Here is a 42,584-nt window from a genome sequence, read left to right on the forward strand (position 1 = left end):
CGCCCCGCGAGCTTGGCATGAAGGGCGAGGACATGGCTGCGGCCTACCTGGAGCGCAACGACTGGTTCATCCTCGCCCGCAACTGGCGGTGCCGCTTCGGAGAGGTGGACATCGTTGCTCAGGAGGCCGACGACGATGACACCGTGGTGCTCGTCGAGGTGAAGACGCGCCTTGCCCTGGGGGAGCGTGCCGACGAGATGCCCGAGCTCTCGGTGGACGCCAAGAAGCGTCGCCGCTACCGCAACCTCGCCCACGCCTACATCGTCGACCACCCGGACGTCGATTCCATCCGCTTTGACGTGATCGCGCTCAACGTGGTGGGGGAGTCCCAGGCGCGGCTCCGCCATCTCCGCGGTGCCTTTGGGTGGGACGAGTGATGGGCGCGGGGTTCGGAGGCGTCCAGACCGCCAACCTCCGAGGCATCGATGCCGAGCCCGTGACCGTCGAGGTGAGCACCTCGGGCGGCATCCCGGGTCTGGACATCGTGGGGATGCCGGACTCCGCCGTCCTTGAGGCCCGCTCCAGGGTGCGCTGCGCCATCAAGTCGGCCGGCTTCGAGCTTCCCCGGCTCCATGTCACCGTGAACCTCGCACCCAGCGAGAAGAGAAAGTCCGGCACCGGGTTCGACCTGCCCATTGCGACGGCCATCCTTGTCGCGACGCACCAGCTTCCCCCACGCGTCGTCGACGGCTGCCTGCTCGTGGGCGAGCTCGCGCTCGACGGATCCGTGTGCCCCGTGCGGGGGGACATGGCCTACGCGGTGCTCGCGCGCAAGCTTGGGCTCTCCCTTGTCACCTCGGCGGAGAGCTCCCTCACCGGAGGGTGGGAGGGAGACGCGCGGGGGCTGTGGAGCCTGTCACAGCTGCGGGGCGGCGTCGAGGGGCTCAGCGCACTGGGGACGGTCGCCGGCGATCCGGTGCCCGTGGGACGCTCGGGGCTCGACTTCTCTGACGTCGTGGACCAGGAGCTCGCCAAGAGGGCGATGACGATAGCGGCCGCGGGACGTCACGGGATGCTCATGGTGGGCCCTCCCGGATCGGGGAAGACCATGCTCGCACGGCGCCTCCCGACCATCCTTCCCCCTCTCGAGCAGGAGGAGCGCGTGAAGGCCATGCTGCTGCACTCGGTCGCGGGGCTGCCGATAGACTCGCTCGCACGCGGCGAGCGACCCTTCCGGGCCCCGCACCACAGCATCTCGGTCGGGGGACTTGTGGGAGGGGGCAGGCCCGTCACGCCCGGGGAGATCTCCCTCGCGCACGAGGGGGTTCTCTTCCTCGACGAGCTCCCCGAGTTCTCCAGGACCGCGCTCCAGGCACTGAGGCAGCCCATGGAGGACGGGTCCGTTCGCATCGTCCGCGTGGACGGGGCCTACGTCTTCCCCTGCGACTTTCAGCTCGTGGCGGCTGCGAACCCCTGCCCCTGCGGCTACCTTGGCGACCCATCTCATGAGTGCTCGTGCCCTCCCGCCAAGATCGCTGCGTACCAGGCAAAGATGGGAGGCCCGCTCATGGACAGGATCGACGTTGTGGTGGACGTCTCGCGGCCGGCCTCGAGGAAGGTCATCCGCGGGAAGAGGGGGCTCGGCTCGGATGAGATGTCCCAGACGGTGCTCGCGGCGCGCGAGTTCAGGTCGTGGCGCGAGGCGAGGCTCGGGAGGGACGCGCGTGACCCGGTTGTCGCCGCGGACATGGAGGACGCCGCTCGCTCCGCTTTCGAGGAGCTCTCGGAGCGCCTGGCGCTCGGCGGCCGTGCCATCGCACGCGTGTCTCGCGTCGCCCGGACCATAGCGGACATGGGGGAGAGGGAGCGGGTGGGCGAAGGGGACATCATCGAGGCGCTGGGCTTTCGTTCGAGGACCTTGGGATAGGGGGAGCCATGACGGACGGCGGATGGGAGCTGGTACGAGGGGAGCGAGGCTGGCCTAAGACGCTCGAGGACCTGAGGGTCCCACCCGAGCGCCTGTATGGACTGGGGAGCGTCGAGGTGCTCTCGACGCCCTCTCTTGCCGTGGTCGGGGCGAGAAGAGCGACGCCCTACGGGCTTGCCATTGCCGAGATGGCGGCCCGCACGGCGGTGGGGTGCGGGGCGACGGTGGTCTCCGGGGGAGCCATGGGCTGCGACCACGCTGCAGGCGCCGCAGCTCTTCGCGCGGGTGGTCGCACGGTCGTCGTCTCAGGCTGCGGTGCGGACGTTGTGTACCCTGCCACCTCGGCGGATGTGTATCGGGGCGCCATGGAGCGCGGCGGCGCCATCGTCTCCGCGGAACGCTGGGGCGCGGGGCCCAGGCGCTGGGCCTTTCCCAAGAGAAACTCGCTCATCGCCGCGCTCTCGCAGGTGCTCGTTGTGACCGAGGCCGGCGTTCGCTCGGGAACCATGTCTACCGCAGAGGCTGCGGCTGAGCTCGGGCGCACCGTCTATGCCATCCCGGGGTCCATTTTCTCGCCAGAGTCCGCGGGAACCAACCGCCTCATCTCCGAGGGGGCCTCCGTCATAGCGGACGAGCAGGCGCTCAGCGTGGCGCTCTCCCTTGACTTCGGCCACCTCCCGCTGGCGCGCCAGGAGGGCGCGCGGGGGCACGGGCCCGTGGTCTCCGCACTTCTCGCCTCGCCCTCCCGCCCTGAGGAGCTTGCCGTCAGGCTGGGAGAAGACGTGCTGACGATTCTGCGCACACTCACGGACTACGAGGCAAGAGGAATCGTGGAGCGTCTGCCGGACGGCAGATACTCGCCCACGCGCACCCTCCTCTTGGAGCAGAATAGGGGGCCGAGAATCGCGTCGTCCGCCCTCGGGCGGCAGGAGGGGGAAGAGCATGGACCAGACCGTTAGCGTGGTGGGCGCCGGCCTCGCGGGCAGCGAGTGCGCGCTCCAGCTGGCGATGAGGGGCGTTCGCGTGCGCCTCTTCGAGCAGAGGCCCGCCCATCCCTCTCCAGCGCACCACACGGACCGGTTCGCCGAGCTCGTGTGCTCCAACTCGCTCAAGTCCACCAAGGAGGACAGCGCGGCCGGCCTGCTCAAGCACGAGCTCGACCGGATGGGATCGGCGCTTCTGCCCATTGCGCGCACGTGCTCCGTCCCTGCCGGCGGGGCGCTCGCGGTCGACCGCGACGCCTTCTCCACCGCGGTCACCGAGCGCGTCACGGCAGACCCGCTCATCGAGGTCGTCCGCGAGGAGGTCACGAGCGTGCCCGAGGGGCCCTGCGTCATAGCGGCGGGTCCGCTCTGCTCCGACGCCCTCTTTGAGGCGGTCTCCGCGGCGGTGGGGGGCGAGCGGATGAGCTTCTTCGACGCGGCCGCCCCCATCGTGGACGCCGAGAGCATCGACCGCGCCGTCGTCTTCGAGCAGTCCCGCTACGGCGAGTCTGGCACGGGCGACTACCTCAACTGCCCCATGACGCGCGAGGAGTACGAGGCCTTCATGGACGCCCTGCTCTCTGCGGAGCGCGTGATAGCCCGGGACTTCGAGCAGGCGGACCTCTTCTGCGCCTGTCAGCCCGTCGAGGAGGTCGCCCGGACGGGGCGCGACTCGCTGCGCTTTGGCGCGCTCAAGCCCGTGGGGCTCACGGACCCGCGCACCGGCAGGCGCCCCTGGGCGGCGGTGCAGCTCCGCGCCGAGACCTCGTCTCGCGCGGCATACAACATGGTTGGCTTCCAGACGAACCTCACCTGGCCCGAGCAGCGACGGGTCTTTCGCATGGTCCCCGGCCTGAAGGGGGCCGAGTTCCTCCGCTACGGCGTCATGCACAGGAACTCCTTCGTGGACGCCCCCCACGCGCTCGACCGCACCTTCGCCATACCCGGGACGCAGGTGAGGCTCGCAGGCCAGATCACGGGCACCGAGGGCTACGTCGAGGCCATCGCGTCCGGTCTTCTTGGCGCGCTCAACACGTACGCCGCGCTCACGGGTGCGCCGGCCGTGATCCTTCCCCTGACGGGGGCGCTCGGCTCCCTCGCTGCCTACGCCACCGACCCGGCGACCAGCAGTTACCAGCCCATGCACGTGAACTTCGGGCTCTTCCCGCCGCTCGAGGAGCACATCAGGAACAAGGCCGAGCGCAGGGCGGCGATGGTCACGCGCGCCCGCGCCGACCTCGACGCCTACCTGGCCGGCAGGCCCGACCTCGCCTGTGCGGGTAGGTCATGACAGTCTGTGTCTCCGCCGGGGACGGCGGGAGGCGTCCCTCCGAGCTCGCAGAGCGCTTCTGCGACCACCTCGCCCGCGTGAGGGGGCTCTCCGAGAACACCGTGCGCTCGTACCGCGCCGACCTCGCCGCCTTTTGCGCGTGGTGCGGGAGACGACACGTCGACTTCCTCTTCGTCACGCACCGAGAGCTCAGGGGGTACCTCGCAGAGCTCACTCGCGCCGGGTACTCGTCGCGCACCGTCAACCGGCATCTCTCCGCCCTGAGGGGGTTCTACCGCTGGCTCGAGCGCGAGGGGCTTTGCGGCTCCGAGGCAGCGGCCGCGCTCGCGAGCCCCAAGGTCGCCCGCTCGCTCCCCCGTACGATGTCCGACGCGGACGTCCGCGTCCTTCTCGCCACCTGCGACGACTCCGACCCCGCCGGGCTCAGGGACCGTGCGCTGCTCGAGCTGCTGTACGCTACGGGCGCCCGCATTTCGGAGGCGGCCGGGCTCAGCGTCTCAGACGTCGACCTCCGCGCGCGGCAGGTGCGGCTCTTTGGCAAGGGCTCCAAGGAGCGCGTCGTCCCCGTCTACGAGGCGGCGCTCGACTGGGTGGCGCGCTACCTGGGGGAGGGAAGGCCTAGGCTCGCCGCGAGGTCGAAGGCGCCCACCGAGGCGCTCTTCCTCTCCGTCCGCGGCAACCCCATGTCCGCCGACGCCCTGCGCACGCGCTTCGAGGCGCACGTGCGTCTCGCCGGCCTCGACCCGGAGCTCACGCCTCACGCGATGAGGCACACCTTTGCGACCGAGCTCCTCACGGGGGGCGCGGACCTCAGGAGCGTTCAGGAGCTGCTGGGACACGAGAGCCTCTCCACCACGCAGGTCTACACGCACCTCTCCGTGGAGCGCCTGCGCGAGGCCGCCGCGAGGTCCCATCCCCGCTCGTAGAGCGGGTATGGAGACGTTTTGGGCACTCGACAAGCGCGGGGCGGCCGTCTATAATTCCGCCTGTTGTGCACAAGCACGGCATGTCGCGCGCCAGCGCGGCACCATTACGCACGCGTGACGACCCGCCCGCCGTGGTGCCCGAGGCTCAAGCCAGGCCGAGGGTGGCGAAGCGGGGATGACCTCACGCGGAGGACCAACCACAGGAGGTTACCATGGCTAAGATCACTATCCAGACCCTTCTCGACGCCGGCTGCCACTACGGCCACCAGACCCGTCGCTGGAACCCCAAGATGAAGCCCTTCATCTTTGGCGAGCGCAACGGCATCTACATCCTCGACCTCAAGCAGACCATGCTCGGCGCGGACAAGGCCTACACCTTCCTCAAGGAGACCGCTGCCAAGGGCGGCACCGTCCTCTTCGTGGGTACCAAGAAGCAGGCCCAGGAGCCCATCGCTGCCCAGGCCGAGCGCTGCGGCATGCCCTACATCAACCAGCGCTGGCTCGGCGGCATGCTCACCAACTTCGTGACCATCCGCTCCCGCATCCAGCGCATGGAGGAGCTCGAGGCCATGGTGGAGGACGGCCGCATGGCCCTTCTCCCCAAGAAGGAGCAGGCCGTCCTGGGCAAGGAGCTCGCCAAGCTCCAGGCCAACCTCGGCGGCGCCCGCACCATGACCGCCCTGCCGCAGGCCATCTTCGTCGTTGACTCCAAGCGCGAGGAGATCGCCATCCGTGAGGCCAACCGTCTTCACATCCCGGTTGTCTCCCTGCTCGACACCAACTCCGACCCCGACGTCATCGACTACGGCGTGCCCGCCAACGACGACGCCATCCGCTCCGTCTCGCTCATGTGCGAGCTTGCCGCCGACGCCGTTCTGGCGGGCTCTGGCAAGGAGCAGATCACCGCTGCCGAGATGGAGGCCGGTACCACCGAGCCCGCCGTCGAGGCCCCCGTTGCCGAGTAGCCCTTCGCAAACAAAAGTCTTCTAGGACAGAGGAGAACAACATGGCTCAGGTTACCGCCGCTCTTGTCAAGCAGCTCCGCGAGATGACCGACTCCCCGATGATGGAGTGCAAGAAGGCCCTCGTCGAGGCCGACGGCGACATCGAGAAGGCCGTCGACATCCTGCGCACCATGGGCGTCGCCAAGGCCGTCAAGCGCGCCGGCCGCGACACCAACGAGGGCACCATCGCCACCTACGTCTCCGAGGACGCCAAGCTCGGCGCCATCCTCGAGCTCACCTGCGAGACCGACTTCGTGGGCACCAACCCCAAGTTCACCGGCTTCGCGCTCGAGCTTGCCAAGGTCGTCGCCGAGAACGACCCGGCCGACGTCGACGCCCTCAAGGCGTGCGCCATGGGCGAGTCCACCGTCGAGGCCGAGCTCACCGAGATGATCCACGTCATCGGCGAGAACATGAAGATCGCCCGCTTCCAGCGCGTCACCGCCGACGACGGCGCCCTCAGCTGCTACGTGCACCTGGGCGGCAAGCTCGCCGACATCGTGACCTTCAAGCTCGGCAAGGCCGAGACCGCCAACGCCGACGAGTTCAAGACCTTCGCTCACGACGTTGCCATGCAGGTCGCCGCTGCCGCTCCCGTTGCCGCCCGTCGCGACGACGTCCCGGCCGACGTGATCGAGCACGAGCTCGCCATCTACAAGGCCCAGGCCGCCGAGTCCGGCAAGCCCGAGGCCATCCAGGAGAAGATGGCCCAGGGCCGCCTGGAGAAGTACTTCAAGGAGTCCGTCCTCACCGAGCAGGAGTTCGTCAAGGACAGCTCCCTCACCATCGGCCAGCTCGCCAAGAACGTGGGCAAGTCCCTCGGCGACGACGTCGAGGTCATGAGCTTCATCCGCTACACCTTCGGCGAGTAGCGCCTGACGCATCAGCGCCTTTGGGGGCCGGCGAGCGATCGCCGGCCCCCTTTGCGTTACAGCTCCGCGACCTTCTCGCTCTCCGGCGCCTCTTGGGGAGTCCCCGCTCCGCTCGTGTGGGAAGGCTGAGCGCTCGGGCGAGCCGCGGGGCCGTCGGCGCTCGCTCTGCTAGAATCACGTGAGCACACATCGATGAGTGGAGGTTGGCTTGTCTGACACAGACTTGAAGTACAGGCGCGTTCTTCTCAAGCTCTCTGGCGAGGCCCTCATGGGGTCGCAGTCCTTTGGCATCGACGCCGCCGTGCCGCAGCGCCTTGCCGAGGAGATCAAGCCCGTCTGGGAGGCGGGCGTTCAGGTTGCCATCGTCGTGGGCGGCGGCAACATCTTCCGCGGCCTCACGGGTGCTGCCGCGGGCATGGACCGCGCGCAGGGCGACAACATGGGTATGCTCGCCACGGTCATCAACTCGCTGGCCCTCCAGGACTGCTTCGAGCGCAATGGGATGGACTGCCGCGTCATGAGCGCCATCGAGATGCGCCAGATCGCCGAGCCCTACATTCGCCGCCGCGCGATCCGTCACCTTGAGAAGGGGCGCATCACCATCTACGCCGCTGGCACCGGCAACCCGTACTTCACCACTGACACCGCCGCCGCGCTGCGCGCGTGCGAGGTGGGTGCCGAGGTCCTCATGAAGGCCACCAACGTGGACGGCATCTATGACGCCGACCCGCGCACCAACCCTGATGCCAGGCGCTATGACACCGTCTCCTACCGCGAGGTCCTCAACCGCGACCTCAAGGTCATGGACGCCACCGCGACCGCCCTCTGCCACGACAACAAGATGCCCATCATGGTCTTTGACATCAACCAGCCGGGCGTCTTCATGAAGGCAGTTACCGGAGAGAACGTTGGAACCACCGTAGTCGAGGAGGACTAGGAATGAGCGAGCACACCGACAAGGCCAAGACCTCAATGGAGAAGTGCATCGAGGCCCTCAAGGGCAACTTCGCCCGCGTGCGCACCGGGCGCGCCAACCCGCACATCCTCGACGCGATCAAGGTCGACTACTACGGCCAGCCCACCCCGGTGACGCAGCTCGCCGGCGTGAAGGTGCCCGAGGCCTCCATGCTCGTGGTCGAGCCGTGGGACAAGTCCGCCCTCCGCGCCATCGAGAAGGCCATCGAGAGCTCCGACCTCGGCATCACGCCCTCCAATGACGGCGTCTGCATCCGCCTGCCGTTCCCGCGCCCCACGGAGGAGCGCCGTCGCGAGCTCGCCAAGGAGTGCAACCAGCTCGCCGAAGAGGCGCGCGTCGCCATCCGCAACGTCCGCCGCGACCGCAACGGCAAGATCGAGCGCGACGAGGAGCTCTCCGAGGACGAGCAGACGCGCGAGAAGAAGGCCATCCAGAAGCTCACGGACACCTACGTCGCCAAGGTCGACGAGCTCCTCAAGACCAAGACCGCCGAGGTGATGGAGATCTAGTGCAGCTCGACACCCAAAAGCTGAGGGAGTACTACGCGAACCCTCCCGAGGACGTCAGTCTTGAGGACGTCGACCTCGGGAGGCTTCCTCGTCACGTTTCTATCATCATGGACGGAAACGGCCGCTGGGCGCAGGCCCGCGGCCTCGATCGCTCTAGGGGTCACGTTGCCGGCGTCGACGCGCTGCGCGAGGCCGTCACCACGAGCGTCCGACTTGGGCTCGACGCCCTCTCCGTCTACGCGTTCTCCACGGAGAACTGGCGGCGGCCGCGGCGCGAGGTAGACCTCCTCATGCACCTCTTTGCCACCACGCTCGTGAAGGAGCTCCCGCTCTTCCACCAGGAAAACGTGCGCCTGCGCTTCCTGGGGGACCTCATCGCCCTCCCGGAAGCCACCTATCGGGTCTTCAAGCAGGGCCTCGATGAGACGGCGGACCACACCGGCATGACGTTCGCGCTCGCCGTCAACTACGGCTCCCGCGCGGAGATCGCCCGGACCGCCCGCGAGATCGCGCTCGACGTGGCCTCGGGGGCCCTCTCCCCGGAGGACGTCGACGAGGACTCTGTCTCGAGCAGGCTCTACACCGCCGGGCTCCCTGACCCCGACCTTCTCATTCGCACCTCCGGCGAGATGAGGCTCTCCAACTACCTCCTGTGGCAGCTCGCCTACACCGAGTTCTACGTCACGGACACGTACTGGCCCGACTTCTCTCGCTGGGACTTCCTGCGCGCGGTGAGCGCCTATCAGGGCCGCTCGCGCCGCTTTGGCGGTGTTGCCGCGTCATGACCGACTCAAGCAGGAAGAGGACCGAGAAGAACGCCGGTCTCGACCGCCAGATAGCCAGGCTCGAGGGCGTCCGCGCCTCCAGGGAGGAGGCGCGCGCCTCCGGCAACCTCAAGGGCCAGCGCGTGAGGACCTCCGCCGAGAAGCTGCTCACGCGCACCACGTCCGGCGCCATCTACGCCATCGTCACCCTGGCCTGCCTCTTTGCCGGGCCCATCACCACCACCGTGCTGGTTGCCGCCGAGGCGTGGCTGTGCTGCTCCGAGTTCTTCCGCATCTGCAGGATGGGCGGGCGCATGCCCAACGAGATCGTCGGCCTCGCGGCCGCGCTGCTCTTCCCGCCCGTCGCCCTCTGGGGCGGGCTGCTGGCGCTCACGCTCGTCATCTTCGTCCTCCTTATGGCGTGTGCCTGCTGGTACGTCTTCGCGCCGCGCGCGAACGTCGCAGACGTGGCCGTGACCGCGTTCGGCCCCATCTACACCTCGCTTGCGTTTTCCGCGATCGTCCTTGTGCGCAAGTACGACCCGGGCGTGGATGGTGCGCTCGTGGCGCTCGCCGTGATGCTCTCCATCATGGCGAGCGACGCCTTCGCCTACTTCGTGGGCTCTGCCATCGGCGCCCACAAGCTCGCCCCGCGCATCTCGCCCAACAAGAGCGTCGAGGGCTTCCTCGGGGGCCTCGTGGGGTCCGTCCTGGTGTGGATCGTGATCGCCCTTCTCGTCGTGGGGGAGATGGGAATCCCCATGGCCGCGCTCTGCGGGCTCGTGGTGGGGGTGGCCGGCGTCATTGGCGACCTCTTCGAGTCTCGCCTCAAGCGCGGGGCGGGCGTCAAGGACTCCGGGAACATCCTGCCCGGCCACGGCGGCCTTCTGGACCGCTCCGACTCCATGCTCTTTGGCGGGGTCGCCGCGTACTTCCTACTCCTCTTTGGGGGAATCCTATGAGCATATTCGAGACGTTCTCCAGCCGCGTGCGTCGCAATGGCCCCGTGCGCGTTGCCATTCTCGGCTGCTCGGGCTCCATTGGCACGCAGACGCTCGACGTCTGTCGCCGCCACGCGGACCGCGTGCGCGTGGTCGCCCTCTCGGTGAACGCCTCGACTGAGTTCCTCGTCTCCGCGGCGCGCGAGTTCGGGTGCGCGCACGTTGCCGTCTCCGACGTGCGCCATGCCGCAGACCCCGTGCTGGTCGAGCTGCCTCACGGCTGCGCCTGCGGCGCAGGGCCCGACGCCGTGACCGAGCTCGCGTGCCTTCCCGAGGTCGACGTGGTGGTAAACGCCCTCGTGGGCTTTGCCGGCATGCACGCCGGGCACGCCGCCCTCAGGGCGGGCAAGTCGCTTGCCTACGCCAACAAGGAGTCCATCGTCTGCGGCGGAGACCTTCTCATGCCGCTGGCGAGACCGGGGATGCTCATCCCCGTGGACTCCGAGCACAGCGCCATCTACCAGTGTCTCGTGGGGGAGAGTCCCAAGAGCGTGCACCGCATCTGGCTCACGTGCTCGGGCGGCCCCTTCTACGGGCGCCCCCGCGAGGAGCTTGCGGGCGTGACCGCGGCAGACGCCCTCGCGCATCCCACCTGGACGATGGGGGAGAAGATCACCATCGACTCCGCCACGCTCATGAACAAGGGTCTCGAGGTCATCGAGGCGCACCACCTCTTTGACCAGCCCATCGATGCCATCCGCGTGCTCGTTCACCGCCAGAGCAAGATCCACTCCATGGTGGAGTTCGCCGACGGCGTCGTTAAGGCCCAGCTCGGCGGCTCGGACATGCGCGCTCCCATCCAGTACGCGCTGAGCTATCCCGAGCGCTGGGAGGCGTCGGTCGACCGCATCGACTGGTGCTCGGCGGACCCGCTCACCTTTGGGGAGGCCGACGAGTCCGCATTCGGCTGCCTCGCGCTCGCGCGCGAGGCGGGCCGCGTTGGAGGGACGCTCCCCTGCGCCATGAACGCCGCCAACGAGGTCGCAAACGCAAGCTTCCGTCAAGGGTTATGCGGCTTTCTCGACATCGAGCGCGTCGTTGCCTCCGTCATGGAGCGGACCGAGGTCGAGCGGGTAGAGTCCCTGGAGCAGCTCGACGAGGTGGACGCCCGCGCGCGGGCGCTCGCCCATGACGTTCTTTCGGAGGTTCGTTCTTGAGTTTCGTCCTGTCCTTTCTCTCCGCCGTCTTCTGGGGCGTGCTCGTTCTCTCCGTGCTCGTCTTCGTCCATGAGGGCGGCCACTACCTTGCCTCAAGGATCTGCCACGTCCGCGCGACCGAGTTCTTCCTCGGCCTCCCGTGCCGCATCAGGCTCTCGCGCAAGAGCGGGAAGGTGGGGACCGAGTTTGGCGTGACACCGCTCCTCCTGGGCGGCTACACGCGAATCTGTGGCATGGAGGGCTCCGCGGACGACCTTCTCGCCCCTGCGCTCGACATCGTCATGAGGGAGGGGAGGGTCACCGCCGCCGAGGTAGCTCGCAGGCTGGGCGTCGACGTCGATCGTGCCTATGACCTCCTTGGGACGCTCTGCGACTGGGCGGCCATCCAGCCGTACTACGACTCCGCCCTCGGCGAGCGACCGGGGCAGAGCGACTGGCCCGCCGCCTTCGAGACGCTCGCACGAGACGCCAACCACCTCACCGAGTACGACCGGGGCCATGACTTCTCACTCCCCGGGTCCACCGCCGCGGGCTCCCCGCACGACTCTGGGATGTCTCCCGACGAGCTCCTCGAGCACGAGCGCTCCCGCACCTACCTGGGCGTCGGGTTTCTCAGGCGCGTCTTCATGCTCTTTGCCGGTCCGCTCGTCAACATCGCGCTCGCCTTCGTGCTGGTGACCGTTGCCTTCATGGTGCAGGAGTACCGCTACGTGCCCAACGTGAGCACGCTCGGCGGCGTCGTCGAGGGATCCATCGCTGAGGAGGCTGGGCTCGAGGCGGGGGACACCGTCACGCGCGTTGGCGAGCAGGGCGTCGACAGCTGGGACGGCCTCGTGGGGGCGCTCTCGCCCTACCTCGAGTCGGGCACTGACTTCGAGCTCTCATACGATCGTGACGGATCGGAGCAGACCGTTCTTATCGACCTGCCGGATGGCCAGGCCACCGAGGAGCTCGGCGTCCTCTCAAGCGTTGCCACGTACCGACTGAGCCTGCCCGAGGCGGTGGGCGCCACGCTGGACTACACCGCCCAGACCGCCTCGTATGTGGCGCAGCTCATCCAGCCCGCCCATACCATGGAGGTCCTCGACCAGTCGAGCTCCATCGTCGGCATATCGGCGATGGCGTCTGAGGCCGCCTCAACCGGGCCCTTCACGCTCATGGTCTTTGCTGCCGCGGTCTCCATGTCCCTCGGCTTCATGAACCTGCTGCCCATCCCGCCCTTCGACGGCGGAAAGATCCTCATCGAGGTCATTCAGCTCTTCCTGCGCCGCCCGCTCTCCGCGCGGACGCAGGGCTGGCTCAGCTACCTCGGGCTCGCGTTCATCGTCTTCGTCTTTGTCATCGTGCTCAAGAACGACGTCGTCCGCTTTGTGATTGGTTAGGTGATCTCATGTCCTCCGCCTCCGTCGCACCCAGGTCCCTCACGCGCCCCGTAAGCGTCGGCGGAGTCGCCGTTGGCGGGGGCGCGCCCGTCTCCGTTCAGTCGATGTGCACCACGGACACGGCTGACCCGGATGCCACGCTCGCCCAGATCGGCAGGCTTGCGGGCGCCGGGTGCGAGATCGTGCGCGTGGCCGTTCCCTCCGCACAGGCTCTTGACGGCTTCGAGCGCATCTGCGCGGGGTCGCCCCTGCCCGTGGTGGCGGACATCCACTTTGACCACCGTCTGGCCATCGAGTCCTGCCGTCGAGGGGCTTCGGCGCTGCGCGTCAATCCCGGCAACATAGGCAGCTGGGAGCGCGTCGACGCGGTCATCGACGAGGCCGGTGCGGCGGGCATCCCCATACGCATCGGGGTGAACGCAGGGTCGCTCGATCCCGCCTTCGCGGAGCGCGAGGATCTCACGCAGGTGGAGAAGCTCGTGGGCTCCGCGGCCTCCTTTGTCGAGCACTTCCGCGAGCGCGGCTTCAACGACATCGTGCTCTCCGCCAAGGCGCACGGCGTCCCCACCACCGTCGAGGTCAACCGCGCCCTCTCCCGCGCCCTTCCCGAGGTCCCGCTGCACGTTGGCGTGACCGAGGCGGGCGGTCTTCGTCAGGGTACCGTCAAGAACGCCGCCGCCGTGGGGACCCTGCTCATGGAGGGTATCGGCGACACCATCCGGCTCTCCCTCACGGCGGACCCCGTGGAGGAGGTCAACGTCGCCTGGGACCTCCTCTCCGCCGTGGGGCTCCGTCGCCTGCGTCCCGAGATGGTGAGCTGCCCCACGTGCGGCCGCTGCCAGTGGGACCTCATGGGCGTCGCCGCCGAGGTTGAGCGCCGCCTCGCCGGCGTCCGCGCCCCCATCTCCGTGGCCGTCATGGGATGCGTGGTTAACGGTCCTGGCGAGGCCCGCGACGCAGACATCGGCCTCGCGGGCGGCCGCGGCAAGGCCGTCCTCTTCGCATCCGGCGAGAAGATTCGCACCGTGGACGAGGCGAGCGCCGTCGACGAGCTCTTCGCCGAGATCGAGCGGCGGTTCACGTAGCCGTTCCTCCCGCCATCGGATTTGGCGGCGTGGCCCCCCGGCTCCGGCTGGTGTTGCCGATTTCTGGGCCAGGGCGTGACCGTGCACGACCGCGTTGCGCATTTTGGGGCTGAGGCACGGGCACGTGCTGCGGTCCCAGGTTCTTCTCGCGAGCGCTTAACTTTTGCATAAACTTTCTATGGGTAAAGGGCTGTCGTCTGCGAAGCACGCCGAGCGCGTTCCCCTCTGGCTGGCTTTAGCCGTGCCCCAGCCCGCATTATCAAAACGCCCCAGCGTCCTCTTGGTGCCCCAGCCCCATATATCAAAGCGGTCGCAGGCATCCGGCTCCGGCTTGGCGTAGAATCGTGTGCGTTACGTCGTTGAACGGAAGGGAACGCACGTGAAGCGCTACCAGAAGATGTCCCAGCTCTATGCCCCCACGCTCAAGGAGGACCCGGCCGAGGCCGAGCTCGCGAGCCACCGCCTCCTGCTGCGTGCCGGCATGATCCGCAAGACCGCCGCCGGCCTCTACAGCTACCTGCCGCTCGCCTGGCGCTCGATCTCCAAGATCGAGGCCGTCATCCGCGACGAGATGGAGGCCATCGGCGCCCAGGAGATGATGGTCCCCATCCTCACGCCCGCCGAGCTCTGGCACGAGTCCGGACGCTGGGACGCCTACGGCCCCGAGCTCATGCGCATCGCCGACCGCCACGGCCGCGAGTTCGCGCTTGGCCCCACGCACGAGGAGACCTTCACGGACCTGGTGAAGAACGAGCTGCGCTCCTACAAGCAGCTTCCCGTTACGCTCTACCAGATTCAGGACAAGTTCCGCGACGAGATGCGCCCGCGCTTCGGCCTCATGCGCGGCCGTGAGTTCATCATGAAGGACGCCTACAGCTTCTCTGCGACGCAGGAGTCGCTCCAGGAGTGCTACGAGCAGGAGAAGGCTGCCTACGCCCGCATTGCGGAGCGCTGCGGCATCTACGCGCTGCCCGTCGTGGCGGACTCCGGGCAGATCGGTGGCGACACCTCCGTCGAGTTCATGGCGCTCGCGGACTCTGGCGAAGCCGAGCTCGTTTACTGCGACTGCGGCTTCGCGGCCGACGTCGAGGCGGCGGCGACCAAGGTCCCCGTGACCGAGGGACCCGGCGACGGCACGCTCACGAAGGTTCACACGCCCGGCCTTGGCACCATCGAGGCCGTCGCCGAGTTCTTCGGCTTCCCGGAGAACGGAACGCGCAAGTCGCTCGCGCTCGTGGCGGAGGACGGCACCAACGTCGTCGCCATTGTTCCCGGCGACCACGAGCTCAACGAGATCAAGGCAGAGCACCTCTTTGGGGCCTACCACCTCATGACGGACGAGGAGCTCGAGCTCGCGGGCCTGCACAAGGGCTTCATCGGCCCCGTGGGTCTGCCGGAGGGCGTGCGCCTGGTCTGCGACGAGAGCCTGCGCGAGAGCGAGTCCTGGACCTGCGGCGCCAACGAGGTGGACTACCACTTCACCGGCGCTCGCCCGGGCCGCGACTTCACCGTGGACGAGTGGGCCGACCTCGTGAGCGTGAAGGAGGGCGACCCCTGCCCGCACTGCGGCGCCGCGCTCAAGAGCGCCCGCGGCATCGAGATCTCGCAGGTCTTCCAGCTTGGCACCAAGTACTCCGAGTCCATGGGGGCCACCTTCGCGGACGAGGACGGCGTGGAGCGCCCCTTCCTCATGGGCTGCTACGGCATCGGCGTCTCCCGCACGCTGGCGGCCGTGGTGGAGCAGCACAACGACGAACACGGCATTTCCTGGCCCGTCTGCGTGGCGCCCTACGAGGTCGAGGTCGTTCCGCTCGCGGTGAACGACGACGTGGTCACGCCGGTCGCCGAGAAGGTCGTGGACGAGCTTAGCTCCGCAGACCTCGAGGTGCTCCTGGACGACCGCAAGGAGCGTCCGGGCGTCAAGTTCGCCGATGCCGACCTCATTGGCATCCCGTACCAGGTGATCCTGGGCAAGCGGGGCGTGACGGGCGGCATGGCCGAGGTCAAGGTGCGCGAGACGGGGGAGCGCTTCGACGTGCCCATGGACGAGCTCGTGTCCTGGCTCACCGAGCGCGTGGTGCCCGCCCGGGCATAGTCGCGGCACATCTGCCGCCCATCTGCAGCCCATCTGCATCGAGTGCGGTCTGCGAAGCACTCCTTGACCGCACCTGGTGGCATCCATCAAGAGGCGGGTCGCACTTGGTACTGAATGACGTCTAAAGAGGCCGCACTCCTCGCCCGCACCCATGAGTGCGGGCGAGAATGACCGAGCGGCAGGTACTTTTTTCAAATTCGGGGTTGACCGAGTGTCTCAGTCTGGTAATATTCTCTTCGCACCAACGCACGGGGATATAGCTCAGTTGGGAGAGCGCGTGACTGGCAGTCACGAGGTCAGGGGTTCGAACCCCCTTATCTCCACCATGTGAATTCGGCGGCGGCTTCGGTCGCCGCCTTTTTCATACGAGGGCTCTTGGCGCAACGGTTAGCGCAGGGGACTCATAATCCCTGGGTTGGGGGTTCGAATCCCTCAGGGCCCACCACATTATCTGCCCGGGGACGTCACCGTCTCCGGGCTTCCCGTTTTTCGCCCGTTCATTCTCTTAAGCTCTGAATGTGGTGACGAGTTTCACGCGTTCTATGAGCGGGCTTACATCCCCCTTATGCAAGGGTTACAGCACTATGACGTAACGGGAAGCCGCACGAGGTCTTCTCCCTATACACTCGACGCATCCTATTTGTCCAGGTACGAAGTGGAGGGAGACAAGATCATGAGTAGAATCAGAACCGCCCGACTCGCCATCGCCGCCGGCCTTGTTACCGCGACCTTTGCCGCCGCCATCGCACCCGCGACTGCAAGCGCCGCCTACGGAGGCTACTCGGACGTATCCCAGAGCAGCTGGGTCGTTCAGGAGGGCGTCATCGATTGGGCTGAAACCAATGGTGCCGTCGACGGAAACTCCGACGGAACATGGGGCGTTACAACGATCATCGACAGGGGTACCGCCGCTGAGATTCTCTACAAGCTCGCCGGTAGGCCCAAGGTAAGCGGCTCGACGAACTTTGCTGACTCCGACACGTTTGGTTGGGCTGACAAAGCCATTGTCTGGGCTCAACGAGCTGGCATATTCTCCGGTAACATCCACACTGACGGTTCTGTGACGTTTGATCCCTGGGAGCCGCTCACGCGAGAGCAGGCGGCCAAGGTCCTGCGAGTCGTCGCGCGCTCGAGGTCCGTCAATCCCGATGCCATTCGCGGATTCCAGGACAAGAGCACCGTTTCTGGCTGGGCTGCCGGCTCTGTCGCATGGGCGGTAGAGAACGAAATCATGGGGAAGAGCGGATATTTGGCCGGAGGCAGCAATTGCACGAAGGCCGAATTTGTCTCAATGCTCATGTCCACCGATCGTCGCGTCGACTTTGATGACGACTACTTCGAGGATCGCTTTGACGACCCTGATGACTATTGGGACGATGACGACGACTGGGATGACCTCTGGGACGACGACCGCTGGGACGACGATGACGATGAAGACTGGGACGACCAGTGGGACGATGATGACCGGTGGGACGACGACGATGACGACTGGGACGACGATGACCGGTGGGATGACGACGACGATGACGACTGGGACGACTAGCCTCTCTTAATTCGGTATTTTCTTTGCCTGTAGCAGGATGAAAGATGGGGTCGCTAAATTGGGCGGCCCCATCTTTGTGCTGCCACTCGTCCTTGTTTCCATGGCGTATTTCATGAACTTTCATCACAATTGTGTGCAGGGGAGGTGAGACGCCATGAGAGCCGTTCTGAGGGCCGTGAGGGTGCTCGTGCTTGTCCTTCTCGCCTGCGTGCTGTTTGCGGGCGCGTATGTGGGCGTGAGCGGCTACCTGCTCTACCGGGAGGCGCTCGGCCGAGCCCCGATCGAGGAGGTCGTCGAGTCCGCACGCTCAGATGACTCCTACGTACGGATGGACGATCTGCCCGACGTCTATCTCGACGCCGTGGTTGCCATCGAGGATCACCGCTTCTACGACCATTCCGGCTTCGACGTCATCGCCATCTGTCGCGCCGCCTGGCACGACCTCGTCACGCTTTCCCTCGAGCAGGGCGGCTCCACCATCACGCAGCAGCTCGCCAAGAACCTCTTCTTCACGCAGGACAAGGACTTTTCCCGCAAGGTAGCCGAGGTGTTCATGGCGCTCGACCTCGAGGCGCGCTACACCAAGTCCGAGATTCTGGAGCTCTACGTCAACACGTCGTACTTTGGCGACGGTCTCTCAGGCATAGGGGAGGCGGCGCGCGGCTATCTGGGGAAGGAGCCCCTGGAGATGACCCCCTGGGAGTGCGCCCTCATGGCCGGTCTCCCCAATGCCCCCAACGCGCTCTCCGCGGACCCGGATCTCGCGTGGGCGCGAGCGGAGCTCGTGATGGCCCAAATGGAGAAGTACGGCTACGACACGTCGGTCTTCTCCGCGTGCATGTAAGGCATCTACCTGCGCTCTTCTTGACTTGCTCACATTTTTTGCCACAGACGGAACATTTCTCGTGCCAAACGCGGATTCTTTTGCTAACATACCCCTTGCGCAAAAGCGCGGGCGATTGGCTCAGGGGTAGAGCACATCCTTCACACGGATGGGGTCGCTGGTTCGAATCCAGCATCGCCCACCATTTTGGGGATATAGCTCAGTTGGGAGAGCGCGTGACTGGCAGTCACGAGGTCAGGGGTTCGAACCCCCTTATCTCCACCACGATCGCTCAAGGCCGTCGGATTCATGTCCGACGGCCTTTTCGCTGTTCCCGCACCGTGACGCGGCTCTGCGCCCCCAAGAGTGACCGCTCCCGGCCCGCACCCATGAGTGCGGGCCGGGAGTGCGGGCATTTTTGACGCTTGACCTCGTCGAGTGCGGGCTCCCTCTCGCAGGATGCCGTCAGGTGCGCTGCAGGGGTGCCCTATAGGCCGCACTCCGTGCAGAGAGGTGTCAAGTGCGATAGCTCACGCGCGGGATGGCGAGAAGTGCGGCCCCTCTTGACTGCTGCCGAGAAGTGCGCTCGGCCTGCGTGCTCTATCGGCCCGTGATGGCGCGGCGCAGCATCATGACGTAGGCCTCGGCCCCCTCGGGACGCAGGTGCGTGCCGTCGTCCCAGAAGTACTCGTCGTGGCCGGCGCTCTCGGCGTACCAGTCGATCACCTGCACGTTGTCGTACTGCGAGGCAACGTTCCAGAAGAGCTCGTTGTTGACGTCCTGAAGCGGCAGCGGCACGCGGGTGGTCACCAGATAGACCTTCTTGTCGGCTCCTGCGGCGTCGATGAGGGCGCGAACCTGGTCCTCGCGCGCGACGCCGTTGTTGCCAAGGGCGAAGACAACCACGCCGGCTCCGTGCCCGTCAGCGACGCACTGGTTGTAGACGTCGAGACCCGTGCCGAGCTGTCGTCCGACCTCAGAGTTCATCCAGCCGTTGGGGAACACCCGCTGGAACTCGGCCTCCGCCCCCAGGGAGACGGAGTCGCCGACGAGCAGCACCTGGGCGTCGGTGGCGCCCGTCTCCACGTCGACGTCGTAGTTGAGGCGGTTGATGGTGTCCACGGCAGAGGCGAAGGAGGTTCCCGCGAGGTAGGTGCCGGAGAGGTCGTACCCCTGCGTCTCGGGGTCGAACGCGACCCCGGACTGCCCGCCCTGCTGGTCAACGGGAACGCCCGTCTGCTCGGCCTGGATGGGGGCCACGGAGACGGCGAGCACGCCCGCGAGCGCCGCGGCCTCGAGGCCCAGGGCCAGACGCGACTGCCCAAGGGCGACGGGCGCGCCCGTGCCGCGCTCCACCAGTCGGTACGAGAGCTCCGCCGCCGCGACGATCGCCAGGAGCTCGAGCGCCCAGCCCCACCACGGGAGCTCCGTCGTGCGGGTGGCGGGGTTCATGATGAGGAGAAGCGGGTAGTGCCAGAGGTAGAGGGCGAAGCCGCGGGCGCCTGCGGCAGCGAGGGGACGCAGGCCCAGCACGCGGGAGAGAACGCTTCCGGAGGGTCGGCACACGACCCCGATGGCCACCGCCGTGAGGAGCGCCGCCAGGAACGTGCCCCCGCGGTAGGTGAACTCGGAGTAGCCGTTGAGGGTAACCATCATGACGCCGATCCCGGCGAGCGCGGCCACGCCGGCGAGGTCGTAGGCCCACGAGGGGAGGTCGATCGTCTTGCCGCGCGAGCGCCTGCCGGTTCCCTTGGCGATCCTGGCGAGGCCCCACCCGCGCCCGCGCGTCACGAGCGCGCAGAGGGCGCCCACCAGGAGCTCGGCCGCGCGCGTGTCAGGTCCGTAGTAGATGCGGTTGGTGTCTCCCATGGGGTCGTAGAGCGCGGCCATCGCCACTGCCGACGCAAGGGCGAGGACGGCCACCACCTTGATGGCGCTGGACCGCCGCCTGAAGATGCGGGAGAGCAGCAGGAGCAGGAGCGGCCAGACCAGGTAGAACTGCATCGTCACGCCCACGAACCACAGGTGCGTGAGCGGGGAGGGGAGTCCCGCCGCCGCAAAGTACGACACGTTGCGCACGATGTAGTAGATGTTCTCGAAGAAGAGGAGCGCCGGAACGGCGTCGCTCTTGACCTTGGGCAGGAGCGCGGGCGAGAAGAGCAGGCAGAGCAGCGCCACCACGCCCACGAGCACGAGCATGGAGGGCAGCATCCTCGTCACACGCCTGAGGATGAACCGCGGATAGTCGAACCCCTTGCCGCGCGAGATCTCGCGCTCGACGGAGAGGGTGATCAGGTATCCCGTGAGGACGAAGAAGACCGTCACGCCGAAGTAGCCCCCGGGAAGCCAGCTCGCGTTGGCGTGATAGACGATGATCGCCGCTATGGCGAGGATTCTCAGCCCGTCGAGGGCGGGGACCTTCCTGGTGCTCGGCATCGTTCTCGCTTTCCGCGCCCCCTGGGGACGCGCAACGTCGCTCGTTCTTCTCGTCACATTCTAGCGCCCTCGTGCGACGTCATTTCCGGCCCCACCAGAATCCCACCTCCGCGAGGCGCGGTTGAGGCGGTGCCCCGGCGCATGGGGACGGCGAGGAGGCGGCCCGTTAGGCACGCTGGGTGACGTAACAGCCGTATACTGTTCGAGTTGCACCGTCAGGGAGGAGCGCCATGCCAGCATCAGATAACCCCGTCGAGCTCTTTGGCCTCAGGCTCGCACACGTGGGCATCAACACCAACAGCCCGGAGGAGGCCGAGGCCACGGCCGACGCGCTCTGCGCCCTCATGGGCATCGAGCGCGGAGAGGGGCCGTTCCCGATCTCCTCCTTCGCCGGGACCCTCGTGGAGGTCATGAACAACGGAGGGCGCGGCGAGAAGGGCCACATAGGCCTGCACGTCGACGACGTCGAGGCCGCCGAGGCGTGGTACCGCGCCCGCGGCGTCGAGTTCAACGAGGCCTCCCGCGCCATGTGTCCGGACGACCCGGAGCGCACCTACCTCATCTACTTCAAGGAAGAGATCGCGGGCTTCGCCGTCCACATCACCGTGGCGGACTAGCCTACCGTCGCACCGTTCAACCCAGGCACCAAGGAACACGCACGTGATAGCACTCGCAGACAAGATCACCAAGTCATTTGGCGGCCGCGTCCTCTACTCGGGCGCGACGCTGCAGCTCAATGCCCAGGAGCGCTGGGCGCTCGTGGGCCCCAACGGCTCGGGAAAGACCACGCTCCTCAAGATCATCATGGGCGAGGAGGGCGCGGACGAGGGCACGGTGAGCTTTGCCAAGGACGCCACCATCGGCTACCTGGAGCAGGAGACCAAGCTCGCCGGCGAGAAGAGCGCCCTCGCGGAGGTCGTCGACTCCGCCCACGAGGTCAAGGACGTGGAGCGCCTGGTGGCCGAGCTCGAGCGCAAGATCTCCGAGACCGCCCCCGGGCCCGAGCTCGACCAGCTCCTCGAGCGCTACGGTCACGCACAGGACCGCTTCGAGCGCCTGGGCGGCTACGAGCTGGAGGCCCGCGCCAAGCAGATCCTGGGCGGCCTCGGCTTTCCCGTGGAGGACTTCGACAAGCCGGCACGTGACTTCTCCGGCGGCTGGCAGATGCGCATAGCCCTCTCCAAGCTGCTGCTGCGTCACCCCGACCTGCTGCTTCTGGACGAGCCCACCAACCACCTCGACCTCGAGAGCGTCAAGTGGCTCGAGCAGTTCCTCGCCGGCTACGACGGCGCCGTGCTGCTGGTCTCGCACGACCGCGCGTTCATGGACGCGTGCGTCTCCCACGTGGCCGCCGTGGAGAACCGCCGCATCACCACCTACACCGGAAACTACTCGAGCTACCTCAGGCAGCGCGAGGACAACCTCGAGCAGATGCGCGCCAAGCGGGCCGCGCAGGAGCGCGAGATCGCCCACATGCAGGTCTTCGTGGACAAGTTCCGCTACAAGCCCACCAAGGCGGCCCAGGCGCAGGAGCGCATGAAGAAGATCGAGCAGATCAAGAGCGAGCTCGTCATCCTCCCCGAGGGCACCAAGAAGGTGCGCTTCTCCTTTCCGGAGCCCCCTCGCACGGGCGACGAGGTCGTGAAGCTCGAGGGCGTCTCCAAGTCCTTTGGCGAGAACCACGTCTACTCGGGCGTGGACCTCACGCTGTACCGCGGCGACCACGTGGTGCTGGTGGGCCCCAACGGCGCCGGCAAGTCCACGCTCATGAAGCTCATGAACGGCAGGCTCGCGCCCGACGCGGGCAGCGTCTCCCTGGGCAAGAGCGTCACCCAGGCCTACTACGCGCAGCACCAGCTCGAGCAGCTCAACGAGGCCAACACGGTCCTCGGCGAGATGGACTCGGTCGCCGCCGGATGGACCACCTCGGAGGAGCGCAGGCTTCTGGGAGCGTTCCTCTTCCACGGCGACGACGTGGAGAAGCGCGTCTCCGTCCTCTCGGGCGGCGAGCGGGCGCGTCTGGCGCTGGCCAAGATGCTCGTGGCGCCCGACCCGCTGCTGCTCCTGGACGAGCCCACCAACCACCTGGACATCGACTCCGTGGACGTGCTCGAGCGCGCCCTCGTTGACTTTGCCGGCACGATCGTGCTGATCTCGCACGACGAGCACCTCGTGCGAGCCGTGGCAAACAAGGTCGTGGACGTGCGCGACCACAAGGTCACGGTCTACGACGGGGACTACGACTACTACCTCTTCAAGCGCGCCGAGCTCGAGGCGCGCGAGGCGGGGGAGGCCCAGTCGGCCCCGGCTCAGGGCCGCGGCACTACTCAGGCGGCCGCACCCGCTGAGCCCGCGACCACGGGAAGGAACGTCAAGACCCGCGAGCAGCGCCGCGCGGAGGCCGAGGAGCGCAACCGCAGGAACCGCGCCCTCAAGGCGGAGCGCACGCGCCTCAGGGAGGTAGAGGCGGCGCTCGAGCCCGCTCAGGCGCGCCTCAAGGAGCTCGAGGAGCTCATGGCGAGCGAGGACCTCTACAACGACGCCAAGCGCTTTGACGAGTGCATGACCGAGTACACCGCGCTCTCAAAGAAGGTGCCCGCCCTCGAGACCGAGTGGCTCGAGCTCACCGAGAAGATCGAGGGGGCGGCGCAGTGAGCCGCGCGCTGGGCGTCGTCGCCACGGCGTGCCGCGCCTTCGCGGCGGCCTACCTCGTCCTTCTCGTGCTGGACGTGCTCCTTCCCGCCGGGGCGAGGACGTGGCTCCTGGGGCTCAACGGCCTGGCGTCGAGACTCGTGCCGGGCCCGGTCTCGGGCCTCTTTGTCCTCCCGACGCCCCTGGGCGGGGCCCTGCGCGGGGACTTTGCCCTCGCTGCCGTGATTCTGCTCGCCGTCGGCTGGCTCTGCCGCCGCGTCTCGACCTCGCTGCGCTGACGCCGCGAGAGGGGAGCGCCCTTGTACTCACTCGACTACCTGCTGGGGATCGTGGTCTCCGTCCTCCTGGTCATGTTCTCCGCCATGGTCCACGAGGTCGCGCACGGCTGGGTCGCGCACCTCTGCGGCGACGACACCGCGCGCGAGGCCGGGCGCCTCACGCTGGACCCGCGGGCGCACCTGGACCCGCTGGGATCGGTCATCCTGCCCATCGCCTGCGCGCTCCTGGGCGCTCCGGTCTTTGCCTTTGCCAAGCCGGTTCCGTACAACCCCGCGCGCCTGAGGCACCCCAGGAGGGACGAGCTTCTCGTGGCGCTCGCCGGCCCCGCCTCCAACCTCCTGCAGGCCGTCCTGGGGACGGCGCTTCTGGGCGCGACCCTCGCGCTCGGACAGGGCGCGCTCACCGTCGAGATGCTCTACGGGGCGATGGACCTTCTCACGACCTACGTGTACGTGAACCTCGTCCTCTGCTTCTTCAACCTCATACCCTTCCCGCCGCTCGACGGCTCGAAGGTCGTCCTCTTCTTCCTCCCTCCCGCGGCGCGCAGGAAGTACTACGAGCTCCAGCAGTACGCGATGTTCCTGCTGCTGCTCCTGCTCTACGTTTTGCCGGGGCTCCTCCGCGTTGACCCGCTGGGCATCTATCTCAACGCCACGGCGGGAGAGACCTACGCCGCGCTCATGACGGCCCTGACGGCGGTGCTCTAGGATGTCGTACCGCGTCCGCACGCAGTCCTACTCCGGCCCCTTCGACCTTCTCCTCCAGCTGGTGACGAGGCAGAGGGTGACCATCGGCTCGATCTCGATCTCCGAGGTGGCCAACCAGTACCTGGAGGAGGTCGACCGCATGGCCGACCTCGATCTCGACGTGGCGAGCGACTTTCTCCTGGTGGCCTCCACGCTGCTGGACATCAAGGCCGCCTCCCTCGTGCCGGACGAGCCGCTCCTCAGGCGCGGGGAGCCGGAGGACGAGGAGGACGACCTCGAGAACCTCACCCCCGAGGAGGCGCGCGAGGTCCTCATAGCCCGCCTCATCGCCTACAAGCAGTTCAGGGGGGCGGGCGCGGCGCTCGGCGCCCGCATGGAGGCCGAGGGCCGCATGCACCCGCGCACCGTGGGCCCGGACCCCGAGTTCCTCGGCCTCATGCCGGACTACCTCGAGGGCATCACCCTTCGCAGCCTCGCCGTCATCTGCGCGGACATCGACTCCCGCCGCGAGACGTTCCTCCTTGAGGCGGAGCACATCGCACCGAGGAGGCTCCCGGTGGCGCTCACCATCGCCTCGGTGGACAGGCTCGTGCGCAGGCGCGGGCGCGTGACCTTCTCCGAGCTCGTGGACGGGCAGGACGACCCCGAGACCGTGGTCGCCAACTTCCTCGCCATCCTCGAGCTCTTCAAGCGCGGCCTCGTGCGCGTGCGCCAGGACGAGATCTTCGGCGAGATCGACATCGCCCACGTCGAGGGCGCCGAGGCCTACGAGCTCGACGAGTCCGTCCTCGCCGAGCTCGACTTCGACCCCACGGACGAGCTTTCGGAAGGAGACCTCTCATGAGCTCGCTCGAACGTCTTGAATCAGGCTCGCTCAAGGGCCTTCTCGAGGCCCTGCTCCTCGTCTCGGACGACTCCGTGCCCGCCACGGACCTCGCCCGCGCGACGGGGGCCGCCCCCGGGGAGGTGGCCTCGGCGCTCGCCGAGCTCTCCGCCGAGTACGCGGACGCAAACCGCGGCTTCCAGCTGCGCGAGGTGGCCGGCGGCTGGAGGCTCTTCACGCACCCCGCCTACCACGACCAGGTGGCTGACTACGTGGTCTCCTGGGACGCGCGGCGCCTCTCACAGGCCGCCCTCGAGACGCTCGCGGTCATCGCCTATCACCAGCCGGTCACGCGCGAGGGGGTGCGCGCCATCCGCGGCGTCAACTCCGACGGCGTGATCGCCTCTCTTCGCGAGAAGGGCCTCGTGCGCGAGGTCGGGCGCGACAGAGACCGCGGCCAGGCGGTCCTCTGGGGCACCACGCGGGCCTTCCTCGAGCGCTTTGGCCTCAGGAGCGTGCGCGACCTCCCGCCGCTCGAGGACTTCGCCCCGGACGAGGAGTCGCGCCGCTTCATCCGCGAGCGCCTGTCCGGGCGCTCAATGGGCTCCACCATCGAGGAGGCCGCCGAGGACATGGACGAGGAGCGCGACCTCCTGGGGGACGAGTCCCAGGACGGCTGCGTGGTCCCCGAGCGCGCAGACGCCGCCGGAGAGCCCCCCCGCCGCTGGGGAGGAGCAATGAGCGACCCCATCCGCGAGGACGGACTCTACCCCATGCGCCTGCAGCGCTTCCTCGCGCGGGCCGGCGTGGCCAGCCGCCGCGGCTCCGAGCGCCTCATGACCGCCGGGCGCGTGCGCGTGAACGGCGAGGTGGTGACCGAGCTCGGGAGCAAGGTCGACCCCGCGAGCGACGTGGTGACGGTTGACGGCATCGTCTGCGAGATCGCCGCGCGCCCCTGCCACCTCGTGCTCTACAAGCCGGCGGGCTACCTCACCACCATGAGCGACCCGTACGGCCGCCCAACGGTGGCCGAGCTCGTCCCCGTGGCGGAGCACCCCGGGCTCTACCCCGTGGGGAGGCTCGACATGGACACCACGGGCCTTCTCCTCTTCACCACGGACGGCGGCCTCGGGCAGGCGCTCCTGCACCCGTCGAGGCACGTGGAGAAGCACTACGTGGCGCTCGTCTCCGGAACCCCGTCCCCGCGCGACCTCGAGCGCCTGCGCCGCGGCGTTGAGCTCGAGAACGAGGGCGTCACGGCCCCGGCGAGGGCGGAGCTCCTGCGACCGGGCGACCCGCTCTTCTCCGTGGTGGCGCCCCGGGGCGCCGGGAGAAACGGCGCGGGCGAGAAGAACGCCGTCGTGGGCCTCACCATCCACGAGGGCCGCAAGCACCAGGTGAAGAAGATGATGCAGGCGGTGGGCCACAAGGTCCTGAGGCTCCACCGTGACGCCTTTGGCCCGCTCTCGCTTGTGAACGTGGGCGAGGGGGGCTATCGTGAGCTGACGGGGGCGGAGGCGGCCGCGCTCGAGCGGCTCGCCGAGAGGCCGGCTGGCGCGGGAGCCGCGGGCCCCGCCGCCCAGAAAAGAAGGGAAGGCACGCATGATCGTAGCCATTGACGGGCCGTCCGGCTCGGGAAAGTCCTCCGCCGCGCGCGCCGTGGCCGCGCGCTGCGGCCTCACGTACCTCGACACCGGTGCCATGTACCGCTCCGTCGCGCTCGCGTGCCTCAAGAGGGGCGTGGACCCCGACGACGCCGAAGCCGTGGCCGGGGTCGCGCGCGACGTGCGCATCGAGTTCGCCCCCGCAGGCGACGGCCAGCGCGTGCTCGTGGACGGCGAGGACGCCACGGCCGCGATCCGCACGCCCGAGGTCGAGCGCGCGGTCTCGCCCGTCTCCGCCAACCCGGCCGTGCGCGAGGCCATGGTGGCCCTCCAGCGCGCCGTGGGGGAGCGTGGCGGCGTCGTGGCCGAGGGCCGTGACATCGGGACCGTGGTCTTCCCGTCGGCCGAGGTGAAGGTCTTCCTCAGCGCCTCCCCCGAGGCCCGCGCCCGCCGGCGCGCGGTCCAGCGCGGCGGCGGAGACCTTGCCCGCGGGCGGGACGTGCCCGTGGACGCCGAGGCCGAGCGAGCCGTCCTCGAGGACCTGGTGCGTCGCGACGAGTACGACTCCACGCGCGAGGCCTCGCCGCTTCGTCCCGCAAAGGACGCCGTGCGCATAGACTCTTCCGACCTCTCTTTCGACGAGGTCGTCGACAGGATCGTCCGCCTTGTCGAGGCGGCGGAGGGAGGACCTCGTGAGCGAGCCTAGGCAGGACCAGAGGGACCAGAAGGACGAGCGGGGCGGCCGCATGCGCGCCTTCGCCGGCAACTCCTTCGACGACTACTACGACCACGCCCTCTGCGAGCACCCGCTGCCGGGTCGCCTTCTCATCGGCGCGGTCGTCCGCATCCTGTGGGTCGTGACCAAGCTCCTCTGGCCCTGGAGGCTCGAGCGCGCGGAGCTCCTCCTCGACGACCCGCGCGGCAGGGTCGTCATCATGAACCACGAGTCCATGCTCGATCCCGTCGTCGCCGTGGTGAGCATGTGGATGGCGCACGTCCCCGTGCGCATCGTCTACAAGAGCGAGTTCGACAAGATCCGTCCCGCCACCTGGCTCTTCTCCCGCGCGGGCGGCTTCCCCGTTGAGCGCGGAACGGCCGACATGAAGACCGTCCGCCGCGCCCGCGCCATGCTCCAGCGCGGCGAGTGCGTGCTCATCTACCCCGAGGGCACCCGCGTGCGCAGCGACGCCGAGGCCAAGAGCCACGGAGGCTACGCCATCATGGCGCAGCTCGCCAAGGCGCCGGTGCAGCCGCTTGCCATCATCGGCGCGCGTCACCTGCGGTTCCGCCAGCGCGTGGTCATGCGAGCGGGCGAGCCCATCGAGTGGGGCGAGCTCTCGCACCTCAAGCGCAAGGAGCAGGTGGCCGAGATGGAGCGCCTGGGCATGGAGCGCGTCTACGAGCTGCGCGACGCCCTGCGCGCGGAGAACCCCGGCGTCGAGGAGGTGGCCTAGCGTGGCCCAGATCCGCGTCGCGCGCGAGGCCGGTGCCTGCTACGGCGTGGAGCGCGCCCTGCGCATGGTGGAGGAGGCCGCAGACCGCGCCTCCGGGCGCGTGCACACCCTGGGGCCCCTCATCCACAACCCGCGCGTGGTCGCAGACCTCGCGGCGCGCGGCGTGGACGCCGTGGACGCCCCCGAGGACGCCGCCGGCGACGTGCTGCTCCTGCGGACGCACGGCACCGTTCCCGAGGAGGAGGCCCGCGCCCGCGAGCTCTGCTCGGGCGTGCTCGACGCCACGTGCCCCTTCGTGAAGAAGGTCCACCAGGCCGCCGAGCGGCTCTGCGCCGAGGGCTACCGCGTCGTCGTGGTGGGGGAGGCCGGGCACCCCGAGGTGGAGGCCACGCTCCCGCACGCACCCGGCGCCGTGGTGGTGGGCTCCGCCGAGGAGGCCGCCGCGCTCCCGCGCGCGCACAAGGTCGGCGTCGTGGTTCAGACCACGGCCCGGCGGGCCCTTCTCGCCGAGGTCGTCGGCGCCCTTCTGGGCGTCGCGGACGAGGTCCGCGTGATGAACACGATCTGCGAGGCAACGGCCGGCCACCAGGCCGCCGCCGAGGAGCTCGCGCGCGAGGCGGACGTCATGGTGGTCATTGGAGGGCGCATCTCCGCCAACACCACGCGCCTGGCGGAGATCTCCGCCGCGAGCTGCCCGCGCACGTACCACGTCGAGGGCGCGGACGAGCTCAGGGCGGAGTGGTTCGACGGCGCCGGCGTCATCGGCATCACCGCGGGGGCGAGCACGCCCGCGAGCCAGATCGAGGCCGTTCGCGCGCGCATCGGGGAGCTCGTGGGGGAGTAGCTCGTTCTTCTCGGTGCCTCTCCTCTTGAAGGGCTCTGCGGGCGTCGCATTGCGATCACCATGTTTCTCCGGACAAAACAGGGGTCTCAACGGCGGCATAGTGTCCGTAGAAACATGGTGAGTGAATCGATGTGGCGCAGCCGTGTGTCGTCGGGAGGGCGGTGCCGCGGTCCCCCGCCGTGTGTCACAATCGCTGTTGAGAAGAACCGTCGAGAAGAACTGCGTGGGGGAGCAAGCGATGGCAGAGCAGAAGCGCGCCGACTACGCGTCCACGAGGCCGCAGGCCATGGGCGCGTGGGTCGCTGCCGTCGAGGAGGGGAGCCCCGCGTGGGAGGCGGGCATCGAGCCCGGCATGCGCATCGTGTCCGTCAACGGAGTCGAGCCCCGCGACATCATCGACTGGCGCTGGGAGGCGGACGGGGGCGTCTGCGAGCTCGAGGTGCTCGATCCGCGCGACGGCACCGTGACCCCCTGCGAGCTCTGGCGCGAGCCCGGCCAGGACTGGGGGATCGACTTCACCGACGTGCTGTTCGACGGAATCCGCACCTGCGTGAACGCGTGCCAGTTCTGCTTCATGGCGATGCTGCCGCCCGAGGCTCGCTCCACGCTCACGCTGCGCGACGACGACTACCGCCTCTCCTTCCTCCAGGGGAACTTCGTCACGCTCACCAACGTGACGGACGAGGAGGCCGAGCGCATCGTGACCTGCGGCCTCTCGCCCATGAACGTCTCCATTCACGCCGTCACGCCGGAGGTGCGCCGCAGCCTCATCGGGCGGCGCGCTGACCGCGGCATCGAGGTGCTCGAGCGGCTGCTCGCGGGCGGCATCGAGGTGCACGCGCAGATCGTGCTCTGCCCCGGCATCAACGACGGTGACGAGCTCACGGCCACGCTCGACTGGATCGAGGCTCGCCCGGGCATCACCTCGCTCGCCGTCGTCCCGCTGGGTTACACCAAACACTCGCGACGCTTCCACAGCTCGTACTCGGACGACGTCGAGGCATCGCGCGCCGTGGTGCGTCTCATCGAGCCCTATCAGCAGCGCGCCCGCGAGACGCTGGGCATCACGCGCTTCCAGCTCTCCGACGAGTTCTACGTGGACGCGCGGCTCCCCGTGCCCCCGGCCGAGACCTATGACGGGTACCCCCAGTTCTATGACGGCATTGGCATGCTGCGGAGCTTTTTGGATGAGGTCGAGCTCGTGGCGGCCGAGCGTCCCCGGGACGTCGCCTCCGTCTGCCGCGGGCTCGCCGAGAAGGACCTCGAGGCGCTCCTGGTGTGCGGGGAGGCAGCGGAGGACACCTTTGCCGCCCTCTGCCGCGCGCTCTCCCCGGAGGGTCGCGTGTCGCCACGCTCCATCCGCAACGACTACTTTGGCGGGGACGTCAACGTGACGGGGCTCATCGTGTCCGAGGACCTGCTCGCGCAGCTGCCCGCCGACCTGCGGGGCACGCTCGTCGTCCTCCCCGAGGTGATGTTCAACTTCGACCGTCTCACGCTCGACGGGGACGAGCAGGTCCGCATCCTCGAGGAGCTTTCCTCGCGCGGCGCCCGGGTGGGGGTCTGCGTGCCCAGCCCGGGAGACATTCTCGACTGCCTCCTTGGCCTGCTGGCATAGCGCCGTCTGGGTCCCTCAGGAATCTCGAGCTTTTCGGGAGGATGTCTTGCCGCGACGGCCCGACGGCCTGTCGCGGGTACAATCGGTCGGACGCTTTTCCGCCGCCCGTTTGGAGGCCACACGTGAGCAATCGCCATGCCGCAACATGCGCCGCGCTGGCGCTCGTCCTTCTCGCCAGTCCCGTCGCCGCGCTCGCGGAGGGCGCGTCCGTCTCGTGCGCGGTCGTGGACCGCGCGGACTTCTACGAGCCCGCTGGGGACGCCGCCGTCACCCTCATGTCAGCCCGCAAGGAGCTCGTGCAGATCTCCGACGAGATGAAGTACTTCACCAAGTACGAGAGCCACGGTAACTACGACCAGGGCTTCTCGTACGGTGACGGCTACAACGCGCTGGGCTACTACCAGTTCGACCGCCGCTACAGCCTTATCGGCTTCCTCAGGTACTGCCTCTCCTACGACTCTCAGAAGTACGCGATGCTCGCCCCCGTGGTCGAGCGCGCCGCCGAGGTCTCCGACGGCTCCGTCCCCATGTATGCGAACGGTGCCCTCACCGAGGTGGGCGCCCTCGCGGAGGGCGCCTGGCACCAGGCCTACGCCACGGACCCGGCCGAGTTCTCGCTCCTGCAGGACAACTACGCCTACGACAACTACTACGCCCTCACCGAGAGCTACCTCCGCTCGCGCGGCATCTCCATGGAGGGGCGCGCGGACTGCGTGAAGGGCCTCGTCTGGAGCATGACCAACCTCTTTGGCGGCGGCGGGGTGCGCTGGTTCCTCGACGCGGCTGACCTTAGCAACGACCTTACGGACCGCGAGTTCGTCAACCGCATCTGCGACGCCGTGGTGGACAACATCGCGGCGCGCTACCCCTCCCAGCCGCAGTACCACGAGGGCTGGATCAGGCGCTACGAGAACGAGCGCGCCGACTGCCTCTCCATGCTCCCGGAGGACGGGGGCACCGGCTTCGTGGACGTGAGCACGGGGGATTGGTTCTGCGACGCCGTCCAGTGGGTGTCCGACAAGGGGTTCATGACGGGCTACGGCGACGGCTCGGGCAAGTTCGGTCCCTATGACAAGGTCTCTCGAGCCCAGATGGCAATGGTGCTCTGGAACTACGCCGACAACCCCTCGACGGGCGTCTCCGGCCTGCCCTCCGACTGCGACGGCACCGCCTTCTACGCCAAGGCGCTCTCCTGGGCATTGGGGTGCGGCTACGTAACCGGCTACGATTTCGGGCTCTTTGGTCCGGAGGACGGGCTCACGCGGGAGCAGGCGGTGACCATTCTCTGGCGCTACTTCGGCTCTCCCTCGGCGAGCGCCGACCTTTCGGCCTATCCTGACTCGAGCTCCGTCTCCGCGTTCTCCCGCGCCGCCATGCAGTGGGCGATCTCGAAGGGGGTCATCAAGGGCACGTCCGAGGGCAAGCTCGCCCCCCAGGACACCTGCACCCGCGCCGAGCTCGCCGCGATCCTCATGCGTCTCTGACGCGCGCGCGTCTGGGCACCACTGTGGGGATTTGACGCGCTCACGGCGCAAATCCTACCGCTCGTGGTACGCTAGCTGCACCAATGGAATAGCAAGGAGACAAGATGCCCAAGCCCGTAGTCGCCGTGGTCGGCCGCCCCAACGTCGGCAAGTCCACGCTCGTCAACCGCATTGCGGTGAGCCGCGACGCCATCGTCCACGAGTCGCGCGGCGTCACGCGCGACCGCTCGTACCATGACGCAGACTGGAACGGTCGAGACTTCACCCTCATCGACACCGGCGGCATCGAGTCCGTCAAGTCCAAGGACGTCTTCGCGCCGCGCATCCGCGAGCAGGCCCTCATGGCCTGCGAGGAGGCAGACGTCATCGTGTTCGTGGTGGACGGCACCACCGGCGTGACCGATGAGGACGAGGAGGTCGCGCGCGTGCTGCGCCGCCAGGACAAGCCCGTCTTCCTCGTTGTCAACAAGAAGGACGACCCCTCCGCCGAGCAGGACGGCCTCTGGGACTTCTACGCCCTCGGCGTGGGCGAGCCGCGCCCCATCTCCGCCGGCCACGGCCACGGCACGGGGGACCTCCTGGACGAGATCGTGGACGCCCTGCCCGAGCCCACCGAGGAAGAGGCCGAGGACGACATGCTCTCCCTTGCCATCGTGGGCAGGCCCAACGTGGGCAAGTCCAGCCTCGCCAACCGCCTCGCCAACAAGAAGCGCTCCATCGTCAGTGACGTCGCGGGCACCACGCGCGACGCCATCGACACCGTGATCGAGTGGAAGGGCCAGCCCATCCGCCTCGTGGACACGGCCGGCATGCGCAAGAAGACCCAGGTCCACGAGGACGTGGAGTACTACAGCCTCGTACGCGGCCTGCAGGCCATCGACCGCGCCGACGTGTGCCTGCTCGTCGTGGACGCCACGGTGGGCGTGACCGAGCGGGACCAGAAGGTCGCCGGCATGGCCATAGACCGCGGCTGCGGCCTCGTGCTCGTGCTCAACAAGTGGGACCTCGTGGAGACCGAGCAGCAGCGCGACGAGATCGTCGCCTCCATCGACAAGCGCCTCGCCTTCGCGCCCTGGATCCCCACCGTGAACGTCTCCGCCCTCACCGGCCGCGCCACGGACAAGGTCCTCGCGCTCGCCGTGCGCGCCGCCGAGGCGCATGCGTGCCAGCTGAGGACCGTCGAGCTCAACGACCTTCTCGCCGAGATCCGCGAGGGCGGCCACACGCGCAGCGAGCGCGGGCGACGCCTCAAGATCCAGTACGCCACGCAGACGGGCTCCAAGCCGCCGGTCATCTCCTTCTGGTGCAACGCGCCCGACCTGGTGGACGACAACTTCGAACGCTTCCTCGAGAACCGCCTGCGCGCCCGCTTTGACCTGACGGGCACGCCCGTGCGCCTCAAGTTCCGCCGCAAGTCCGAGGGGGGCGACCGCGCGTGAGCGAGCTTACCCTCTGGACCGCGGTCTTCGCCGCGGGGGCATACCTCGTGTGCGGCATACCCTTCGGCCTGATCGTGGCCATGCTCATGGGCCACGTGGACGTGCGCACCGTGGGCTCGGGCAACATCGGGACCACCAATGTCGCGCGCTCGGTGGGCAAGGGGGCAGCCGGCCTCACGCTGCTCCTGGACGCCGCCAAGGGCCTCGTGTGGATGCTCGTGTCCCGCTGGGCCATCGCCGCGCTCGCCCTGGGGGGAGACGTCGCCTCGCTCGACCACACCACCTCCTTCGGGGCCGCGCTCTCCGTGGTCTTCCTGGGCTGCATCCTGGGGCACGTTTTCAGCCCGTACCTTCGCTTCCATGGCGGGAAGGGCATCGCCGTGGGGTTTGGCGCCGCCCTTGGGCTCTACTGGCCCATCGGCGTGGGCCTTCTCGCTCTCTTCCTCGTGCTCGTGATCCCCACGCGCTACGTCTCGCTCGGCTCGATCGTGGCCGCGGCGTCGCTCCCCGTGTGGTGCGTCGTCTTTGGCTTCCCGGCGGTCTCCGTGGCGCCCGTCGCCCTTGCGGCCGTCGTGGTGATCTGGTCTCACCGCGAGAACGTGCGCCGTCTCCTCCACGGAGAGGAGCGCCGCTTCGCCTTCCACAAGAAGGGCGAGAAGAACGAGCCCTCCGCGCCAGCCGGCGACGGCCGTGACGAGGGAGCCGCAAGGTGAGCGGCGTCGGGCGCGTTGCCGTCATAGGCTCGGGCTCCTGGGGCACCGCCATGGCGGGGCTCCTTTCCGCCCGCGCCCGCGAGGTCATGCTCTGGTGCCGCGACCCCGAGCTCGCGGCCACCGTCACCCGAACCCGCAAGAACCCGCGCCACCTCACGGACTACGAGCTTCCCGCCAACGTGACGGCCACCTCTGACCGTGCCGCCGCCGTCGAGGGCGCCGAGGTCGTGGTCATGGCCGCCCCCTCTGCCTACCTCCGCTCCACCTGCCGTGACTTCGCGCCGCTCGTGCCCGCGGACGTTCCCGTTCTCGTGCTCACCAAGGGCGTCGAGCGCGGGACCGGCGAGCTCATGGTGGACGTCGTGGCCGACGAGCTGGGCGGCCGCGAGCGCGTGGCCGCGCTCTCCGGCCCCAACCACGCCGAGGAGGTCTGCCTGGGCAAGCTCTCGGCCGCCGTCCTGGCATGCCAGAGCCAGGAGGTTGCCCTCGGGCTCCAGGGGCTTCTCGTCACCCCGTCCTTCAGGGTGTACGTCTCCCAGGACGTGACGGGCGTGGAGATCTGCGGCGCCGTCAAGAACGTCGTGGCCATCGCCTGCGGCGCCGCCGTGGGCTTTGGGGCCGGGGACAACACTCTCGCCGTCATCATGACGCGCGGCCTGGCGGAGATCGGTCGCGTGTCCGCCGCGCTGGGGGCCGATCCCCTCACGCCCATGGGGCTCGCCGGCATGGGCGACCTCGTGGCCACCTGCACCTCGCGCCACTCGCGCAACCGTACCTTTGGCGAGGCGCTCGCACGAGGCGAGACCCTCGAGGAGTTCGAGGCGCGCACCCACACCGTGGTCGAGGGCGCCCGGGCCGCGGAGAGCGTCCTTTCCCTCGCGCGCGAGCACGGCGTGGAGGTTCCCATCACGAGCGCGGTCCACGCCGTTCTGAACGACGGCGTCAACGTGCTCGACGCAACGGACCAGCTGCTGGGAAGACGTCCCAGCGAGGAGTTCTACGGCATCGCAGACCAGGAGAAGGGGAGGGACTGATGCTCAACGAGATCAAGATCGCGCCCTCGGTGCTCTCCGCGGACTTCACCCGCCTTGGGCAGGAGGTCGCGGACGTCTCAACCGCGGACATGATTCACTACGACGTCATGGACGGGCACTTCGTGCCCAACATAAGCTTTGGCTTCGACGTGCTGCGCGCGGTCAAGGCCTCGACGGATCTTCCCGTGGACGTGCACCTCATGGTCACGAACCCGGACGAGATGGTCGAGAAGTTCCTCGACGCCGGCGCGGACTACGTCTCCTTCCACTACGAGGCCACGGCGCACGCCAACCGCCTCGTCCAGCTCATCCACGACCGCGGCGCCAAGGCCTCGATCGCCATCAACCCCGCCACGCCCGTGTGCCTGCTCGACCCTATCATCGACGACCTGGACATGGTGCTCGTGATGACGGTGAACCCGGGCTTTGGTGGGCAGTGCTTCATCGAGAGCTCCGTGCGCAAGCTCCGCCGCCTGAGGCGCCTCTGCGAGGAACACGGCGTGAGGCCGCTCGTCGAGGTCGACGGCGGCATCGTGGCCAGGACCGCCGCTGAGGTCGCGGGCGCGGGCGCCAACGTGCTCGTTGCCGGCAGCTCCGTGTTCGGCGCGCCGGACCGCGCCGCCGCCATCGACGCGCTGCGGCGCTCCGCGCAGGCGGCCTCGGGGAAGCGGGCGTAGCACCGTGCCCCACAACGTGACCTACCTCGACTACGCCGCCTCCGCGCCGCTCAGGCCCGAGGCCCTGAACGCGATGCGCGCCTACGACGAGGCGCCTTACGCGGGCGCCAATCCCAACTCGCTCCACACGCTCGGGCGCTCCGCCGCCCGCGCGCTCGACGGGGCGCGTGCGGACCTCGCCCGCTGCCTCGGCGGCGGGCTCAGGCCCTCGGACGTCATCTTCACCTCAGGCGGAACCGAGTCCAACAACCTCGCCGTCATCGGCCTTGCCGAGGGCGCTCGCGCGCGGAGCTCCAGGCGCTCCACGGTGGTGCTCTCCGCGATCGAGCACGACTCGGTGCTCGACCTCGCGCCCGCCCTCAGGGGCCGCGGCTTCGAGGTGAGGCTCGCGCGGCCCGACGCCACGGGCGTTGTGCGCCCCACGGAGCTCGAAGCCCTTCTCGACGACACCTGCGCCCTCGTCTCCGTGATGTACGCTAACAACGAGACGGGCGCCGTCCAGCCCGTGCCCGAGCTCGCCCGCGCCGCGCACCGCGCCGGCGCCGTGTTTCACACCGACGCCGTCCAGGCCTTCGGGCACGTGCCGCTCGAGCTTGCGGACGTTGACGCCGTGAGCGTGGCCGCGCACAAGCTGGGCGGACCGGTGGGCGTGGGAGCGCTTGCCGTGCGCGGGCGCGTGCCGCTGCGCCCCCTCACGCTGGGCGGCGGGCAGGAGCGCGGGCTTCGCGCTGGAACCCAGGACGTCCGCGGCGCGCTTGCCTTCGCCGCCGTCGCGCGCGCCCTCTGCGCCGGGCTCGAGCCCACGCGCGCCGCGGTCTCGGGGCGCGCCCGGGCGCTCGTCGCACGCGCCTGCCTCCCGGGCTCGGGCGTCACGCCCACCCTTGCGGACGACGCCACGGACAGGCTCCCCGGCATCGTGAGCCTGCTCGTCGACGGTCTGGACTCCGAGACCCTCGTGCTCGCGCTCGACCAGGAGGGCTTCGAGGTTTCGGCGGCATCCGCCTGCTCCTCCGGCTCCCTCGACGCGAGCCACGTCCTCACCGCCATGGGGATACCGCGCGACCGCGCCCTCGGGTCGCTGCGCGTCTCCTTTGACGAGCGCGTGCCCCAGGAGGATCTCGACCGCTTTGCCGATGCGCTACTTAGGATCGTCGCCGACCGCGCCGGTGCGCGGCGGCGCTGACAGGAGATAAGAGACATGACAGAAGCCACCGCCCTTCTTTCCCTGCAGGACCTGGACATCCGCCTGCTCAAGTGCGCCTCCACCCTCGCCGCCATGCCGCAGCGGGCGCGCCTCAAGACCATCGACCTTGCCCGCAAGAAGGTCTCCTCCGAGCTCACGGGCATCGTGGGCCAGCGCAAGGACGCAGAGCTCGAGATTGCCGACATCCGCGAGAACCTCGCGCACTACCACGAGAAGACCGCCGAGGTCCAGGCCGCCGCGGACGAGGGCCAGCACACCCACCGCGAGATTCGCGACTTCGAGCAGCAGCTGACCTCGCTCGCCAAGCGCATCGAGAAGTGCGAGTTCGCCCTCGGCCCCGCCAAGGAGCGCCTCGAGCGCCTGGCCCGCGCCGAGCGCAACGCGCGCCTCACGGCCGAGCGCCTCGACTCCGAGCGCGACGCCACCCAGGCCTCGCTCGACGCCGACTCCAAGTCCCTCCGCGCGGAGATCGTCGACCTCACCCACCAGCGCGAGCGCGCCGCAGCCGAGGTCTCCGAGGCGCACCTCGCCGCCTACGAGGTCGCCCGCAAGCGCTTCAAGGGGCTTGCCGTGGAGCGCCTGGTGGGCAACGTGCCGAGCGTCTGCCGCGTCAAGCTCCAGCCGAGCTCCTTCCACGACCTCGCCCACGGGGACGAGATCACGGAGTGCCCGTACTGCCACCGCATCCTCATAACGTCCGAGGAGGTCGAGGGGGAGTGAGCCAGGTAAACGTGAGGAGGCCGCGCGTCCTTCTCGCCGTCTGCGGGGGCATCGCCGCCTACAAGGCCTGCGAGGTCCTGCGAGGCCTCCAGAAGGCCGGCTGCGACGTGCACGTGACCATGACCGAGGACGCGGAGCGCTTCGTGGGCGCGACGACCTTCGAGGCGCTCTCCGGCGCCCCCGTGGCCACCTCCCTCTACGGGCACCCCGGCACGCCCATCCCGCACATCGAGCTCGCGCACTGGGCGGACGTCGCCGTGGTGGTCCCCGCCACCGCCAACGTCCTTGCCAAGATGACGCACGGCATCGCCGACGACTGCCTCACGACCACGCTCCTTGCGTGCTGGGGCTGCTGCCCCGTGCTGGTGGCCCCCGGCATGAACGTTCACATGTGGCAGAACCCCGCGACCCTTGCCAACGTGGCGACGCTCTGCGATCGCGGCGTCCGGGTGATCGGACCCGACTCCGGGCACCTCGCCTGCGGCGAGGACGACACAGGCAAGCTCGCACCCGTGGACGAGATCGTGGCCGTGACCGTTGCCGCCCTGCACCGCGACTTCCGCGAGCGGCTCCTCGTCTCCGACCTCGCCGGCCGCGAGATCGTGATCACCGCCGGCCCCACGCACGAGGCCATCGACCCCGTGCGCTACATCGCCAACGCCTCCACCGGCAAGATGGGCTTTGCCCTCGCGCAGGTGGCGCGCGCCCGCGGCGCGATCGTGCGCCTCGTGGCGGGCCCGTGCTCGCTGGCCACGCCGTCCGGCGCGCTGCGGACGGACGTGACCTCCGCGGCGGAGATGCACCGCGTGGCGATCGGGGCCTTCGAGCACGCCGACGCCGCGATCTGCTGCGCCGCCGTGGCCGACTATACGCCCGTCGCGCCCGCGGACCACAAGCTCAAGAAGGCCGCCGAGCACCTGGACGCCATCGAGCTCACGGAAACGGCCGACATCCTTGCGGACCTCTGCGCGCGAAAGGGGGAGCGCGTTGTCGTGGGCTTTGCAGCCGAGACCGACGCCCTCCTCGCCCATGCCTCGGAGAAGCTCCGCCGCAAGGGCGCCGATCTCATCGTGGCCAACGACGTGAGCCGTCCCGAGTCCACCTTCGGCGCGGACACCAACCGCGTGGCCCTGGTGAGCGCGGAAGGCATCGAGCAGCTGGAGACCCTGCCGCTGCCCGCCGTGGCCGACGCGATCCTCGACCGCGTGGCCGCCCTGTTGGAGAGTCGCTAGCGCCCGGCGCGGGCGGCGTCGGGGCTCCACACCTGTTAGTTGGGGACAGTCCCCAATTTGCACAAAAGCTTTATGTGAATTGGGGGCTGTCCCCAATTTGCAGACCAAGGAGACGAGATGCCCGAGCTCAAGATAGGCTGCCACCTCTCGACGTCGAACGGATACGCCGCGATGGCGGCAGACGCCGTCTCCATAGGCGCCACCACCTTCGCGTTCTTCACGCGCAACCCGCGCGGAGGCAACGCCCGCGCGCTCGATGACGACGACCTCTCCGCGTTTCTCGCCACGCTGGGGGAGCGCGGAATCGGTCCGCTCGTGGCGCACGCGCCCTACACCTACAACCTCTGCTCCGCCAAGCCCGAGACCGTGGAGTTCGCACGGCGAGCGATGCGCGAGGACCTCGAGCGCATGGAGCGCATGCCCGGCCACCTCTACAACTTCCACCCTGGCAACCACGTCAAGCAGGGCGCGGACGAGGGAATCCGCCTCATCTGCGAGGGCCTGAACGAGGTGCTCGAGCCCGGGCAGGCCACCATGGTCCTCCTGGAGACCATGGCCGGCAAGGGCACCGAGGTCGGGCGCAGCTTCGAGGAGCTCGCGCGCATCATCGAGGGCGTCGAGCACGACGAGCTGCTGGGAGTCTGCCTGGACACCTGCCATGTGGCGGACGCGGGCTACGACATCGTGGGCGACCTCGACGGGGTGCTCGACGAGTTCGACCGCGTGATCGGGCTCGACCGCCTGCGCGCGCTCCACCTCAACGACTCCAAGAACCCTCTCGGCAGCCACAAGGACCGCCACGAGAGGATCGGCGCCGGCACGCTCGGCCTCGAGACCTTCCGCGCCGTGGTGACCAACCCGCGCCTCGCGGGCCTGCCCATGGTGCTGGAGACCCCGCAGGCGGGCCTCGACGGCTGGGCCTCGGAGATCGCGCTCCTGCGCGGGCTCGCATCTGGGGAGGCGATCGAGTAATGGGAATCCTCATAGGACTCGAGCACGTGGGCCACGAGTGGCCAGGCAAGCGCGTGCTGGAGGATCAGACCATAGGCATCAACGAGGGCGAGCGCATCGGCATCGTGGGTCGCAACGGGGACGGCAAGTCCACGCTGCTGGAGATCGTTGGCCACGTGCTGGAACCGGACTCCGGCACCGTCACCTGGCGGCGCAACCTCTCCGTGGGCTACCTCGGGCAGGCGGACCGCCTGGACGACTCGGACCCCGTGCGCCGCGCGATCTTTGGGGACGTGCCGGAGTACACCTGGGCCTCGGACGCCCGCATCCGCGCGATCCTGGACGAGCTCGTGGGCGACCTCGACCTCGACGGCGCCGTGGGCGAGCTCTCCGGCGGCCAGCGCCGCCGCGTGGACCTCTGCCGCGTGCTCTGTCACACCTGGGACGTCATCCTCATGGACGAGCCCACCAACCACCTGGACCTCGCGGCAATCGAGTGGCTGGCGGCACACCTCAAGCGCCGCTGGCCGGCGGGGGAGGGCGCGCTCCTGGTGGTTACGCACGACCGCTGGTTCCTCGACGAGGTCTGCGAGCACATGTGGGAGGTCCACGACCGCCGCATAGAGCCCTTCGAGGGCGGCTACTCCGCCTACATCCAGCAGCGCGTGGAGCGCGAGCGCCAGGCCGCCGTCATGGAGGAGCGCCGGCAGAACACCCTGCGCAAGGAGCTCAACTGGCTCGCTCACGGCGCCAAGGCCCGCACGAGCAAGCCCAAGTTCCGCATCGAGGCGGCCCGCGCGCTCATTGCCAACGACCCGCCGCTCAGAAACCCGCTCGAGCTCAAGCGCCTGGCCGTGAGCCGCCTGGGCAAGCAGGTCATCGAGATGAAGGGCGTGAGCTTTGCCTACCCCGGGGGTCCCAACGTGATCGAGGGGGTGGACTGGCTCATCGGCCCCGGCGACCGCTACGGCATCCTCGGCGCCAACGGCGCGGGAAAGTCCACGCTGCTCGCCCTCATGACGGGTGCGCTAGCCCCGTCCTCGGGAACCGTGAAGATCGGCGCGTCCGTGCGCTTTGGCTTCATGAGCCAACACCTCGACGCGCTGGGCGAGAAGAACGACTGGCGCGTGCTCGAGGTCCTCGGCCGCTACAAGCGGAGCTACCTCGTGGGCGGCAAGATGCAGAGCCCCACGCAGCTCATCGAACGCCTGGGCTTCGAGCAGCGCGAGCTTACGAACTTCATCAAGGACCTCTCCGGCGGCCAGCGCAGGCGCCTGGCGCTCCTGTGCGTCATCCTGGAGGAGCCCAACGTGCTCGTGCTGGACGAGCCGGGCAACGACCTCGACACGGACATGCTCGCCGTGATGGAGGACCTGCTCGACAGCTGGCCGGGCACGCTGCTCGTAGTCTCCCACGACCGCTACCTCATGGAGCGCGTGACCGACGACCAGTTCGCGCTCATTGACGGCCACGTGCGCCACGTGCCCGGCGGCGTAGACGAGTACCTGCGCCTCCTTGCGGCTGCCGAGAAGGACGCGGAGTCGCAGGCCTCCCCGGTCTCGGGCGAGCCCGCCGGCCCTTCTCGCCCCGCGGCGGCGGCGAACGGCAGCGGGCTCTCCAACCAGGAGCGCCGCGAGCTCAAGAAGCGCTTCGACGCGGTGGCCCGGCGCCTGGAGAAGACCGCCGGCGACCCCGACCGCCTGCGCGCGGAGATGGCGGGCGTTGACGCGAGCGACTACGCCGCCCTCATGGCCGCGCAGGAGGCGCTCGACGCGTGCCTGGCCGAGCGCGAGGCCCTCGAGGACGAGTGGCTGGAGCTCGCGGACCGGCTGGGGCTGGACGTGTAGCGACCCTGCAAAGGGGGCAGGCACTTCTGCACGGCTTACGCGGCGATAGGAGCGAGCGATAAGAACGAGAAAGAGCTTCTGCCACTTCTCCGGCCCCAACCGGGCGGATTGTTGGCAGAAGCTCTTGCTCGGTGATTGGGCCGCAGCGGAGGCTTAGCTCACCGTCACGAGCCTCATGAGTATCGCCGCCATCTCGGCGCGAGTCACGGCGCGCCCGGGCTCGAGGAGCCCCTCGCCGGTGCCGCGCAGGACGCCCTCGGAGACCGCCCAGCGAAGGCGGAGAGGTCGGCGTCGGCCTCGGGCTCGCCCGCGAGGCGCCAGAGGACGGTGGCCATCTCAGCACGTGAGAGCGAGGCCTCGGTCCCAAAGAGGCCGGTGCCGTCGCCGTAGCCCGTCATGGCGCCGTCAAGCCATGCCCACCGGACGGCCTCGGAGTACCACTGGCCCTCGGCGGCGTCGGGGAAGGGAAGCGCGTGGGAGCGGGAGTCCAGCGCGAGCAGCCACAACGACGCGTGGTCGATCCGCATGCGAGCACTCGTAGCGCAGCATGCTCGCGGCGGCGTCTAGCTCAGGAGACAACCCCCCCCC

At 68.7% G+C, this 42,584-nt stretch carries 38 protein-coding genes, 4 tRNA genes and 3 pseudogenes (1 of these 45 only partly in view); 42 read left to right on the top strand and 3 right to left on the bottom strand.

Features of this window, described 5'->3' with window-relative positions; translation table 11 throughout:
* From B5F79_RS07190 to B5F79_RS07290, 21 genes are all read left to right on the top strand, one after another.
* Nucleotides 1-377: the 3' portion of a YraN family protein gene (locus tag B5F79_RS07190; RefSeq protein WP_087219504.1), read on the top strand. 142 nt of this gene lie to the left of the window's left edge; 377 of the gene's 519 nt are visible here — the last part of the coding sequence; its start codon lies beyond the left edge, outside the window; its stop codon occupies nt 375-377.
* Complete coding sequence (locus tag B5F79_RS07195) at nt 377-1,867, top strand: YifB family Mg chelatase-like AAA ATPase (RefSeq protein WP_087219507.1); 1,491 nt, start codon at nt 377-379, stop codon at nt 1,865-1,867. The genes B5F79_RS07190 and B5F79_RS07195 overlap by 1 nt, the downstream gene beginning before the upstream one ends.
* An 8-nt stretch (nt 1,868-1,875) precedes the next feature.
* Entirely contained in the window at nt 1,876-2,826 is a 951-nt protein-coding gene (locus B5F79_RS07200; RefSeq protein ID WP_087219510.1) for a DNA-processing protein DprA, read from the top strand.
* The gene (trmFO, locus tag B5F79_RS07205) at nt 2,810-4,141 is read left to right on the top strand and encodes a methylenetetrahydrofolate--tRNA-(uracil(54)-C(5))-methyltransferase (FADH(2)-oxidizing) TrmFO (protein WP_087219513.1); all 1,332 of its coding nucleotides are present in this window, start codon (nt 2,810-2,812) and stop codon (nt 4,139-4,141) included. The genes B5F79_RS07200 and trmFO overlap by 17 nt, the downstream gene beginning before the upstream one ends.
* Nucleotides 4,138-5,067, top strand: a complete 930-nt coding sequence (locus B5F79_RS07210; RefSeq protein ID WP_087219516.1) for a site-specific tyrosine recombinase — start codon at nt 4,138-4,140, stop codon at nt 5,065-5,067. Before trmFO ends, B5F79_RS07210 begins: the two co-directional genes overlap by 4 nt.
* Before the next feature lie 212 nt (nt 5,068-5,279).
* The gene (gene rpsB / locus B5F79_RS07215) at nt 5,280-6,032 is read left to right on the top strand and encodes a 30S ribosomal protein S2 (protein WP_087219519.1); all 753 of its coding nucleotides are present in this window, start codon (nt 5,280-5,282) and stop codon (nt 6,030-6,032) included.
* A gap of 41 nt (nt 6,033-6,073) precedes the next feature.
* Nucleotides 6,074-6,943 carry a translation elongation factor Ts gene (tsf, locus tag B5F79_RS07220; RefSeq protein ID WP_087219522.1) on the top strand — a complete coding sequence of 290 codons (870 nt, stop codon included), beginning with the start codon at nt 6,074-6,076 and terminating at the stop codon, nt 6,941-6,943.
* Nucleotides 6,944-7,151: 208 nt separating this feature from the next.
* Nucleotides 7,152-7,880 (top strand): UMP kinase, encoded by a 729-nt coding sequence (pyrH, locus tag B5F79_RS07225; RefSeq protein WP_275083928.1) that lies wholly within the window; start codon nt 7,152-7,154, stop codon nt 7,878-7,880.
* A 2-nt stretch (nt 7,881-7,882) separates the two neighbouring features.
* Nucleotides 7,883-8,428, top strand: a complete 546-nt coding sequence (gene frr, locus B5F79_RS07230; RefSeq protein WP_087219528.1) for a ribosome recycling factor — start codon at nt 7,883-7,885, stop codon at nt 8,426-8,428.
* Nucleotides 8,428-9,213, top strand: coding sequence for an isoprenyl transferase (locus B5F79_RS07235; protein ID WP_087219531.1), 786 nt, complete (start codon nt 8,428-8,430; stop codon nt 9,211-9,213). Before frr ends, B5F79_RS07235 begins: the two co-directional genes overlap by 1 nt.
* Nucleotides 9,210-10,154: a phosphatidate cytidylyltransferase gene (locus tag B5F79_RS07240; protein WP_087219534.1), complete on the top strand. Its 945-nt coding sequence runs from the start codon at nt 9,210-9,212 to the stop codon at nt 10,152-10,154. The genes B5F79_RS07235 and B5F79_RS07240 overlap by 4 nt, the downstream gene beginning before the upstream one ends.
* Nucleotides 10,151-11,350 carry a 1-deoxy-D-xylulose-5-phosphate reductoisomerase gene (dxr, locus tag B5F79_RS07245; RefSeq protein WP_087219537.1) on the top strand — a complete coding sequence of 400 codons (1,200 nt, stop codon included), beginning with the start codon at nt 10,151-10,153 and terminating at the stop codon, nt 11,348-11,350. The genes B5F79_RS07240 and dxr overlap by 4 nt, the downstream gene beginning before the upstream one ends.
* Nucleotides 11,347-12,732 carry a site-2 protease family protein gene (locus tag B5F79_RS07250; RefSeq protein WP_087219539.1) on the top strand — a complete coding sequence of 462 codons (1,386 nt, stop codon included), beginning with the start codon at nt 11,347-11,349 and terminating at the stop codon, nt 12,730-12,732. The genes dxr and B5F79_RS07250 overlap by 4 nt, the downstream gene beginning before the upstream one ends.
* A gap of 8 nt (nt 12,733-12,740) precedes the next feature.
* Nucleotides 12,741-13,817: a flavodoxin-dependent (E)-4-hydroxy-3-methylbut-2-enyl-diphosphate synthase gene (gene ispG / locus B5F79_RS07255; protein ID WP_087219542.1), complete on the top strand. Its 1,077-nt coding sequence runs from the start codon at nt 12,741-12,743 to the stop codon at nt 13,815-13,817.
* A gap of 379 nt (nt 13,818-14,196) precedes the next feature.
* Nucleotides 14,197-15,912 carry a proline--tRNA ligase gene (locus tag B5F79_RS07260; protein WP_446723461.1) on the top strand — a complete coding sequence of 572 codons (1,716 nt, stop codon included), beginning with the start codon at nt 14,197-14,199 and terminating at the stop codon, nt 15,910-15,912.
* Nucleotides 15,913-16,162: 250 nt separating this feature from the next.
* Nucleotides 16,163-16,238 (top strand) — tRNA-Ala (locus tag B5F79_RS07265).
* Between the two features lie 43 nt (nt 16,239-16,281).
* A tRNA-Ile gene (locus B5F79_RS07270) sits at nt 16,282-16,357 on the top strand.
* A gap of 228 nt (nt 16,358-16,585) precedes the next feature.
* Entirely contained in the window at nt 16,586-17,455 is an 870-nt protein-coding gene (locus tag B5F79_RS11060; RefSeq protein ID WP_162607602.1) for an S-layer homology domain-containing protein, read from the top strand.
* 154 nt (nt 17,456-17,609) lie between these two features.
* Nucleotides 17,610-18,299 (top strand): biosynthetic peptidoglycan transglycosylase, encoded by a 690-nt coding sequence (locus tag B5F79_RS07280; RefSeq protein ID WP_087219548.1) that lies wholly within the window; start codon nt 17,610-17,612, stop codon nt 18,297-18,299.
* Between the two features lie 109 nt (nt 18,300-18,408).
* Nucleotides 18,409-18,483: transfer RNA gene (locus B5F79_RS07285), tRNA-Val, on the top strand.
* A 4-nt stretch (nt 18,484-18,487) separates the two neighbouring features.
* Nucleotides 18,488-18,563, top strand: a tRNA-Ala gene (locus B5F79_RS07290).
* Between the two features lie 315 nt (nt 18,564-18,878).
* On the opposite strand, the gene B5F79_RS07295 is transcribed toward B5F79_RS07290, so the two are convergent.
* The gene (locus tag B5F79_RS07295) at nt 18,879-20,714 is read right to left on the bottom strand and encodes an acyltransferase family protein (protein ID WP_087219551.1); all 1,836 of its coding nucleotides are present in this window, start codon (nt 20,712-20,714) and stop codon (nt 18,879-18,881) included.
* 230 nt (nt 20,715-20,944) lie between these two features.
* Between B5F79_RS07295 and B5F79_RS07300 the strand changes: the two genes are divergently transcribed.
* The 21 genes and pseudogenes from B5F79_RS07300 to B5F79_RS07400 all read left to right on the top strand — a co-directional run bounded on the left by B5F79_RS07300 (nt 20,945) and on the right by B5F79_RS07400 (nt 41,996).
* A complete protein-coding gene (locus B5F79_RS07300; RefSeq protein WP_087219554.1) occupies nt 20,945-21,331 on the top strand; it encodes a VOC family protein in 387 nt (128 codons plus the stop codon).
* Nucleotides 21,332-21,374: 43 nt separating this feature from the next.
* The gene (locus B5F79_RS07305; protein ID WP_087219557.1) at nt 21,375-23,369 is read left to right on the top strand and encodes an ABC transporter ATP-binding protein; all 1,995 of its coding nucleotides are present in this window, start codon (nt 21,375-21,377) and stop codon (nt 23,367-23,369) included.
* Nucleotides 23,366-23,644 (top strand): hypothetical protein, encoded by a 279-nt coding sequence (locus tag B5F79_RS07310; protein WP_087219561.1) that lies wholly within the window; start codon nt 23,366-23,368, stop codon nt 23,642-23,644. The genes B5F79_RS07305 and B5F79_RS07310 overlap by 4 nt, the downstream gene beginning before the upstream one ends.
* Before the next feature lie 21 nt (nt 23,645-23,665).
* The gene (locus tag B5F79_RS07315; RefSeq protein WP_241147274.1) at nt 23,666-24,352 is read left to right on the top strand and encodes a site-2 protease family protein; all 687 of its coding nucleotides are present in this window, start codon (nt 23,666-23,668) and stop codon (nt 24,350-24,352) included.
* A 1-nt stretch (nt 24,353) separates the two neighbouring features.
* Nucleotides 24,354-25,196, top strand: coding sequence for a segregation and condensation protein A (locus B5F79_RS07320; RefSeq protein ID WP_087219564.1), 843 nt, complete (start codon nt 24,354-24,356; stop codon nt 25,194-25,196).
* Nucleotides 25,193-25,849, top strand: a pseudogene (scpB, locus tag B5F79_RS07325) (SMC-Scp complex subunit ScpB); the annotation flags it as partial. The gene B5F79_RS07320 and the pseudogene scpB, both read left to right, overlap by 4 nt.
* Before the next feature lie 111 nt (nt 25,850-25,960).
* Nucleotides 25,961-26,794 (top strand): annotated as a pseudogene (locus B5F79_RS07330) (pseudouridine synthase); the annotation flags it as partial.
* Entirely contained in the window at nt 26,778-27,485 is a 708-nt protein-coding gene (cmk, locus tag B5F79_RS07335) for a (d)CMP kinase (RefSeq protein WP_087219566.1), read from the top strand. The pseudogene B5F79_RS07330 and the gene cmk, both read left to right, overlap by 17 nt.
* A complete protein-coding gene (locus B5F79_RS07340) occupies nt 27,472-28,233 on the top strand; it encodes a lysophospholipid acyltransferase family protein (protein WP_087219569.1) in 762 nt (253 codons plus the stop codon). Before cmk ends, B5F79_RS07340 begins: the two co-directional genes overlap by 14 nt.
* A gap of 1 nt (nt 28,234) precedes the next feature.
* A complete protein-coding gene (gene ispH / locus B5F79_RS07345) occupies nt 28,235-29,077 on the top strand; it encodes a 4-hydroxy-3-methylbut-2-enyl diphosphate reductase (RefSeq protein WP_087219572.1) in 843 nt (280 codons plus the stop codon).
* A 238-nt stretch (nt 29,078-29,315) separates the two neighbouring features.
* Nucleotides 29,316-30,695, top strand: coding sequence for a DUF512 domain-containing protein (locus tag B5F79_RS07350; protein WP_087219574.1), 1,380 nt, complete (start codon nt 29,316-29,318; stop codon nt 30,693-30,695).
* A 122-nt stretch (nt 30,696-30,817) separates the two neighbouring features.
* Nucleotides 30,818-32,179 (top strand): S-layer homology domain-containing protein, encoded by a 1,362-nt coding sequence (locus B5F79_RS07355; protein WP_158094862.1) that lies wholly within the window; start codon nt 30,818-30,820, stop codon nt 32,177-32,179.
* Between the two features lie 104 nt (nt 32,180-32,283).
* Nucleotides 32,284-33,618, top strand: coding sequence for a ribosome biogenesis GTPase Der (der, locus tag B5F79_RS07360; RefSeq protein WP_087219580.1), 1,335 nt, complete (start codon nt 32,284-32,286; stop codon nt 33,616-33,618).
* The gene (plsY, locus tag B5F79_RS07365; protein ID WP_143786270.1) at nt 33,615-34,331 is read left to right on the top strand and encodes a glycerol-3-phosphate 1-O-acyltransferase PlsY; all 717 of its coding nucleotides are present in this window, start codon (nt 33,615-33,617) and stop codon (nt 34,329-34,331) included. The genes der and plsY overlap by 4 nt, the downstream gene beginning before the upstream one ends.
* Nucleotides 34,328-35,365, top strand: coding sequence for an NAD(P)H-dependent glycerol-3-phosphate dehydrogenase (locus B5F79_RS07370; protein WP_087219583.1), 1,038 nt, complete (start codon nt 34,328-34,330; stop codon nt 35,363-35,365). Before plsY ends, B5F79_RS07370 begins: the two co-directional genes overlap by 4 nt.
* Nucleotides 35,365-36,042 (top strand): ribulose-phosphate 3-epimerase, encoded by a 678-nt coding sequence (rpe, locus tag B5F79_RS07375; RefSeq protein ID WP_206391072.1) that lies wholly within the window; start codon nt 35,365-35,367, stop codon nt 36,040-36,042. Before B5F79_RS07370 ends, rpe begins: the two co-directional genes overlap by 1 nt.
* A 4-nt stretch (nt 36,043-36,046) precedes the next feature.
* Nucleotides 36,047-37,225: a cysteine desulfurase family protein gene (locus B5F79_RS07380; protein WP_087219586.1), complete on the top strand. Its 1,179-nt coding sequence runs from the start codon at nt 36,047-36,049 to the stop codon at nt 37,223-37,225.
* Between the two features lie 15 nt (nt 37,226-37,240).
* On the top strand, nt 37,241-37,966 hold the full coding sequence (locus B5F79_RS07385; protein WP_087219589.1) for a zinc ribbon domain-containing protein: 726 nt from the start codon (nt 37,241-37,243) through the stop codon (nt 37,964-37,966).
* Entirely contained in the window at nt 37,963-39,198 is a 1,236-nt protein-coding gene (coaBC, locus tag B5F79_RS07390; protein WP_241147275.1) for a bifunctional phosphopantothenoylcysteine decarboxylase/phosphopantothenate--cysteine ligase CoaBC, read from the top strand. Before B5F79_RS07385 ends, coaBC begins: the two co-directional genes overlap by 4 nt.
* Before the next feature lie 117 nt (nt 39,199-39,315).
* Complete coding sequence (locus B5F79_RS07395; RefSeq protein ID WP_087219591.1) at nt 39,316-40,170, top strand: deoxyribonuclease IV; 855 nt, start codon at nt 39,316-39,318, stop codon at nt 40,168-40,170.
* Nucleotides 40,170-41,996 (top strand): ABC-F family ATP-binding cassette domain-containing protein, encoded by a 1,827-nt coding sequence (locus B5F79_RS07400; protein ID WP_087219594.1) that lies wholly within the window; start codon nt 40,170-40,172, stop codon nt 41,994-41,996. Before B5F79_RS07395 ends, B5F79_RS07400 begins: the two co-directional genes overlap by 1 nt.
* Before the next feature lie 153 nt (nt 41,997-42,149).
* On the opposite strand, the gene B5F79_RS11325 is transcribed toward B5F79_RS07400, so the two are convergent.
* Nucleotides 42,150-42,317, bottom strand: a complete 168-nt coding sequence (locus tag B5F79_RS11325) for an S-layer homology domain-containing protein (protein ID WP_087219634.1) — start codon at nt 42,315-42,317, stop codon at nt 42,150-42,152.
* Nucleotides 42,318-42,337: 20 nt separating this feature from the next.
* Nucleotides 42,338-42,523, bottom strand: a pseudogene (locus B5F79_RS11330) (hypothetical protein); the annotation flags it as partial.
* Between the last annotated feature and the right edge of the window lie 61 nt (nt 42,524-42,584).

Source organism: Olsenella sp. An285, from assembly GCF_002159625.1.
GTDB classification, from domain to species: Bacteria; Actinomycetota; Coriobacteriia; order Coriobacteriales; family Atopobiaceae; genus Thermophilibacter; species Thermophilibacter avicola.

Bases quoted from the DNA above. Each gene is read 5' to 3' on its own strand.
- B5F79_RS07195 (WP_087219507.1), top strand. From the start codon at position 377: ATGGGCGCGGGGTTCGGAGGCGTCCAGACCGCCAACCTCCGAGGCATC.
- B5F79_RS07200 (WP_087219510.1), top strand. From the start codon at position 1,876: ATGACGGACGGCGGATGGGAGCTGGTACGAGGGGAGCGAGGCTGGCCT.
- trmFO (WP_087219513.1), top strand. From the start codon at position 2,810: ATGGACCAGACCGTTAGCGTGGTGGGCGCCGGCCTCGCGGGCAGCGAG.
- B5F79_RS07210 (WP_087219516.1), top strand. From the start codon at position 4,138: ATGACAGTCTGTGTCTCCGCCGGGGACGGCGGGAGGCGTCCCTCCGAG.
- rpsB (WP_087219519.1), top strand. From the start codon at position 5,280: ATGGCTAAGATCACTATCCAGACCCTTCTCGACGCCGGCTGCCACTAC.
- tsf (WP_087219522.1), top strand. From the start codon at position 6,074: ATGGCTCAGGTTACCGCCGCTCTTGTCAAGCAGCTCCGCGAGATGACC.
- frr (WP_087219528.1), top strand. From the start codon at position 7,883: ATGAGCGAGCACACCGACAAGGCCAAGACCTCAATGGAGAAGTGCATC.
- B5F79_RS07240 (WP_087219534.1), top strand. From the start codon at position 9,210: ATGACCGACTCAAGCAGGAAGAGGACCGAGAAGAACGCCGGTCTCGAC.
- dxr (WP_087219537.1), top strand. From the start codon at position 10,151: ATGAGCATATTCGAGACGTTCTCCAGCCGCGTGCGTCGCAATGGCCCC.
- ispG (WP_087219542.1), top strand. From the start codon at position 12,741: ATGTCCTCCGCCTCCGTCGCACCCAGGTCCCTCACGCGCCCCGTAAGC.
- B5F79_RS11060 (WP_162607602.1), top strand. From the start codon at position 16,586: ATGAGTAGAATCAGAACCGCCCGACTCGCCATCGCCGCCGGCCTTGTT.
- B5F79_RS07280 (WP_087219548.1), top strand. From the start codon at position 17,610: ATGAGAGCCGTTCTGAGGGCCGTGAGGGTGCTCGTGCTTGTCCTTCTC.
- B5F79_RS07295 (WP_087219551.1), bottom strand. From the start codon at position 20,714: ATGCCGAGCACCAGGAAGGTCCCCGCCCTCGACGGGCTGAGAATCCTC.
- B5F79_RS07300 (WP_087219554.1), top strand. From the start codon at position 20,945: ATGCCAGCATCAGATAACCCCGTCGAGCTCTTTGGCCTCAGGCTCGCA.
- B5F79_RS07320 (WP_087219564.1), top strand. From the start codon at position 24,354: ATGTCGTACCGCGTCCGCACGCAGTCCTACTCCGGCCCCTTCGACCTT.
- cmk (WP_087219566.1), top strand. From the start codon at position 26,778: ATGATCGTAGCCATTGACGGGCCGTCCGGCTCGGGAAAGTCCTCCGCC.
- B5F79_RS07350 (WP_087219574.1), top strand. From the start codon at position 29,316: ATGGCAGAGCAGAAGCGCGCCGACTACGCGTCCACGAGGCCGCAGGCC.
- der (WP_087219580.1), top strand. From the start codon at position 32,284: ATGCCCAAGCCCGTAGTCGCCGTGGTCGGCCGCCCCAACGTCGGCAAG.
- rpe (WP_206391072.1), top strand. From the start codon at position 35,365: ATGCTCAACGAGATCAAGATCGCGCCCTCGGTGCTCTCCGCGGACTTC.
- B5F79_RS07385 (WP_087219589.1), top strand. From the start codon at position 37,241: ATGACAGAAGCCACCGCCCTTCTTTCCCTGCAGGACCTGGACATCCGC.
- B5F79_RS07395 (WP_087219591.1), top strand. From the start codon at position 39,316: ATGCCCGAGCTCAAGATAGGCTGCCACCTCTCGACGTCGAACGGATAC.
- B5F79_RS07400 (WP_087219594.1), top strand. From the start codon at position 40,170: ATGGGAATCCTCATAGGACTCGAGCACGTGGGCCACGAGTGGCCAGGC.